Source organism: Streptomyces sp. NPDC107521 (assembly GCF_055598485.1).
Map to the genome: position 1 here is coordinate 1 of NZ_JBVKAT010000026.1, position 57,671 is coordinate 57,671.

44 protein-coding genes, 3 tRNA genes and 1 pseudogene (1 of these 48 running past the window's edge) are annotated in these 57,671 nt (G+C 71.5%); 10 read left to right on the forward strand and 38 right to left on the reverse strand.

Annotated features, from left to right (window positions below; translation table 11 throughout):
* From ACZ7LB_RS28475 to ACZ7LB_RS28530, 12 genes are all read right to left on the reverse strand, one after another.
* Positions 1-6,151 (reverse strand): DUF7507 domain-containing protein (locus ACZ7LB_RS28475; protein WP_471472082.1); only part of this gene is annotated, 6,151 nt, incomplete at its 3' end.
* Between the two features lie 952 nt (positions 6,152-7,103).
* The gene (locus ACZ7LB_RS28480; RefSeq protein WP_471472083.1) at positions 7,104-8,240 is read right to left on the reverse strand and encodes an FAD-dependent monooxygenase; all 1,137 of its coding nucleotides are present in this window, start codon (positions 8,238-8,240) and stop codon (positions 7,104-7,106) included.
* A 381-nt stretch (positions 8,241-8,621) separates the two neighbouring features.
* Positions 8,622-9,191 carry a GTP-binding protein gene (locus tag ACZ7LB_RS28485; RefSeq protein ID WP_161224824.1) on the reverse strand — a complete coding sequence of 190 codons (570 nt, stop codon included), beginning with the start codon at positions 9,189-9,191 and terminating at the stop codon, positions 8,622-8,624.
* A gap of 6 nt (positions 9,192-9,197) precedes the next feature.
* Positions 9,198-9,554, reverse strand: coding sequence for a DUF742 domain-containing protein (locus tag ACZ7LB_RS28490; protein WP_161224828.1), 357 nt, complete (start codon positions 9,552-9,554; stop codon positions 9,198-9,200).
* Between the two features lie 44 nt (positions 9,555-9,598).
* Positions 9,599-10,042 (reverse strand): roadblock/LC7 domain-containing protein, encoded by a 444-nt coding sequence (locus tag ACZ7LB_RS28495; protein WP_161224823.1) that lies wholly within the window; start codon positions 10,040-10,042, stop codon positions 9,599-9,601.
* Complete coding sequence (locus ACZ7LB_RS28500) at positions 10,039-13,449, reverse strand: sensor histidine kinase (RefSeq protein WP_471472084.1); 3,411 nt, start codon at positions 13,447-13,449, stop codon at positions 10,039-10,041. The genes ACZ7LB_RS28495 and ACZ7LB_RS28500 overlap by 4 nt, the downstream gene beginning before the upstream one ends.
* Before the next feature lie 305 nt (positions 13,450-13,754).
* Positions 13,755-15,113 (reverse strand): NADP-specific glutamate dehydrogenase, encoded by a 1,359-nt coding sequence (gdhA, locus tag ACZ7LB_RS28505; protein WP_471472085.1) that lies wholly within the window; start codon positions 15,111-15,113, stop codon positions 13,755-13,757.
* A 600-nt stretch (positions 15,114-15,713) separates the two neighbouring features.
* Positions 15,714-16,088 carry a DUF6087 family protein gene (locus ACZ7LB_RS28510; protein WP_471472086.1) on the reverse strand — a complete coding sequence of 125 codons (375 nt, stop codon included), beginning with the start codon at positions 16,086-16,088 and terminating at the stop codon, positions 15,714-15,716.
* Between the two features lie 131 nt (positions 16,089-16,219).
* Positions 16,220-16,411: a DUF397 domain-containing protein gene (locus ACZ7LB_RS28515; RefSeq protein ID WP_471472087.1), complete on the reverse strand. Its 192-nt coding sequence runs from the start codon at positions 16,409-16,411 to the stop codon at positions 16,220-16,222.
* Between the two features lie 20 nt (positions 16,412-16,431).
* Positions 16,432-16,629 carry a DUF397 domain-containing protein gene (locus ACZ7LB_RS28520; RefSeq protein ID WP_471472088.1) on the reverse strand — a complete coding sequence of 66 codons (198 nt, stop codon included), beginning with the start codon at positions 16,627-16,629 and terminating at the stop codon, positions 16,432-16,434.
* A gap of 30 nt (positions 16,630-16,659) precedes the next feature.
* Positions 16,660-16,872, reverse strand: a complete 213-nt coding sequence (locus ACZ7LB_RS28525; RefSeq protein ID WP_471472089.1) for a DUF397 domain-containing protein — start codon at positions 16,870-16,872, stop codon at positions 16,660-16,662.
* On the reverse strand, positions 16,869-17,741 hold the full coding sequence (locus ACZ7LB_RS28530) for a helix-turn-helix domain-containing protein (protein ID WP_471472090.1): 873 nt from the start codon (positions 17,739-17,741) through the stop codon (positions 16,869-16,871). The genes ACZ7LB_RS28525 and ACZ7LB_RS28530 overlap by 4 nt, the downstream gene beginning before the upstream one ends.
* Before the next feature lie 156 nt (positions 17,742-17,897).
* On the opposite strand from ACZ7LB_RS28530, the gene ACZ7LB_RS28535 reads away from it, so the two are divergent.
* The 3 genes from ACZ7LB_RS28535 (at position 17,898) to ACZ7LB_RS28545 (ending at position 21,635) form a co-directional block, all read left to right on the forward strand.
* The gene (locus ACZ7LB_RS28535) at positions 17,898-18,431 is read left to right on the forward strand and encodes an ATP-binding protein (protein ID WP_471472091.1); all 534 of its coding nucleotides are present in this window, start codon (positions 17,898-17,900) and stop codon (positions 18,429-18,431) included.
* Positions 18,432-19,215: 784 nt separating this feature from the next.
* Positions 19,216-20,163, forward strand: coding sequence for a LysR family transcriptional regulator (locus tag ACZ7LB_RS28540; RefSeq protein ID WP_471472092.1), 948 nt, complete (start codon positions 19,216-19,218; stop codon positions 20,161-20,163).
* Positions 20,164-20,276: 113 nt separating this feature from the next.
* On the forward strand, positions 20,277-21,635 hold the full coding sequence (locus ACZ7LB_RS28545; protein WP_471472093.1) for a carbohydrate-binding protein: 1,359 nt from the start codon (positions 20,277-20,279) through the stop codon (positions 21,633-21,635).
* A gap of 353 nt (positions 21,636-21,988) precedes the next feature.
* Here ACZ7LB_RS28545 and ACZ7LB_RS28550 read toward each other — a convergent pair.
* Positions 21,989-22,426: pseudogene (locus tag ACZ7LB_RS28550) on the reverse strand (Lrp/AsnC family transcriptional regulator); the annotation flags it as partial.
* Positions 22,427-22,714: 288 nt separating this feature from the next.
* Between ACZ7LB_RS28550 and ACZ7LB_RS28555 the strand changes: the two are divergent.
* Positions 22,715-23,248: a rhodanese-like domain-containing protein gene (locus ACZ7LB_RS28555; protein WP_471472155.1), complete on the forward strand. Its 534-nt coding sequence runs from the start codon at positions 22,715-22,717 to the stop codon at positions 23,246-23,248.
* Positions 23,249-23,476: 228 nt separating this feature from the next.
* Here the strand turns inward: ACZ7LB_RS28555 and ACZ7LB_RS28560 are convergent, their stop codons facing one another.
* The 16 genes from ACZ7LB_RS28560 to ACZ7LB_RS28635 all read right to left on the reverse strand — a co-directional run bounded on the left by ACZ7LB_RS28560 (position 23,477) and on the right by ACZ7LB_RS28635 (position 43,569).
* Entirely contained in the window at positions 23,477-23,941 is a 465-nt protein-coding gene (locus tag ACZ7LB_RS28560) for a MarR family transcriptional regulator (protein WP_471472094.1), read from the reverse strand.
* A 290-nt stretch (positions 23,942-24,231) separates the two neighbouring features.
* Complete coding sequence (gene tuf, locus ACZ7LB_RS28565; protein ID WP_471472095.1) at positions 24,232-25,425, reverse strand: elongation factor Tu; 1,194 nt, start codon at positions 25,423-25,425, stop codon at positions 24,232-24,234.
* 168 nt (positions 25,426-25,593) lie between these two features.
* Entirely contained in the window at positions 25,594-27,720 is a 2,127-nt protein-coding gene (fusA, locus tag ACZ7LB_RS28570) for an elongation factor G (protein WP_471472096.1), read from the reverse strand.
* Positions 27,721-27,759: 39 nt separating this feature from the next.
* Positions 27,760-28,230 (reverse strand): 30S ribosomal protein S7, encoded by a 471-nt coding sequence (rpsG, locus tag ACZ7LB_RS28575; RefSeq protein WP_471472097.1) that lies wholly within the window; start codon positions 28,228-28,230, stop codon positions 27,760-27,762.
* A 2-nt stretch (positions 28,231-28,232) separates the two neighbouring features.
* Positions 28,233-28,604, reverse strand: coding sequence for a 30S ribosomal protein S12 (gene rpsL / locus ACZ7LB_RS28580; RefSeq protein WP_003948652.1), 372 nt, complete (start codon positions 28,602-28,604; stop codon positions 28,233-28,235).
* A gap of 464 nt (positions 28,605-29,068) precedes the next feature.
* A complete protein-coding gene (locus ACZ7LB_RS28585; RefSeq protein ID WP_471472098.1) occupies positions 29,069-32,968 on the reverse strand; it encodes a DNA-directed RNA polymerase subunit beta' in 3,900 nt (1,299 codons plus the stop codon).
* Positions 32,969-33,065: 97 nt separating this feature from the next.
* Positions 33,066-36,551 (reverse strand): DNA-directed RNA polymerase subunit beta, encoded by a 3,486-nt coding sequence (gene rpoB / locus ACZ7LB_RS28590; RefSeq protein WP_471472099.1) that lies wholly within the window; start codon positions 36,549-36,551, stop codon positions 33,066-33,068.
* A gap of 580 nt (positions 36,552-37,131) precedes the next feature.
* Complete coding sequence (gene rplL / locus ACZ7LB_RS28595) at positions 37,132-37,518, reverse strand: 50S ribosomal protein L7/L12 (RefSeq protein ID WP_471472100.1); 387 nt, start codon at positions 37,516-37,518, stop codon at positions 37,132-37,134.
* A gap of 140 nt (positions 37,519-37,658) precedes the next feature.
* Positions 37,659-38,189 (reverse strand): 50S ribosomal protein L10, encoded by a 531-nt coding sequence (gene rplJ / locus ACZ7LB_RS28600; RefSeq protein WP_161224533.1) that lies wholly within the window; start codon positions 38,187-38,189, stop codon positions 37,659-37,661.
* Between the two features lie 407 nt (positions 38,190-38,596).
* Positions 38,597-39,436 carry an SCO4651 family lipoprotein gene (locus ACZ7LB_RS28605; protein ID WP_471472101.1) on the reverse strand — a complete coding sequence of 280 codons (840 nt, stop codon included), beginning with the start codon at positions 39,434-39,436 and terminating at the stop codon, positions 38,597-38,599.
* Between the two features lie 94 nt (positions 39,437-39,530).
* The gene (locus ACZ7LB_RS28610) at positions 39,531-40,424 is read right to left on the reverse strand and encodes an SCO4651 family lipoprotein (protein WP_471472102.1); all 894 of its coding nucleotides are present in this window, start codon (positions 40,422-40,424) and stop codon (positions 39,531-39,533) included.
* Between the two features lie 250 nt (positions 40,425-40,674).
* Complete coding sequence (gene rplA / locus ACZ7LB_RS28615) at positions 40,675-41,400, reverse strand: 50S ribosomal protein L1 (RefSeq protein ID WP_161224536.1); 726 nt, start codon at positions 41,398-41,400, stop codon at positions 40,675-40,677.
* Between the two features lie 77 nt (positions 41,401-41,477).
* Complete coding sequence (gene rplK, locus ACZ7LB_RS28620) at positions 41,478-41,912, reverse strand: 50S ribosomal protein L11 (RefSeq protein ID WP_004927359.1); 435 nt, start codon at positions 41,910-41,912, stop codon at positions 41,478-41,480.
* 224 nt (positions 41,913-42,136) lie between these two features.
* Complete coding sequence (gene nusG, locus ACZ7LB_RS28625; protein ID WP_471472103.1) at positions 42,137-43,024, reverse strand: transcription termination/antitermination protein NusG; 888 nt, start codon at positions 43,022-43,024, stop codon at positions 42,137-42,139.
* An 81-nt stretch (positions 43,025-43,105) separates the two neighbouring features.
* Positions 43,106-43,387, reverse strand: a complete 282-nt coding sequence (gene secE / locus ACZ7LB_RS28630) for a preprotein translocase subunit SecE (RefSeq protein ID WP_161224538.1) — start codon at positions 43,385-43,387, stop codon at positions 43,106-43,108.
* Positions 43,388-43,496: 109 nt separating this feature from the next.
* Positions 43,497-43,569 (reverse strand) — tRNA-Trp (locus ACZ7LB_RS28635).
* Between the two features lie 704 nt (positions 43,570-44,273).
* On the opposite strand from ACZ7LB_RS28635, the gene ACZ7LB_RS28640 reads away from it, so the two are divergent.
* The 3 genes from ACZ7LB_RS28640 (at position 44,274) to ACZ7LB_RS28650 (ending at position 47,473) form a co-directional block, all read left to right on the forward strand.
* Complete coding sequence (locus tag ACZ7LB_RS28640) at positions 44,274-45,500, forward strand: pyridoxal phosphate-dependent aminotransferase (RefSeq protein ID WP_471472104.1); 1,227 nt, start codon at positions 44,274-44,276, stop codon at positions 45,498-45,500.
* 171 nt (positions 45,501-45,671) lie between these two features.
* On the forward strand, positions 45,672-46,703 hold the full coding sequence (locus ACZ7LB_RS28645) for an adenosine deaminase (protein ID WP_471472105.1): 1,032 nt from the start codon (positions 45,672-45,674) through the stop codon (positions 46,701-46,703).
* A 566-nt stretch (positions 46,704-47,269) separates the two neighbouring features.
* Entirely contained in the window at positions 47,270-47,473 is a 204-nt protein-coding gene (locus ACZ7LB_RS28650) for a hypothetical protein (protein WP_471472106.1), read from the forward strand.
* A 21-nt stretch (positions 47,474-47,494) separates the two neighbouring features.
* Here ACZ7LB_RS28650 and ACZ7LB_RS28655 read toward each other — a convergent pair whose 3' ends face one another.
* The 8 genes from ACZ7LB_RS28655 to ACZ7LB_RS28690 all read right to left on the reverse strand — a co-directional run bounded on the left by ACZ7LB_RS28655 (position 47,495) and on the right by ACZ7LB_RS28690 (position 52,900).
* The gene (locus ACZ7LB_RS28655; RefSeq protein ID WP_471472107.1) at positions 47,495-48,550 is read right to left on the reverse strand and encodes a UDP-N-acetylmuramate dehydrogenase; all 1,056 of its coding nucleotides are present in this window, start codon (positions 48,548-48,550) and stop codon (positions 47,495-47,497) included.
* A gap of 107 nt (positions 48,551-48,657) precedes the next feature.
* The gene (locus ACZ7LB_RS28660) at positions 48,658-50,064 is read right to left on the reverse strand and encodes an MFS transporter (RefSeq protein ID WP_471472108.1); all 1,407 of its coding nucleotides are present in this window, start codon (positions 50,062-50,064) and stop codon (positions 48,658-48,660) included.
* Between the two features lie 276 nt (positions 50,065-50,340).
* The gene (locus ACZ7LB_RS28665; RefSeq protein WP_471472109.1) at positions 50,341-50,949 is read right to left on the reverse strand and encodes a TetR/AcrR family transcriptional regulator; all 609 of its coding nucleotides are present in this window, start codon (positions 50,947-50,949) and stop codon (positions 50,341-50,343) included.
* A gap of 488 nt (positions 50,950-51,437) precedes the next feature.
* On the reverse strand, positions 51,438-51,866 hold the full coding sequence (locus ACZ7LB_RS28670; RefSeq protein ID WP_161224544.1) for a MaoC family dehydratase: 429 nt from the start codon (positions 51,864-51,866) through the stop codon (positions 51,438-51,440).
* A 7-nt stretch (positions 51,867-51,873) separates the two neighbouring features.
* On the reverse strand, positions 51,874-52,326 hold the full coding sequence (locus ACZ7LB_RS28675) for an FAS1-like dehydratase domain-containing protein (RefSeq protein WP_471472110.1): 453 nt from the start codon (positions 52,324-52,326) through the stop codon (positions 51,874-51,876).
* A gap of 129 nt (positions 52,327-52,455) precedes the next feature.
* Positions 52,456-52,620, reverse strand: a complete 165-nt coding sequence (rpmG, locus tag ACZ7LB_RS28680) for a 50S ribosomal protein L33 (RefSeq protein WP_003948671.1) — start codon at positions 52,618-52,620, stop codon at positions 52,456-52,458.
* An 89-nt stretch (positions 52,621-52,709) separates the two neighbouring features.
* A tRNA-Met gene (locus ACZ7LB_RS28685) sits at positions 52,710-52,782 on the reverse strand.
* Between the two features lie 45 nt (positions 52,783-52,827).
* Positions 52,828-52,900, reverse strand: a tRNA-Thr gene (locus ACZ7LB_RS28690).
* Between the two features lie 788 nt (positions 52,901-53,688).
* Here ACZ7LB_RS28690 and ACZ7LB_RS28695 point away from each other — a divergent pair.
* Together ACZ7LB_RS28695 and ACZ7LB_RS28700 are read left to right on the forward strand one after the other, a co-directional pair.
* The gene (locus ACZ7LB_RS28695; protein WP_471472111.1) at positions 53,689-54,975 is read left to right on the forward strand and encodes an amidohydrolase family protein; all 1,287 of its coding nucleotides are present in this window, start codon (positions 53,689-53,691) and stop codon (positions 54,973-54,975) included.
* Positions 54,976-55,614: 639 nt separating this feature from the next.
* Positions 55,615-56,271, forward strand: coding sequence for an NAD(P)H-binding protein (locus tag ACZ7LB_RS28700; RefSeq protein ID WP_471472112.1), 657 nt, complete (start codon positions 55,615-55,617; stop codon positions 56,269-56,271).
* A 7-nt stretch (positions 56,272-56,278) separates the two neighbouring features.
* Here the strand turns inward: ACZ7LB_RS28700 and ACZ7LB_RS28705 are convergent, their stop codons facing one another.
* Positions 56,279-56,500 (reverse strand): hypothetical protein, encoded by a 222-nt coding sequence (locus ACZ7LB_RS28705; RefSeq protein ID WP_471472113.1) that lies wholly within the window; start codon positions 56,498-56,500, stop codon positions 56,279-56,281.
* Between the two features lie 104 nt (positions 56,501-56,604).
* Between ACZ7LB_RS28705 and ACZ7LB_RS28710 the strand changes: the two genes are divergently transcribed.
* Positions 56,605-57,671, forward strand: partial view of a DUF6185 family protein gene (locus ACZ7LB_RS28710; RefSeq protein WP_471472114.1) — the 5' end (the start) only. The gene runs 1,537 nt beyond the window's last position; 1,067 of the gene's 2,604 nt are visible here — the first part of the coding sequence; its start codon is at positions 56,605-56,607; its stop codon lies off the right edge, out of view.

The window sequence follows — 57,671 nt, forward strand, 5'->3', positions numbered from 1 at the left end:
GCGACACCGGCGGCTCACCGGAGGGCGGCGTACCCGTCGCCGTCGCACTGTTCTCCACCGAGCCCTGGTCCACGTCGGCCTGGGTGACCGTGTAGGCGGCGGTGCAGGTCACCGTGTCCCCGGGAGCCAGGGAAGCGGCGTCCTCCGGGCAGTCGACCTCGCCGAGCTTGCCGCTGCCGGTGAACTCTCCTTCCTTGACCTTGACGTCGGTGATCGTGACGTTGCCGGTGTTGGTGACGGTGAAGTCGTAGGTGACCTCCTCGCCCAGGACCAGCCTGTCGGGCTCGGCACTGCGGCCGGTCTTGACCACGCTCAGACCCGGCTCGGCCGGCGGCGTGACGGTCGTCTCCGACGGAGGCGACACCGGCGGCTCACCACGAGGCGGAACACCCGTCGCGGTCGCCGAGTTGGACAGCGTCCCCGCATCGATGTCGGCCTGGGTGACCGTGTAGGCGGCGGTGCAGGTCACCGACGCACCCGGCGCCAGCGAACCCGCCCCGGCCGGGCAGACCACCTCGCCGAGCTTCCCACTGCCCGTGAAGTCGCCCTCCTTGATCTCGATGTCCTTGATCGTGACGTTGCCCGTGTTCGTGACCTCGAACAGATAGGTGATCTCCTCACCCACCGCCGGATCAGCCGAAGAGGCCGACTTGACCACCGACAGACCCGGATCGTCATCCGTCTCCACCGTCGTCTCCGACGGCGGCGACACCGGCGGCTCACCGCTGGGCGGCGTACCCGTCGCCGTCGCCGAGTTCTCCACCGAACCGGCGTCCACATCGGCCTGGGTGACCGTGTAGGCGGCCGTGCAGGTCACCGACGCACCCGGCGCCAGCGACGCCGCGTCCTCCGGACAGTCCACCGCACCCAGCTTGCCGCTGCCGGTGAACTCACCCTCGACGACCTTCACGTCCTCGACCGTGACGTTCCCGGTGTTGGTGACGGCGAACCGGTAGGTGATCTCCTCACCCACGACCAGCTTGTCGGCGGAGGCGGTCTTGACGACCGCCAGCGCGGGCTCGGCCGGCGCCGGAACGGTCACCTCGGACGGAGGCGACACCGGCGGCTCGCCCCGCGGCGGAGTACCCGTCCCGGTCGCGGAGTTGGTGATCGACCCGGCGTCCACATCGGCCTGGGTGACCGTGTAGGCAGCCGTGCAGGTCATCTGCTCGCCGGGGGCCAGAGCCGCGGCCTCGTCGGCGGGACAGACCACCGCGCCCAGATCACCGTCACCGGTGAACTCGCCCTCGTCGATCTTCACGTCCTTGACCGTGACGTTGCCGGTGTTCTTGACGAGGAAGGTGTAGGTGATCTCCTCGCCGAGGACCAGCTTGTCCGGCTCCTGGGTGGTGGCGGACTTGACCACGGACAGACCCGGGTCGTCGTCGGTCTCCACGATGGTCTTCGACGGCGGCGACACCGGCGGCTCACCGGTGGGCGGGGTGCCGGTCGCGGTGGCGGAGTTCTCCACCGAGCCGGCGTCCACGTCGGCCTGCGTGACCGTGTAGACAGCCGTGCAGGTCACCGTCTTCCCGGGGGCCAGAGAGGCGGCCTCCTCCGGACAGTCCACGGCACCGAGCTTCCCGCTGCCGGTGAACTCGCCCTCGTCGACCTTCACGTCCTTGACCGTGACGTTGCCGGTGTTGGTGACGGCGAACCGGTACGTGATCTTCTCACCGGCCACCAGTTCGGCGGCGGACGCCGACTTGACCACGACGAGACCGGGCTCCGGCGGCGACGGGATGGTCACCTCGGACGGCGGGGACACCGGCGGCTCGCCCCGAGGGGGAGTACCGGTCGCCGTCGCGGAGTTGGTGATCGAACCCGCGTCCACATCGGCCTGCGTGACCGTGTAGGAAGCGGTGCACACGACCGTGCCGCCCGGCGCCAGCGCACCGGCCCCGGCAGGACAGTCCACCGCGCCGACCTGGCCGCTGCCGCTGAACTCACCCTCGTCGATCTCGACGTCGGTGATCGTGACGTTGCCGGTGTTCTCGACGAGGAAGGTGTAGGTGATCTCCTCGCCGAGGACCAGCTTGTCCGGCTCACTGGTGGAGCCGGTCTTCACCACGGACAGACCGGGGTTGTCGTCGGTCTTCACCGTCGTCTCCGACGGCGGGGACACCGGCGGCTCACCGCTGGGCGGCGTACCCGTCGCCGTCGCCGAGTTCTTCACCGAACCCGCGTCCACATCGGCCTGTGTGACCGTGTAGGCGGCGGTGCAGGTCACCGTCTCGCCGGGAGCCAGGGACGCGGTCCCCTCCTCCGGACAGTCCACGGCACCGAGCGGGCCGCTGCCGGTGAACTCACCCTCGTCGACCTTCACGTCCTTGACCGTGACGTTCCCGGTGTTGGTCACGACGAAGCTGTACGTGATCTCCTTCCCGGCGACCAGCTTGTCCGTGGAAGAGGACTTGACGATCTCCAGCGCGGGCTTCGGCGGCGACGGGACGGTCACCTCGGACGGAGGCGACACCGGCGGCTCGCCACGGGGCGGAGTACCGGTCGCGGTCGCGGAGTTGGTCATGGAACCGGCGTCCACATCGGCCTGGGTGACCGTGTAGGCGGCGGTGCAGGTCATCTGCTCGCCGGGGGCCAGGGCCGCGGCCTCGTCGGCGGGGCAGTCCATCGCGCCCAGGTCGCCGCTGCCGCTGAATTCGCCCTCGTCGATCTTCACGTCCTTGACCGTGACGTTGCCGGTGTTCTTGACGAGGAAGGTGTAGGTGATCTCCTCACCCAGGACCAGCTTGTCCGGCTCCTGGGTGGCGGCGGACTTGACCACCGACAGACCCGGATCGTCGTCCGTCTCCACGATGGTCTTCGACGGCGGCGACACCGGCGGCTCACCGGTCGGCGGGGTGCCCGTCGCCGTCGCGGAGTTCTCCACCGAACCGGCGTCCACATCGGCCTGCGTGACCGTGTAGACGGCCGTGCAGGTCACCGTGTCCCCGGGAGCCAGGGACGCGGTCCCCTCCTCCGGACAGTCCACCGCGCCGAGCTTGCCGCTGCCGGTGAACTCGCCCTCGTCGACCTTCACGTCGCTGATCGTGACATTGCCCGTGTTGGTCACCGTGAAGCTGTAGGTGATCTCGTCACCGGCGACCAGCTCGGCCGCGGAGGCCGACTTCACGACCGCCAGCGCGGGCGCGGGGGATTCGGTGATGGTGACCTTGGACGGCGGCGACACCGGCGGCTCACCCCGAGGGGGAGTACCGGTCGCGGTGGCCGAGTTCTCCACCGAGCCCTGGTCCACATCGGCCTGCGTCACCGTGTAGGAGACGGTGCAGGTCACCGTCTCGCCGGGAGCCAGGGACGCGGTCCCCCCCTCCGGGCAGTCCACGGCACCGATCTTGCCCTGGCCGGTGAACTCGCCCTCCTCCACCGTCACATCGGTGAGGGTCACGTTGCCCGTGTTGGTGACGGCGAAGCTGTACGTGATCTCCTCACCCGCCACCAGCCGGTCGTCCGAAGCGGTCTTGACGATCTCCAGCGCGGGCTCCACCGGCGCCGGGACGGTCACCTCCGACGGCGGCGACACCGGCGGCTCACCCCGCGGCGGCGTGCCGGTCACGGTCGCCGAGTTCGTGATCGAACCGGCGTCCACATCGGCCTGCGTCACCGTGTACGAGGCGGTGCAGGTCATCTGCTCGCCCGGGGCCAGGGCCGCGGTGCCTTCCGCGGGGCAGTCCATCGCACCCAGATCGCCGTCACCGGTGAACTCGCCCTCGTCGACCTTCACGTCCTTGACCGTGACGTTGCCGGTGTTCTTGACGAGGAACGAGTAGGCGATCTCCTCGCCCAGGACCAGCTTGTCCGGATCCTGGGTGGTGGCGGACTTGACCACGGACAGACCCGGGTCGTCATCCGTCTCCACCGTCGTCTCCGACGGCGGCGACACCGGCGGCTCACCGGTCGGCGGGGTGCCCGTCGCGGTGGCGGAGTTCTTCACCGAACCCGCGTCCACATCGGCCTGCGTCACCGTGTACGTCGCCGTACAGATCACCCGCGCACCCGGAGCCAGCGAGGCGGCCCCTGCCGGGCAGGTCACCTCGCCCAGCTCACCGTCACCGGTGAACTCGCCCTCGTCCACCGTCACATCGGTGAGGGTCACATTGCCCGTGTTGGTCACCGTGAACCGGTAGGTGATCTCCTCACCCGCCACCAGCTTGCCGGCGGAAGCGGTCTTGACGACCTTCAGCGCGGGCTCGGAAGGAGCCGGGACCGTCACCTCCGACGGAGGCGACACCGGCGGCTCACCCGACGGCGGCGTACCCGTCGCCGTCGCCGAGTTCGTGATCGACCCCGCGTCCACGTCCTCCTGCGTCACCGTGTACGTCGCCGTACAGGTCAGCTGCTCACCGGGGGCCAGGGCGGCCGCGGCCTCGGCGGGACAGTCCACGACCGGCGGCGTGCCGGAGCCGGTGAACTCCGCCTCCTCGATCCGCACGTCCTCGATGGTGACGTTGCCGTTGTTGGTGACCACGAAGGCGTACGTGATCTCCTCGCCGACGACCAGTTCGCCGGGGCTGCTGCTCCGGCCGGACTTGACGACCGTCAGCGACGGCTCGGGGGTGACCCGGACCGTCGCGGAGTCCGGCGGGGAGGTGATCGGGGCGGCCTCGTCCGGCGGGGTGCCGTGTCCGGTCGCGGTGTTCTTGATGGAGCCCGCGTCCAGGTCGGCCTGGGTGGCGGTGTAGGTGGCGGTGCAGGTCAGCGTGGCGCCGACGGCGAGCGGACCGGCCGGGCACTCGACCTTGGGCGCGGTGCCGGTGCCGGAGAACGAGGTCTCCGTGACGCCCGGGTCCGTCAGGTCGACGTTGCCGGTGTTGGTCAGCAGGAAGGAGTACGAGACCTTCTGCCCGGCCTCGGTCACGGTGTCCGGGTCGGCCGACTTCGCCACGGTCATGGCGGGCTCGACGGCGCAGCTCTTGACCGAGGACTGGTTGTTGGCCGGGGTCGGGTCCTCCTCGTTGGCGAGGACGCTGCCGGTGTTGGTGACGCAGCCGGTCATCGAGGCGGGGCTGTCCGCCAGGACCGCGACGGTGCTCTCCGTGCCGGCCGTGGTGCGTCCGCCGACACAGGTCAGCGTGTTCCCGGCGACGGTACAGCCGGGCGTCGTGGTCCGGACGTTGGTCAGCGGCGCCGGGAAGGTGTCGGTGACGGTGTAGCCGCTGGCGTTGCCGGGGCCGTTGTTCTTCACCGTCAGCGTGTACGACACGGTGGAGCCGGGCTTGAACTGGCCGGGCCCGGTCTTCCTGATCGAGAAGTCGGTCGGCAGACCGGGCGAGGCGGCGCCGTCGTTGTTGCCGCTCGCCGGGCCGGGGGCCCGCGACACGAGGGTGAACGAGGGGTTGGCCGCGGCCGGATTGGTGATCCGGACCTGGTAGACGATGCCGGCGTTGTCGGAGATGCCGATGTTGCCGTTGCCGAAGGTCCAGTTCGCCCCGAAGGCCGAGTTGGTCGGCGTCAGCACCACGGGGTTGAAGATGGTGACCGTCTTGACCGCGCCGGCGCCGAGCAGGTTCACCCGGACCATCTGCCCGGCGGGGGTGGCGCCCCAGAAGTAGCCGTCGGCGTAGGTGAGGTCGGACGCGACCGGGACCGCGGACAGCTTGATCGTCGCGGTGACCTGGCCGTTGGCCGGATTGATCCGGTAGGCCGTGTCGAGCCCGCTGCCGCCGACGTAGAAGCCCCCGTCGGGGCCGAAGCTGCCCCAGTTGGAGCCGGAGGCCAGCGTGCTCGTGCCCACCCGGGTGACGACGCCGCCCTGGCCGATCCGGATGACCGAGGCGGGCGGGATGGTGGTGCTGCCCGTGGCGCCGCCGATGCCGTACAGGTAGTTGTTGGCGGTGTTGTACCCGATGGAGTTGTAGTTGATGGCGGAGGCGGCGCCCTCCGGCTGGAAGGTCACGCTGCCGGAGGCACCGGTGACGGCCTTGTAGAGACGGGTCGGAAGCTCCTGCCCGACGAAGACCGTCGGGTCGGCCGGGTCGAAGGGGCCGCCCGGCGCGGCCTGCGTCTGCGGCGCGACGACGAAGGGCGCGACGAACGCGCCCGCGGTGAGGATCAGCGCCATCGCCAGCAGCCCGAGGAGCGAGCGTCTGTGGCGCCTTCTGTGCCGCCCGGGGCGGCTGCGCAGTGCGGCGGTCATGCGGCGTCCTCCGGATTCCGCCGCGGTATGCCCCGCGGCCTGTGGGCGTGCCGTGCGATCGGGTCGCCGTGGAGCGCGGGAGGGCCCGCTCCGTGTCCGGGCCGGCGTGGCCGCCCTCGCCCGACCCCCGTCGCCTTCGCGCCCGGCCCTCTCCTCGCGCAGTCCATACCGGAATCTCCCCTTCAGAACATGACGAAGGTGTGCGTCTGCCTCAATCCACCGCACACGCACCCGAGTCAAACAAAGGAGAACCCGCCCAGAAAGGACAACAGGCGGCTTATGAAGTCATGTTTCACATCTTTCAATACTTTCGATGAGGTACCGCCCCGAATCCCCTCAACCGATCGGTCGACACCCCGCTCCCCGCACCGCTCCCCCACCTCTTCCCCACCGGGGTCCCGGGCGGGCGCGCGTCTATGCCCCAACCTCCGTACCGCGACTTGGATATGACGGGGCTTCGATCGCGACGGACGGTGACGGTCCCCGGCGACACCGGACGGACGGAAGCGGGGCGCGCCCCGGCACGGAGGGCGCCGCGCCTACCGAGTGCCGTACTCGGGAGGGCGTCGCACCTCCCGAGCACGGCACCACCGCCGGGCCGTGCGGGGTCGGCCGGACGCCTTCGCCCCGTTCACGGTCGGCACCGGCGCGGTGACGAGACGGCGGACGCGGCCCGCGCCCTCCCCCGGCCGGAGAGGTCACGGTCCGGGGCGGGCCCGCGCGGCTCCCGGGGGCCGCCGGAGCCCGGGGTGTCCGGCACCGGCGCGGAGGGGCCGGAGCCCGGGGTGTCCTCGGCACCGGCGCGGAGGACACCCCGGGGCCGCCGCCCGCCGGGGCCGGGGGCCGGGCCGGGCAGCGCAAAGGGGGGACGGGGTCTCCCCCCGTCCCCCCTGTCACGTGTCACGTGTCACCGCGTCGTCCCGGGCGCCGGGTCACCGCGTCCGGCGTGGGATCAGTACGGCTTCACCAGGACGTGGGCCGCGCCCGGGATGCCGATCCTGAGGAGTTCGTCCTCCTCCGGCGTGGTCGGCGAGCCCGTCTCCTGGCGGAGGACCGCGCGGGACATCGCCTGCACCCACATGGCGCGGGGGCGCCGCCGGGCCTCCCACGCGACGAGGGCCGCGGGCACGTCCGCCTCGGCGTCGAGGGACTCCGCGAGGACGATCGCGTCCTCGACCGCCATGGCCGCGCCCTGCGCGATGTGGGGGGTGGACGCGTGCGCCGCGTCACCGGCGAGGACGACCCGGCCGACGTGCCAGGGCTCCTCCACCGTCACCTCGGAGACGCGGGAGTAGACCACGTCCTCCGGTCCGGTGACCATGGCGAGGGCCTCCGCGATGGGGCCGGAGAACATGGTCAGCCGCTCGGCGAGCTGCTCGTGCGCCCGCTCCGGATCGGGCCGGAAGTCGGCGTGCTCGGCGAACACGGTGCCCAGGTACATGAGTTCGTCGGTGATCGGCGTGAGCAGGGCCTTGGCCGCCTGGCCGGCGGTGCCCATCACCACGCCCCGCACCTCCGGCAGCCGCGGCATGGTGACCCGCCAGTTGGCGAAGCCGGTGTAGCGGGGCTCGTACCGGTCCCCGTACAGCCGCCCGCGCAGCGGCGAGCCGATGCCGTCGAAGCCGACGACGAGGTCGTACCGCCCGGTGGTGCCGTCGGAGAGGGTGACGTCGACGCCGTCCCCGTCGTCGGTGAGGTCGCTGATGGTGGTGGCGAACCGCACGGTCGCCCCGGCGGCCGTGGCCGCGCCGCCCAGGATCCGGGAGAGCGCGGGGCGCGGGATGCCGTTGTTGGAGGGGGCGTCGCCCATGCGGGGCTGGGGTATGCGGGCCAGCGCGTTGCCGGCCGGGTCGGCGATGGTCAGGATCTCCCATTCGAAGCCGGCCGCGAGGCACTCGTCCAGCACGCCGATCTCCCGCATGACGTGCAGCGCGTTGGACGGCTGGATGATGCCGACGCCGAGCGCCTCCAGCGCCGAGCGGAGTTCCGCGACCTCGACGGTGTGGCCCCGGCGGGCGAGCGCCGTGGCGAGGGTGAGGCCGCCGATGCCGCCGCCGTGGATCAGTACGCGCAGGGGTGTTGCTGCCATCTCGGTGTCTCCTGGAGGGGTGGGAGTTGGGGAGAGGTGCGAGGGGTGGAACGGAACGGGCGGCCACCGGGCGGGGAACCCGGCGACCGCCACCGCGGGAGCCGCCGCCGGGAGGACCGGCGACCGCGCCCGGAGGACGGCACCGGAGTCCCAGTGACCGCCACGGGAAGGGAGCGGCGGCCCGAGGGCCCGTCGGCCGCCGCCGGACGGTGACCGCGGCCGGTGACCGCCGCCCGGGAGGCACGGTGGCCGGGGCCCCGGCGCACCACGACCGGCACGGGACCCGGCGGCCACCGCGGGCCCGGCGGCGTCGCCGTGGGCCCGGCGGCGTCGCCGTGGGCCCGGCGGCCACCGGAGGCCCGGACCGATGGACGCCGGGGCTCAGCCGGCCGCCGCCGGAAGGCTCATCAGGTGGTCGACGAGGGCGAGCAGCACGTCCTTGCCGAAGTCCCGCCGCCGCACGTCGCCGATCAGCAGCGGCACGTGCGGGTCGAGGTCGAGCGCGGCCCGGATCTCGTCCGCGCTGCGCGTGTTGTGCCCGTGGAAGCAGTTGATGGCGACGACGAACGGGATGTCCCGGCTCTCGTAGAAGTCGATGGAGGCGAAGCTCGTCTCCAGGCGCCGGGTGTCCGCGATGACGACACCGCCGAGCGCGCCGTTGACGAGGTCGTTCCACATGAACCAGAAGCGTTCCTGGCCCGGGGTGCCGAACAGGTAGACCACGAGTTCGTCGCTGACGGTGATCCGGCCGAAGTCCAGCGCCACGGTGGTGGTGTCCTTGGAGGCGACGCCCGCGAGGTCGTCGACTCCGATGCTGGCCTTGGTGAGGTACTCCTCGGTGCGCAGCGGTTCGACCTCGCTGACCGCGCCGACCAGCGTGGTCTTGCCGACGCCGAAGCCGCCGGCGATGAGGATCTTGACGGCGGCGGGTGCCGCCTGACTGTCGTTCATGTCGGTTCAGAGTCTCCGGAGTCCGTCACGTACGGCGGCCAGCAGGTTCATGTCGGCCCCGCCCGCCGCCCGGGCCACCCTGAGCGGCGCGCGGGCGGTGAGCAGTCCCTGGCCGACGAGGTCGCCCAGGAGGATCTTGGTCACCGAGACCGGCAGGTCCAGCCCGGCGGCGACCTCCGCGACCGCGGCCGGGTGGCGGCACTGGTCGAGGATGGCGCGGTGCTCGGGCTGGAGCCTGCCGGGGCGCAGCGGGACGCCCCGTTCGTCGAGGGGTTCCTCACGCGTGGTCAGGACGGTGATCAGGGTGAAGTCGTCCCGCTCGGGCGCGGTCCGGCCGCGGGTGATGGTGTACGGCCGGACCATGGTCCCGCCGTCGTCCTCCGCGTCCTCGTCGTCCCAGTAGGGGTTCACGCGTGCGACCCGTTCCCGGTGCCGGTGCCGAAGGCGTCGAAGTCGCCGCGCACCGGGGTGCCGAGCTTCTGTCCGACCTGCTGGACGAGGTTGTGCATGGCCAGCGACATGACCTCCGCGTCGACCTCCTGGGAGGCCACCACCGCCAGGTGGGTGCCCTGGGCGGCGGCGATGATGAACAGCCACAGGTCCGCCAGTTCCACGATGACCTGGTGCACCACTCCGCCGTCGAAGAGCTGGCCGACGCCCCGGGCCAGGCTCTGCTGGCCGGTGCAGATGGCGGCCAGTCGCTCGGCGTCGGAGCGGCTGATGCTCTGCGAGTGGCTCACGACCAGGCCGTCGTCGGAGAGCAGGACGGCGTTCCTGGTCTCGGCCACCGAACCCACCAGGCCGTCGAGCAGCCAGTCCAGGTCCTGGTGGGTGGCGGGTGTGCGTGTCATGACCGATCTTCTCTCGTGGGATGGGGAGGTACGGACGGCCCGTCGCGGTCGTCGCGCTCCGGGGCCCGGGACGGTGGCTCGTCGGTGCCGCGGGCGGCGCGGGAGCGGCGCTGGAAGGCGCCGATGGTGGCTCCGGCGCGGCGGGGGACGGGCCGCAGCAGCGGGTCGTCCTGCCAGCGGGGCGGCTTGGGGGCCGCGGGCCGCGGGGCGGGGGCGACGCGCAGTTCGTCGGCGAGGCTGGCCTGGCGCACCCGGCGCGGCAGCGGCGGTTCGGAGCCGCCGCCGGGGCCGGAGGACGGACCGAGACCGGTGCCGCCACCGCCACCGCTGCCCGGGGTGGTCCCGGCGGGGGCCGGGGGCAGCTGGTCGGTGTAGGGGCGCAGGCCGGTGATGTACTGCACCGGCTGGGCCGGGGGCTCCGGGGTGCCGGGGTCCGCCGGGCCGGAGGCGCCGGTGTCGTAGCCGTGCCGGGGTGCCGGGGGCAGCTCGCCCGCGAAGGGGCGCCCCGTGCGGGGGTACGGCGAGGGGGTGGCGCCGGGGTCGCCGGGTGCGCGGTGGGTTCCGCCGCCGTATCCGCCGGAGGGCGGGGCGCCGGCGGTGCCGTAGGGCTGGACGGGATCGGGGCCCGTGCCGTAGGGCTGGACCGGCTCGGGGCCCGTGCCGTAGCCGGGGACGCCGTGGGCGGGGACCGGCGGGGCGGGGGGTTGCTCCGCGCTGCCGAAGGGGTGCCGCACCTCGGGCCAGGCGCCGGTGGCGGCCGGGAGACCGGAGCCGTCCTGCGCCGGGAGGCCGGGGGTGGTGGAGAGGTGTCCGGGGGTGCCGGACTGGGGGAAGCCGGAGCCGTGGGGGGCGGGGTGGCCGCTCCCCGTGCCGTCCGTCGCGGGGTGGCCGGAGGGCGGGAAGCCGCCCCCGGAGAGCCCGTCGCCGGGGAAGCCGCCGCCGGGGAGCCCGGCACCGGCCGTGCCGGGGGCCGCGAAGCCCTCCCCCGCCGCGCCGGCCGTGCGGTCGCCGGGGACGCCGGCGGTGCCGGTGGCGTCGAAGCCGTTGCCGGCGTATCCGCTCCGGGTGGCCCCGCTCCGCGCGAAGTCCGTGCCGGAGCCCGGGGTTTCCGGGAAGCCCGGGGCGTCCGGGAAGTCCGACGGGACGGCGGAGAAGTCCGGCGAAGGGGCGGAGAAGTCCGACGAGGTGGCGGGGAAGTCCGGGAAGTCCGCCCCGAAGCCGTCCTGACCGGAGGTCCCGGCCCCGCCCGCCGTGCCGTCGGCACCGGTGGCGCCGGACGTGCCGGGCAGGTCGTCGGCCGTCCGCGGGTACAGCGGATCGGCGGTGTCCTCGTCCGCCTCCGCCCCGCCCGGCTTGAGCACGGTGACCTGGGCCATGGCCCGGCCCTGCACCCGGCGCGGCAGTGCGCCGCCCGGGCCGGGCTCGGCGGCCGAGGGGGCGGGCCCGGTGGGGGCGCCGACCGCGGCGGGGACGGGGGTGGGGCCGGTGGGCCGCCCGTCCTGCGGGGCGACGGTCAGCTCGTGCGGGACGAGCATGACGACGCGGGTGCCGCCGAAGGCGGAGGTGCGGAACTCGACGCGCAGGCCGTACTGCGAGGCGAGCCGCGCGACCACGTGCAGGCCGAGCCGGATGTCCTCGGAGTGGGCGAGCAGGTCCAGCCGGGGCGGGCGCGCCATCAGCGCGTTGACCTCGGCGAGCTGGTCCTCCTCCATGCCCAGACCGCGGTCCTCCACCTCGATGGCGAGCCCGCGGCTGACCGCGGCGGCCCGGACCTCGACCTGGCTCGGCGGCCGGGAGAAGCTGAGCGCGTTCTCGATCAGCTCGGCCAGCACGTGCGAGACGGGTCCGACCGCGCGGGCGGCGAGCTCGGGGCCGCCGTCGAAGTCGAGGACGACGCGCTGGTACTCCTGCACCTCACCCTGGGCGGCGCGCATCACGTCGAGCAGGGGCACCGGCTTGCGCCAGCGCCGGTGCGGGGTACCGCCGGCGAGGATGACGAGGTTCTCCTCGTAGCGGCGCAGGCGGGCGGTGAGGTGGTCGAGGTCGAAGAGGCCGTCGAGCACCTCGGCGTCCTCGTGCCGGCGCTCCATCGTGTCCAGCTTCTTCATCTGCTGGCCGATGAGCTGCTGGGTGCGGCGGGCGATGCGCTGGAGCAGCCGCTCGAAGCCTCGGTGCTGGTCGGCCTGGCGGACGGCGGCCTGGAGCGCGCTGGTGCGGGCGAGGTTGAGGGCGTGGCCGAGCTGGGTCAGCTCGTCCTTGACGCGGTCGCCGCCCTCCTGCTCGATGGCGCGGGCCTCGGCCTCGACGTCGATCCGCTCACCGGCGGCGAGCCGCTCGACGACCTCGGGCAGGGCCTTCTCCAGGGCCTCGGCCTGTTCGTGCAGACGGCCGATGCGGGTGCGCAGGCTGCGGGTGAGGCGCCAGGTGGTCCAGATGACGGCGACGACGGCGAGGAGGCCGACGACACCGGTGAGGGCCAGCTTGAGCAGCAGGGACTTGATGGAGCTGATGCCGTTGGAGACGACGAGGTCGGTGCGGTGCTCGCCGAGCCGTTCGAGCCTGGGCATCAGCTCGTCCATGGCGCCGCGCCAGGTCTTCTCGTCGGCGCCCAGGGCGACCATTCCGGCGGAGTCGGCGCCGCGCGGGGTCAGCAGCGCCTGCTCGACGCGGGTCTTGTCCTTCCACGCCTGACTGCCCGTGATCTCCTGCCACATGGCCTTCTCGTCCTCGGGGAGGTACGGGAGGATCTTGGCGGAGTGCATGAACGTCTGGGCGGAGACGGCCTGCTGGACCTGCTGGAAGTCTGTGGTGCTCAGCTTGCCGCCGCTCCAGCCGCGCGCCAGCAGGGCGTCGCTGCGGGAGATCATCTCGCGGTTCCAGAAGAGGTCCACGAGGGGCTGCGAGAGCGTGGTGACCTTGCCGTTGTCCACGTGGCTGAGCGCCGCGAACAGCTTCAGGTCGACCGAGATCAGGTCGGTGTAGTAGCGGTAGACGACGTCCTGCTGGTCCTGGTCGCCGTCGTCGACGAGCGACCGCTGCGCGGAGAGCTGGCCGATGGCGCTGCGCGCCTGGGAGACCGCGTCGAGGACCTCTTCGGGGGCGTCGTCGGCGGAGACGTCCGAGGCGGAGAGGAAGGTGGTGACCGCCTTGTCCGTCAGCTTTCGCTGCGCGGCCAGTTCTTTGGCGGCCCCGGGGCGGTCGGCCAGCACCTCGGCGCTGAGCCGTCGTTCCCGCTGGAGGTTGTAGTAGACGATATTGGACGGCTGACCGGCCTTCTGTGCCAATTGTCCCTGGGCGGCCTGTCGTTGAAAGTCGAAGAACGTCTGGCCGCTGCTGACCGCCCATAGGGCGACAAGTGCGATACCAGGAACGAAGGCCAGGACCAACAGGGCTGTCCGCAGCGACATGGAAGTCGTGCCGGTCCGCCGTGACGCGCGCGTGCGCAGAGCGAACTCCTTAACGAGAGGCCGACTTCGGGGGATCGGCCAAAAACGGTGCGGAACTACGACGGCTGAATACTAATCACATTGCGGATACGACATGTAACTGGCCCCACATGAGCAACTTCGTTCACACACAACACCTTCATACGCCATCCAGACAGCGAGAAGCCGCCATCGGAACCCCTCCGGGGGGCTCCGATGGCGGCTTCTCGACGGTGCGGGCCGGCCGGGCGGACCGGCTCAGCGACCGGCTGACGTGCGGTGGATCATCAGATGACGCCCTGCGCAAGCATGGAGTCGGCCACGCGCTCGAAGCCCGCGATGTTGGCACCGGTCACGTAGTCGCCGGGGGCGCCGTAGCGCTCGGCGGTCTCGTGGCAGGTGGTGTGGATGTCGTTCATGATGTGGGCCAGCTCGTCCTCGACCCGGCTCGCCGTCCACGCGGTGCGGGCGTGGTTCTGCGCCATCTCCAGCGCGCTGACGGCGACGCCGCCCGCGTTGGCCGCCTTGCCGGGGCCGAAGGCGACGCCGGCCTTCTGGAGCAGGTGCACGGCCTCGGGGGTGGTGGGCATGTTGGCGCCCTCGGAGACCGCCTTCACCCCGTTGCGGATCAGGGTGGCGGCGTCGTTCTCGTCCAGCTCGTTCTGCGTGGCGGACGGGAGCGCGAGGTCGGACGGGACGTCCCAGACGCTGCCGCCGGGCACGAAGCGGGCCGAGACGCCGCGCCGCTCGGCGTAGTCCGCGACGCGTCCGCGCTCGACCTCCTTGATCTGCTTGAGCAGCTCGACGTCGATGCCCTTCTCGTCGACGACGTAGCCGGAGGAGTCCGAACAGGTGATGGCGTTGGCGCCGAGGGCCGCGAGCTTCTCGATCGTGTAGATCGCGACGTTGCCGGAGCCGGAGACGACGGCCGTCTGGCCCTCCAGCTCCTCGCCGCGCTCGCGCAGCATGGCGGCGGCGAACAGCACGTTGCCGTAGCCGGTGGCCTCCGGGCGGATCAGCGAGCCGCCCCAGCCCTGGCCCTTGCCGGTGAGCACACCGGCCTCCCAGCGGTTGGTGATCCGCCGGTACTGGCCGAAGAGGTAGCCGATCTCCCGGCCGCCGACGCCGATGTCGCCCGCGGGGACGTCGGTGTGCTCACCGATGTGCCGGTACAGCTCGGTCATGAAGGACTGGCAGAACCGCATGACCTCGGCGTCGCTGCGCCCGTGCGGGTCGAAGTCGCTGCCGCCCTTGCCGCCGCCGATGCCGAGCCCGGTGAGCGCGTTCTTGAAGATCTGCTCGAAGCCCAGGAACTTGATCACGCCGAGGTTGACCGACGGGTGGAAACGCAGACCGCCCTTGTAGGGGCCGAGGGCGCTGTTGAACTCGACGCGGAAACCGCGGTTGACCTGGGTGCGGCCCTGGTCGTCCTGCCACGGCACGCGGAAGATGATCTGCCGCTCGGGCTCGACCAGTCGCTCGATGAGGCCCGGCTCGGCGTACTCGGGACGGGCGGCCACCACGGGCGCCAGCGTCTCCAGCACCTCGTGCACGGCCTGGTGGAACTCGGGCTGGGCCGGATTGCGCTGCTCGATCTCCTTGAGCAGGTGGTCGAGCGTGGTCCTGGTCTCGCTACGAGTCGTCACGAGAGTCCTTTCTGGCACGGCTGACACCGGAAATCGGTGCGGGTGAGCGTCTACTCCGATTCCGGCCCGGTGAGGGGCGCTCGGCGCCGTTGCCGCGCGCGGGACACATAGGTGTTACGCGCATGAAAACACCCCGGTCCGTGTCCCGTGACCAGGGTGCCCACGATGTGAGACCGTACCGCCGGGATTCGGCGGCTCCGTCTGGCCTTCTATGGTATTACGCCGCGAAAGCCCTGCCGCAGGAATGCGACGTACGACACCCGCACCCGGGTCACGGTGCCGGGCGGAGGCCGAGGACGGCGGGGATGTGCCGTGCAGAGCGGTCGAGCAGGTGCCGAGGGCGACAGCGACCTCGGCACGAGTGTTCCCATTGTTCCCGCCCGCGTAACGGCTCATGCACCGGGTCGGCTCATACTGTGCGCTCACACGGATTCGCGGTCCGTGACACGGGGGTCGCGCGGGGCCGGAGAGGCTCCGCCCCGGTGCTCCCCCACCACCCCCCGCGCCGGCGGAACGACCCCGGGCACCACGGCCCGGCCGGGGGGCCACTGCCCGGCCCCGCACGGACCGGACCCCGCGCGGGGCACCGCGGGCGATGCCTCAGGGCCGATACCAGGGCCTGGTGGGGCGCCAGGGGGGAGGCAGGAACGGCAGCCGGCCGAACGTCGGCAGCGGTACCTGTCCGGCGCGGGACGCCGTGTCCGGGCCGGTCTCGTCCGCCGCCGCCCGCAGATCTCCGGCGACTCCGGCCGGTGTCCACTCATGGCCGTCCCATTCCCGGACACCACGGAGGGTGTCCGGGTCGGCATGGGCCCCGTGCCCGGATTCACCGAGTGAAACGGCGCGCCGCTGGTGCCGGACGGCTCCGCGCCCGGCGGGCCGCCCACCCGTCGAGAGGTTCGTCTTCCATGGGGTGCTCCATCCCGTCGGGTGTGGAGTGCCGGAGGCTCCGGCGGCTACACCGTCGCCGGCCATCCGCCGCGCGACAGCGTCGTCGTGCCATCGGGGGCGATGCTCACCCTCGCCCCGCGGACCGCCGGTTCACCGCGGTCCGGTCACCGTTGGCGGACGGCCTCCCGCCGGACGGCTCCACGACAGGACGACGGTCAGAGGCGTTCCACGAACGACGTCCACGCCGGCGCGGCCAGAGCCAGGCGGGGGCCTGCGGTGACGGGGGCATGCTTGGAGTCACGGACATGGACGGCGGCAGGCGCCAGAGCGACCTCGACGCAGGACTCGCCGTCGGGACCACTGCTGTAGCTGCTCTTGAACCACGCCAGCTCGCACCCGGCGTTCATGTTCCCTCCCACGGGTGACCTCAGTACCGGACGTGCTCCACGAACGACGCCCACGCCCGCGCGGCCAGGACCAGACGAGGACCTGCGCTGACGGGGGCATGCTTGGAGTCACGGACATGGACGACAGCAGGCACCAGAGCGACCTCGACACAGGACTCACCGTCGGGGCCGTCGCTGTAGCTGCTCTTGAACCACACCAGATCGCACCCGGCGTTCATGTTCCCCTCCTGCTCCTGCGGATGGCTTCGCTACCGGACGTGCTCCACGAACGACGCCCACGCCCGCGCGGCCAGGACCAGGCGAGGACCTGCGGTGACGGGGGCATGCTTGGAGTCACGGACATGGACGGCAGAAGGCGCCAGAGCGACCTCGACGCAGGACTCGCCGTCGTTGCCGCCGCTGTACGTGCTCTTGAACCACGCCAGCTGAGAGGGGCCCTCGGCAGTGGTCTTACGGATCATGTCTCTCCCAGCAGTTTCTTGATGAAGGCCAGCGACTCTCTCGGAGAGAGGGCCTGCGCCCGGATGGTGCCGTATTTGAGTTCAAGGACTCGCAGGTGCTTTGGCTCGGCGGTCGGTCGGCTGAACGCGCCGTCGGACCGCCCCACCGCCGTACCGTCCGGAAACTTCAGCAGTTCGATGCGACCGTCCAGACCTGAGTGGGTCTCGCAGTTCATCGGCATCACCTGGAGCACAACGTTGTGCAACTGCCCTACCTCTAACAGGCGTTCAAGCTGCCGACGCCACACCATTGTGCCCCCGATGGGCCGCCGCAGGGCCCCTTCTTCCAGGACGAAACTCAACGCGGGCGCCGGCGAGCGCTCGAAGATCGACTGCCGAGCCATCCGAGCCGCCACCATGCGCTCCACGTCGTCCGGCGCATACGGCGGTTGCGCCGCGCCGATGACCGATCGTGCGTGATCCGGCGTCTGCAACAAACCTGAGATGATGTTGCACTCGTACACCCCGATCTCGACCGCCTGCGCCTCCAGCCTCGCGAGGTCCCGGACCTTCTTCGGGTACCGGACCTTCTTCACGTCCGCCCAGGCCGCCGCGATCAGGCCCCCCGCTTCGAGGATCTCGTCGGCCATCACCAGGTAGTCCTGGCGGGGGATGCGCTTGCCGCTCTCGATCTTGTAGACCATGTCCTCGCCATAGCCCACCCCCGCGCCGAACTCGGCGGCGCGCAGGCCCCTGGCCTCGCGGCGCATCTTGATCTGCCGCCCGACCGTCGCGAGGACCGCGAGGCCCCACTCGTCGTCCGGGTCGGCCTCCCAGCCCGGCTCGTCGGTCTCTTCCCCGAGGCGGACCGCCTCCGCTTCCCGCGCCATGCCGTCTCTCTTCGTCGCACTCTCCTGGCCGCGCCAGCGCCTTCCCCGCACGCCCCTGTCGACAGCTCCGGACACACCGGACGAATCCCGGACAGTCACCGTACGTACCCGCTGAGTCACTTCCCACCCTACGCCGATCCGGCCACTCTGGGTAACGTGAATCAGAAAACGGCCGAACCCACGACGACCGCCCGGCACTTCGCCGTCCAGCTCTCCCCCACCCCGCGCGGGGCCCGCCTCGCCCGGCTGCTCGCGACGGAGCAACTCCGCTCCTGGGGGCTGCCGCTGGACCCGGCCCGTCAGGTCGTGGCCGAGCTGGCGGCCAACGCGGCGACCCACGGGCGGGTCCCGGGGCGCGACTTCCGGCTCCTGCTCCGCGTCACCGCGGACGTACTGCGCATCGAGGTCGTCGACACATGCGGTGACCGCCCGCCGCGCCCCGGCAGCCCCGGCCGGGACGCCGAGTCGGGGCGCGGGCTGCTGCTTGTGGAGGCGCTGGCGGACCGCTGGGGCGTCATCACCGGCCCCGCCCCGCGCAAGACCGTCTGGGCGGAACTGCGCCTCGGCGCACCGGGACCCGGTCCGTCGGGACGCGGGGCAGCGGGCGGCCTTTCCCGGGAATTCCGGGAAGTGAACGACGCGCCGAACCCGCTCTTCCCCCACGTCGGACCATCTCACCCGACCGAGTGAATATGCCCCCTTGTCGGGTTTCGCGGACGGATTCCCGACCTGCGCCCGGGGCCGACTTCACGGACGGGCCGGCCCCCGCCCGGACGACAACTCCGAGCGGGACCCGATCATCGCTCCGGAACCTCCCCGATGGGCGGAAAGCCCGGCGCGCGAAAGCACACCCGGTACGCCTTTGGCGGCGATTCCGCCCTGTTCGCGTCCCCGTGACGGCGTCCTCCACGAGAACACCCGGAACACCCGCCATTTCGCGGTGATCGGTCGACTTCCGCTCCGGCTGGGGGAAATGCCGACCGCGGTGACCGCGCCCACCCCTCCGGTCCCGGCTCCGGCTCCGGCTCCGGCTCCGGCCGACGCTCCCCGCCGACGGCACCGCCCGCCTCGTCCCGGCGTCGCCGCCCGGCCGGAGCGTGGGGTTTGCGCCACGCCGTGCGGCCCGCCCCGACCACCGGACGACCCGCCGGGGCACCGCGCCCTCCGCACCCGTCGGCCCACCGTCCGCCCGCCGCCCCCGGGGCCCCGCAGGGCCCCGCCCCGGCCCCGACGGCCCCCGCCGGGACCTGCGGAACCGCGACGGCCGCCACCGCCGCCTCCACGCCCCCGAGAGGCCGGACCACCGCCCCGACCGCCGCGCCGCGGAACCGGGCCGAGGCCCCCGAACTCCCCCCAAGAGCACCCGAATCGGACGGCTCACGGCACCAACGGCAGGCCGTGATCAGTTGTCCGAAGTTACAGAGGTCCGGACCAACCCCTTGCCCCCACCCCGTGGGCGTCGCAAGCTCCCCTCATGGAGCTGGAGTTGCGGCATCTCAAAACGGTCCGGGCCATCGCCGACGCCGGCAGCCTCACGAGGGCGGCCACGGCGCTCGGCCTTGCGCAGCCCGCGCTGAGCGCACAGCTCAAGCGGATCGAACGGACCCTGGGCGGCGCGCTGTTCGAGCGCGGGCGGCACGGGGTGCGGGCCACGGCGCTGGGCGAACTCGTCCTGGAGCGCAGCCGGATCGTGCTGCCCGCGGTCACCGAACTGCAACAGGAGGCGGCCCGGTTCGCGCGCATGCCCCGTGCCACCGGGCGGTTGCGCCTCGGCGGCACCCACGGCCCGTTACTGGGAGCGCTGGTGGACCGCCTGGCGGATGTGACACCGGACGCCCGGATGACGACCTGCACCTCGTGGTCGGAACGGGACCTGGCGGAACAGCTGATCTCCGGACGGCTCGACTTCGCCCTGGCCGGCACCTGCGGCTCGGCCTCCCCGCCCGGCGGCGAGGGGCTGATCTGGCGGGAGGTCGCCGTCGACCCGGTGTTCGTCATGCTCCCCGAGGGCCACCGGCTCGCGGACCGACCGGAGATGGACCTCACCGAGCTGACGGACGAGGAGTGGGCCTGCGTCCCCGGCGACGGCTGCTTCGGCGACTGCTTCACCGCCGCCTGCGCCCGTGCCGGGTTCACACCGCGCCGCATGTACGAGACGGACACCTCCTCGGTCGTCCACCTCGTACAGGTCGGACGTGCCATCGGCCTGTGCCGTGCGACGTTCCCCACCTCACCGGGTATCGTCACCCGTCCCCTTCGCGGCACCCCTCTGTCCTGGCGCCACCTCCTCGGCTGGCACACCGCGACGCAGTGCGCGGAGACCGCCTCGACGGTGCTCACCCAGGCCCGGATGGCCCATGCCGGAGTGGCCGCGCGCAGCGACAGCTACACGGAATGGCTGGCCGCGCACCGCGTTCCTTGACGCATCCATAACGCCGGGGGAGGGGCCGACCGAGGTCTTACCCGCGCCTCCCGGCCCTTCCTACGGTTTCGGCACCTCCCCACGAGTACCACCGAAACCGAGGAGACTCCCCCATGCTCCACCTGCACACCAGAGCCGTGGGTGCCGCCGCTGCGGCGTCCGCCGCGCTGCTCATCGCCGGTCTGACCAGCTCCGCGAGTGCCAAGACCGCCGATGTCCCGGCCGCACCCTCCGCCGCCCAGACCCTGCGCACGGACTCGACCTCCGCCTCCGTGCTCAACGCGATGCAGCGCGACCTGGGCCTGACGCGGAACCAGGCCGAGCGTCGCCTCGTCAACGAGGCCGAGGCCGGTGCCGCGGCCGGAAGCCTCCAGCTGAAGCTGGGCTCCGACTTCGCCGGCGCCTGGGTCAACGGCGCCGATTCCGCCACCCTGACCGTGGCCACCACGGACGCCCGCGACGTCTCCGCCATCGAGGCGCGCGGCGCCAAGGCGAAGGTCGTCGGCAACACCCTGGCGCAGCTCGACGCCGCCAAGGCCCGCCTGGACCGCGCCGCGAAGACCACCAGCGCCAAGGACGCGCCGGTCTGGTACGTCGACGTGCGCACCAACACCGTCGTGATCGAGGCCGTGCGCCCCGCCGCGGCCCGTTCGCTGCTCTCCGCGGCCGGTGTCGACGCCTCCCTGGCGCGCGTCGAGGCCCGCACCGAGCGTCCCCGCACCTTCTACGACCTGCGGGGCGGCGACGCCTACTACATCAACGGCGGCAGCCGCTGTTCGATCGGCTTCCCGGTCACCAAGGGCACCCAGCAGGGCTTCGCCACCGCCGGTCACTGCGGTCGCGTGGGCGCCCCCACCACCGGTTCGAACCAGGTGTCCCAGGGCACCTTCCAGGGGTCCACCTTCCCGGGCCTCGACCAGGCGTGGGTCGCCACCAACTCCAACTGGACCGCGACCCCGTACGTCAACAGCTCCAGCGCCCAGGTGGCCGGTTCCACCGTCGCGCCGGTCGGTTCCTCCATCTGCCGTTCCGGTTCCACCACCGGCTGGCACTGCGGCACCGTCCAGCAGCTCAACACCAGCGTGACCTACCAGGAGGGCACCGTCTCCGGTGTCACCCGGACCACGGTCTGCGCCGAGCCCGGTGACTCCGGCGGCTCCTTCATCTCCGGCAGCCAGGCCCAGGGCGTCACCTCCGGTGGCTCCGGCAACTGCCGCTCGGGCGGCGAGACCTTCTTCTACCCGATCAACCCGCTGCTCCAGAGCTACGGCCTGACCCTGAAGACGGCCGGCGGCGGCGGCGACAACGGCGGCGGCGGCGAGCAGCCGGGCGGCACCTGGAAGGCCGGCACCGTCTACAAGGCCGGCGACACGGTGACCTACGGCGGCTCCACCTACCGCTGCCTCCAGGGCCACCAGGCCATCTCGGGCTGGGAGCCCAGCAACGTCCCGGCTCTCTGGCAGCGCGTCTGACCCTCCGAAAGCCCCCACAGGGGACGACGGGGGAACGGGTCCGGGCGTGCGTGGGAGAGCGCCCGGACCCACCCCGGCACCGCCCCCGGCACCACTGAGCACCCGCACCATCCAGTTCCGAACCCTCCTCAGAGCCCCGGTGGCCCCCACAGGCCACCGGGGCTCTCCCCTGTGCCCGCCGGGGCCCTGTGCCCGTCAGGGCCCGGTCAGGTCCGGGTGCGCCGTCGCCGGGTCCCGTCAACCGACGGCCGACGGCTGCCGACGGCGCCTCACCGCGCGGCGGAGGACCGGCGCCCCCGCTCCGGGCGCTCCGGGCGCCGCCCGGGCCGCTCCGGCGGGACCGCCGCCGCCGTGACCGCGCGGTGCGCCAGCGGGCTGGAGTAGACGACGCTGGTCGTCACGGAGCCGAGTCCGGCGATCCGCCCGGTCGTCGTCTCCAGATGGCGCATGGAACGGGCCACGACCTTGAGCACGAAGCAGTCCTCGCCGGTGACGTGGTGCGCCTCCAGGATCTCGGGCGTGGCCGCGACGAGGTCGTGGAAGGGCCGGTAGTTGCCCGTGGGGTAGCGCAGGCGGACGAAGGCCAGGATGCCGAGCCCCAGCCGCTCCGGGTCCACCACGGCCGAGTAGCCGCGGATCACCCCGCTCTCCTCCAGCCGCCGCACCCGCTCGGTGACGGCGCTGGCCGACATGGACACGGCCCGCGCCAGCTCGGCGTAACTGGCCCGCCCGTCCCGTTGCAGGGCCTCCAGGATGCGCAGATCGGTCTCGTCAGGGGAAACAGCGGTCATGCGCCATGACTACCACGGGATCCCCGGCGTACGGCGCGCGGCACCGTGCGTCCCCACTTCCCGCCCACCACTACGCTGCGTAGCGTTCCTGCCATGGACACCCCACCCCCGAACCCCACGGAAGCCCTCGTCCCGGGCCCCCGTACCGCCTCCGCCCAGAGCCCCGCGGGCCCCTTCCCCACGGAGCCCGTGACCGCCTCCGCGGCCCCCGCCGCGAGCGGTGCCAACGATCCCGCCGCGGCCTCCGCAGGTTCCGCCGCAAGCCCCGCGGACCCCCTCGCGGGCCCCGTGGCCGTCTCCGGCTCCCCCGCCCCCGCCGCGCGCCCCGCGGACGTCCCCGCCGCCGGACCCGCGCGCATCGCCGGGAGCCCCGCGCTGAGGGTCCCGCCCGCCGCTCCCGCCGAGGCCGTCGCCTTCTTCGCCGCCCGCCTCGCCTTCCGGGCCGACGTCGCCGACGTGCGGGCCTCGTTCGCCTCCGGCGACCCCGGCTTCGTCCTGGTCGACTCGCGCGGGGGCGCCGGCTGGCACCAGGGCCACGTGCCCGGCGCCGTCCACCTGCCCACCGCCGACATCCCGGCCCGGGCCCCGGCCCTGCTCGACCCGGAGGTCCCCGTCATCACCTACTGCTGGGGCCCCGGCTGCGACGGCGCCACCCGCGCGGCCCTCGCCCTCGGCCGCCTCGGCTACCGGGTCAAGGAGATGATCGGCGGCATCGAGTACTGGACCCGCGAGGGCTTCCCGGTCACGACCCCCGCCGGCACCGCCCGCCACGCCCCGGACCCCCTGACCGCCCCCCGGGACTCCCCCACCTGCGCCTGCTGACCACCGGACACCGCGAGCCGCGAGCCGCCGGGCACGGTGCGGCCGGGGCCGGGGCGCCGCGGACCGCCAGGGTCTTTCGTTCGGATCGGGCCGGATCGGGGAGCGGGGTCCGGCACCGTGCGTCGCGAGGCGAAGAAGGGAGTCGGGGCGGAGCCCCGGCGACCGACGCCAACGCGGCGAGGCGCGGCGCCGGACCCCGCGAGCCCGGCATGATCCATACGAGAGGCCCTAGTCCACGGTGCCGCCGGTGTTCCGGATCATCTGCTGGAGCACCCTGAGCGCGACGACGTAGTCGGCGTCGTCGATGCCCCGGTGGATGCGGGCGCGGATCCCGGGCGCGTGCGCCTTGACGGCGAGGCGCGCCTCCTCCCCCGCCGCGGTGATCCGCAGCGCCTCGCCCTCCCTCCTGAGCCACCCGCGCTCCAGCAGCGCCTCCGCCTCGGCCTCCAGGTCGTCCTCGGCCCTGAGGTAGGACCGCATGGCCCGTCGCAGCTCCGGCAGGGTCATGGCGCGGCCGTCGGGCGAGAGGTCGTGCTCCGACAGGTTGCGCAGCAGCCAGAACCGGGGCTGGGTGAAGCCCAGCTCGGCCTGGCGGGCGCGGGTGAACGCGATGAGCGCCTCATGGGCCACTCCGGTCCAGTGGGCCGCCGGCTGCGCGGCCAGTGCGGCGCCGGAACTCTGCGACGTCGTCATGCGGGTGCCTCCCCCGGTGGATGGTCGCCGACCCGGTCACCGTAGGACCTGAAGCGGACTCAAGGTCAACGCCGGCCGACGGCCGGCCGGGGGGCCGTCGGGGCCGTCGGCCGACGGCCCCCCGCCGCTCCGCCCACGCCGCCCCGCCCCTCCGCGCCCGCCGGGGCACCCCGTACCCGGCAGCGCCCCCGGGCATGCGAGAGGGCCCGCACGACCGGAGTCGTGCGGGCCCTCTCAGAGCGCTCGGCGTTCGCCGAGGTCAGGTCTCATGACCCAACAAGCAAGAGGACTTACTTGTTGATCTTGGTGACCTGGCCGGCGCCGACCGTCCGGCCACCCTCGCGGATGGCGAACTTCAGGCCCTCTTCCATGGCGATGGGCTGGATGAGCTCCACCTTCATCTCGGTGTTGTCACCCGGCATGACCATCTCGGTGCCCTCGGGGAGGGTCACGACGCCGGTCACGTCCGTCGTACGGAAGTAGAACTGCGGACGGTAGTTGTTGAAGAACGGCGTGTGGCGGCCACCCTCGTCCTTGGACAGGATGTAGGCCTGCGCCTCGAACTCGGTGTGCGGGGTGACCGAGCCCGGCTTGATGATGACCTGGCCGCGCTCGACGTCCTCGCGCTTGATGCCGCGGAGCAGCAGACCGACGTTCTCACCGGCCTGACCCTCGTCGAGCAGCTTGCGGAACATCTCGATGCCGGTGACCGTGGTGGTGGTCTTCTCGGTCTTGATGCCGATGATGTCGACGGTCTCGTTGACCTTGAGGACACCACGCTCGATGCGGCCGGTGACGACCGTACCGCGACCGGTGATGGTGAAGACGTCCTCGATCGGCATCAGGAACGGCTTGTCGACGTCACGCTCGGGGGCCGGGATGGCCTCGTCGACGGCCTTCATGAGCTCCAGGACCGAGTTGCCCCACTCCTTGTCGCCCTCGAGCGCCTTCAGAGCGGAGACCTTGACGACGGGAACGTCGTCGCCCGGGAACTCGTACTCGGAGAGCAGCTCGCGCACCTCGAGCTCGACGAGCTCCAGGATCTCCTCGTCGTCCACCATGTCGGCCTTGTTCAGGGCGACCACGATGTACGGAACGCCGACCTGGCGGGCCAGGAGCACGTGCTCCTTGGTCTGCGGCATCGGGCCGTCGGTGGCGGCGACCACGAGGATGGCGCCGTCCATCTGCGCGGCACCGGTGATCATGTTCTTGATGTAGTCCGCGTGACCGGGGCAGTCGACGTGGGCGTAGTGACGCAGCTCGGTCTGGTACTCGACGTGCGAGATCGAGATCGTGATACCGCGCTGGCGCTCTTCGGGAGCCTTGTCGATCTGGTCGAAGGCCGAGGCCTCGTTCAGGTCCGGGTACGCGTCGTGCAGCACCTTGGTAATGGCGGCCGTGAGGGTCGTCTTACCGTGGTCGATGTGACCGATGGTGCCGATGTTGACGTGCGGCTTAGTCCGCTCGAACTTCGCCTTCGCCACTGGGGTCCTCCTGTGGAGTGGTTCTGTACGCCTTACTCATCGGCGCCAGGTGATCTTTGCTGGGAAACCCGGGCCCGGGGCATTCCGCCAGGGTGGCGGCCGAATGCCCCTTGCAGGCTCCGGGGTCAAGCCTAAAGCGTGTGAACGGAGTCCGTTGAACGGAGTCCGCTACTCGCCCTTGGCCTTCGCGATGATCTCCTCGGCGACGTTCCGGGGAACCTCGGCGTAGGAGTCGAACTGCATCGAGTAGCTTGCGCGACCCGACGTCTTGCTGCGGAGGTCTCCGACGTAGCCGAACATCTCCGACAGGGGCACGAGGCCCTTCACGACGCGGGCACCGGCCCGCTCCTCCATGGCCTGGATCTGGCCACGGCGGGAGTTGATGTCGCCGATGACCTCACCCATGTAGTCCTCGGGCGTGGTGACCTCGACGGCCATCATCGGCTCCAGGAGCACGGGCGAAGCCTTGCGCGCGGCCTCCTTGAAGGCCTGCGAACCGGCGATCTTGAACGCCAGCTCGGAGGAGTCCACCTCGTGGTAGGCACCGTCGAGCAGCGTCACGCGGACGCCGGTCATCTCGTAGCCGGCGAGGATGCCGAACTGCATGGCCTCCTGCGCACCGGCGTCGACCGAGGGGATGTACTCCCTCGGCACGCGGCCACCGGTCACCTTGTTGACGAACTCGTACGAGGCGTCGCCGCCCTCGATCGGCTCGATCGCGATGATGACGCGGGCGAACTGGCCAGTACCACCCGTCTGCTTCTTGTGGGTGAACTCGACCTTCTCGACCGCCTTGCGGATGGTCTCGCGGTAGGCGACCTGCGGCTTGCCGACGTTGGCCTCGACCTTGAACTCACGGCGCATGCGGTCGACGAGCACCTCAAGGTGCAGCTCGCCCATGCCGCCGATGATGGTCTGGCCGGTCTCCTCGTCCGAGTGAACCTGGAAGGAGGGGTCCTCCTCGGCCAGGCGCTGGATCGCGACGCCGAGCTTCTCCTGGTCGCCCTTCGACTTGGGCTCGATGGCGACCTGGATGACCGGGGCCGGGAAGTCCATGGACTCCAGGATGACCGGGGCCTTGTCGTCCGACAGCGTCTCACCGGTGGTGGTCTGCTTGAGACCCATCACGGCGATGATGTCGCCGGCGCCCACCGAGTCGATCTCCTCACGCTTGTTCGCGTGCATACGGTAGATCTTGCCGATGCGCTCCTTCTTGCCCTTGACGGAGTTCAGCACCTGGGTGCCGGACTCCAGGCGGCCGGAGTACACGCGGACGAAGGTGAGCTTGCCGAGGTGCGGGTCGCTCATGATCTTGAACGCCAGCGCCGACAGCGGCTCGTCGTCGGACGGCCTGCGCTCGATGACCTTCTCCGCGTCCTTCGGGTCGTGGCCCTCGATGGCCTCGACGTCGAGCGGGGAAGGCAGGTAGCGCACGACCGAGTCGAGCAGGGGCTGCACGCCCTTGTTCTTGAAGGCGGTGCCGCAGAACACGGGGGTGACGGTGGTGCTGTCGCTCTTGCCCGAGGCGATGGTGATCCGGCGGATCGCCGCGTAGAGCTGCTCCGCGGAGGGCTCGGTGCCCTCCAGGTACAGCTCCATCAGCTCCTCGTCGTTCTCGGCCACGGCCTCGAGGAGCTTGCCGCGCCACTCCTCGGCGGCCTCGGTGTGCGTCTCCGGGATGTCGACCGTGTCGTACATCTCGCCCTTGGTCGCCTCGACGGACCAGACCAGGGCCTTCATCGTCACGAGGTCGACGACGCCCTGGAAGTCCGCCTCCGCGCCGATCGGCAGCTGCATGACCAGCGGCTGCGCGCCCAGGCGGTCGGAGATCATCTGGACGCAGCGCAGGAAGTCCGCGCCCGTGCGGTCCAGCTTGTTCACGAAGCAGATGCGCGGAACGCCGTAGCGGTCCGCCTGACGCCACACCGTCTCGGACTGCGGCTCGACACCGGCGACACCGTCGAACACCGTGACGGCACCGTCGAGGACGCGCAGCGAGCGCTCCACCTCGACGGTGAAGTCGACGTGGCCCGGGGTGTCGATGATGTTGATGGTGTGGTCGACGTTCTCAAGCGGCCAGTGACAGGTGGTGGCAGCAGAGGTGATCGTGATGCCACGCTCCTGCTCCTGCTCCATCCAGTCCATGGTCGCGGAGCCCTCGTGCGTCTCGCCGATCTTGTACGAGACACCCGTGTAGAACAGAATCCGCTCGGTGGTGGTCGTCTTGCCCGCGTCGATGTGGGCCATGATCCCGATGTTGCGGACCCTGGCCAGGTCAAGCGAAGTGGTAGCCATAAGGCTTCAGTCTTCTCTCGGTTTCGAAGGGGTTTCCGACTACCAGCGGTAGTGCGCGAAGGCCTTGTTGGACTCGGCCATCTTGTGCGTGTCCTCGCGCTTCTTCACAGCGGCACCGAGGCCGTTGGAGGCGTCGAGGAGCTCGTTGAGCAGACGCTCGGTCATGGTCTTCTCGCGACGGGCGCGGGAGTAACCGACCAGCCAGCGCAGCGCCAGGGTGTTGGCGCGGCCGGGCTTGACCTCGACCGGCACCTGGTAGGTGGCGCCACCGACACGGCGGGACTTGACCTCGAGGGTCGGCTTGATGTTCTCGAGAGCGCGCTTCAGCGTGATGACCGGGTCGTTGCCGGTCTTGTCGCGCAGGCCCTCCATGGCGCCGTAGACGATGCGCTCGGCAGTGGAGCGCTTGCCGTTCATCAGCACCTTGTTGATCAGGGAGGTCACCAGAGGAGAACCGTAGACCGGGTCGATGATGACCGGGCGCTTCGGGGCGGGGCCCTTACGAGGCATTCTTACTTCTCCTTCTTGGCGCCGTAACGGCTGCGGGCCTGCTTGCGGTTCTTGACACCCTGGGTGTCGAGGGAGCCACGGATGATCTTGTAACGAACACCCGGCAGGTCCTTCACACGGCCGCCGCGCACGAGCACGATGGAGTGCTCCTGCAGGTTGTGTCCCTCACCCGGAATGTAAGCAGTGACCTCGATACCGCTGGTCAGACGCACACGCGCGACCTTGCGCAGGGCCGAGTTCGGCTTCTTCGGGGTGGTCGTGAACACACGCGTGCAGACGCCCCGGCGCTGGGGAGAACCCTCGAGTGCGGGCGTCTTGTTCTTCTCGACCTTGTCCTGCCGGCCCTTGCGGACCAGCTGCTGGATCGTAGGCACTACTTCTCCGGTTTCTGTGTGCCGATGGGTACAGCTAACCTGGAACGACGCCGACCCACGCGGTCGGGTGTGTCGAATCCGGCGCACTCCCGCCGCGAGACGGAGATGGCGCGAATTGCGGTGGCCGGTCACAGCACTCCGTGCGGTTGAAGGCACGCACGAAAGCCAGGGCACACCCCAGGCACAAGGTCTGAGCGTACCTATCGCATTCGCTGCGGTCAAAACAAATGGACGCGGCCACCCGTGTCACCCATTTCGCCCGGCTTGATCCGATAAGCCGCACGGACCGCCCGCATCCCCCTGAGCGCCCCTGACGGCGCCCCGCACCCCCGGACGCGTCCCCCCGCCCTCGCGGTCCCCGGCGGCCGCCGGAGAGCCGTACAGACCCCTTGCCGGGCCCGGAAACCCCGAAGGGCGGCCACCCCACGGGGTGACCGCCCTTCGGCGCGTGTCGGACGACCCGCCTACTGGTTGTACGGACCGTAGTCGTAGTCCTCCAGCGGAACGGCCTGGCCGGAGCCCGTGCCGAACGGCGAGTAGTCGATGTCGTCGTAGCCGACGGCCGAGTACATCGCGGCCTTGGCCTCCTCGGTCGGCTCCACCCGGATGTTGCGGTAACGGGACAGACCCGTACCGGCCGGGATGAGCTTGCCGATGATGACGTTCTCCTTGAGGCCGATCAGGCTGTCGGACTTGGCGTTGATCGCCGCGTCCGTCAGCACCCGGGTCGTCTCCTGGAAGGAGGCGGCCGACAGCCAGGACTCCGTGGCCAGCGAGGCCTTGGTGATGCCCATGAGCTGCGGACGGCCCGAGGCCGGGTGACCGCCCTCCTGGACCACGCGGCGGTTCTCGGTCTCGAACTTCGAGCGCTCCACCAGCTCGCCGGGCAGCAGCTCGGCGTCGCCGGACTCGATGATCGTCACACGGCGCAGCATCTGCCGGATGATGATCTCGATGTGCTTGTCGTGGATCGACACGCCCTGCGAGTTGTAGACCTTCTGGACCTCGCCGACCAGGTGGACCTGGACGGCGCGCTGACCCAGGATGCGCAGCACGTCGTGCGGGTTGGTGGCACCCACGGTGAGCCGCTGGCCCACCTCGACGTGGTCGCCCTCGCCCACCAGCAGACGGGCGCGCTTCGAGATCGGGTACGCCGTCTCGTCGCTGCCGTCGTCCGGGGTGACGACGATCTTCTTCGTCTTCTCGGTCTCCTCGATCCGCACGCGGCCGGAGGCCTCGGAGATCGGGGCGACACCCTTCGGGGTCCGGGCCTCGAAGAGCTCGACGACACGGGGAAGACCCTGGGTGATGTCGTCACCGGCCACACCACCGGTGTGGAAGGTGCGCATCGTGAGCTGGGTGCCGGGCTCACCGATGGACTGGGCGGCGATGATGCCGACCGCCTCACCGATGTCGACCAGCTTGCCGGTGGCCAGCGAGCGGCCGTAGCACATGGCGCAGGTGCCGACCTGGGACTCGCAGGTCAGGATCGAACGGGTCTTGACCTCCTCGACACCGTGCCGCACGAGCTGCTCGATCAGCACGTCGCCGAGGTCCACGTTGGCCGGCGCGATCACCTTGCCGTCGATGACGACGTCCTCGGCGAGCATCCGGGCGTAGACGCTGGTCTCGACGTCCTCGGCCTTGCGCAGCGTGCCGTCCGCGGCGCGCGACGCGATCCGCAGCTTCAGACCGCGCTCGGTGCCGCAGTCCTCCTCGCGGATGATGACGTCCTGGGAGACGTCGACCAGACGACGGGTGAGGTAACCGGAGTCGGCGGTCCGCAGGGCGGTGTCCGCCAGACCCTTACGGGCACCGTGGGTGGCGATGAAGTACTCGAGGACCGAGAGGCCCTCGCGGAACGACGCCTTGATCGGACGCGGGATCGTCTCGTTCTTCGCGTTCGACACCAGACCACGCATACCGGCGATCTGACGCATCTGCATCATGTTGCCGCGCGCGCCCGAGTTCACCATCATGAAGATCGGGTTGGTCTTCGGGAAGTTCTCGTTCATCGCCTCGGCGACCTCGTTGGTCGCCTTGGTCCAGATCGCGATGAGCTCCTGGGTGCGCTCGTCCTTGGTGATCAGACCGCGCTCGTACTGCTTCTGGACCTTCTCGTCCTGCGCCTCGTACCCCTTGACGATCTCCTTCTTCGCCTCGGGGACGATGACGTCGGAGATGGCCACGGTGACGCCGGAGCGGGTCGCCCAGTAGAAGCCGGACGCCTTCAGGTTGTCGAGCGTCGCCGCCACGATGACCTTGGGGTACCGCTCGGCCAGGTCGTTGACGATCTCGGAGAGCTGCTTCTTGCTCACCTCGTAGTCGACGAACGGGTAGTCCTCGGGCAGCAGCTCGTTGAAGAGCGCGCGGCCCAGCGTGGTCCTCAGGGTGAAGGTGTCACCCTGCTGCCACTCCGGCTCGCCCTCCTCGCGCGCCGGCGGCTCCCAGCCGCGCGGCGGGATGGTGCCCACCGGGAAGCGGATGTCGACCTTCGACTGGAGCGACAGGTCGCCCGCGTCGAACGCCATGATCGCCTCGGCGGCGGACCCGAAGGCCCGGCCCTCGCCCTTGAGCTCGCGGCCGTCGCCGTCCGTGGTGAGGAAGAACAGACCGAGGACCATGTCCTGGGTCGGCATCGTCACCGGGCGGCCGTCGGCCGGCTTGAGGATGTTGTTCGAGGACAGCATCAGGATGCGGGCCTCGGCCTGCGCCTCCGCGGACAGCGGCAGGTGCACGGCCATCTGGTCGCCGTCGAAGTCCGCGTTGAACGCGGTGCAGACGAGCGGGTGGATCTGGATGGCCTTGCCCTCGACGAGCTGCGGCTCGAAGGCCTGGATGCCGAGGCGGTGCAGCGTGGGCGCGCGGTTCAGCAGGACCGGGTGCTCCGCGATGACCTCTTCCAGCACGTCGTACACGACCGTGCGGCCGCGCTCGACCATCCGCTTGGCGCTCTTGATGTTCTGCGCGTGGTTCAGGTCCACCAGGCGCTTCATCACGAACGGCTTGAAGAGCTCCAGCGCCATGGCCTTGGGCAGACCGCACTGGTGCAGCTTGAGCTGCGGACCGACGACGATCACGGAACGGGCCGAGTAGTCGACGCGCTTGCCGAGCAGGTTCTGACGGAAGCGGCCCTGCTTGCCCTTGAGCATGTCGGACAGCGACTTCAGCGGACGGTTGCCGGGGCCCGTGACGGGGCGGCCGCGGCGGCCGTTGTCGAACAGCGCGTCGACGGCCTCCTGGAGCATGCGCTTCTCGTTGTTCACGATGATCTCGGGCGCGCCGAGGTCGAGAAGCCGCTTCAGGCGGTTGTTGCGGTTGATCACGCGGCGGTACAGGTCGTTCAGGTCGGAGGTCGCGAAGCGGCCACCGTCGAGCTGCACCATCGGACGCAGGTCCGGCGGGATGACCGGCACGCAGTCCAGCACCATGCCCTTGGGGCTGTTGGAGGTCTGCAGGAAGGCGGAGACGACCTTGAGGCGCTTGAGCGCGCGGGTCTTCTTCTGGCCCTTGCCGGTGCGGATGATCTCGCGGAGGCGCTCGGCCTCCTCGTCCAGGTCGAAGGACTCCAGGCGCTTCTGCAGCGCGGCGGCGCCCATCGAGCCGTCGAAGTAGGTGCCGAAGCGGTCGCGCAGCTCGCGGTAGAGCAGCTCGTCGCCCTCCAGGTCCTGGACCTTGAGGTTCTTGAACCGGTTCCACACCTCGTCGAGGCGGTCGATCTCGCGCTGGGAGCGGTCGCGGAGCTGCTTCATCTCGCGCTCGGCGCCCTCGCGCACCTTGCGGCGGACGTCCGCCTTGGCGCCCTCGGCCTCCAGCTCGGCGAGGTCCGTCTCGAGCTTCTTGGCGCGGGCCTCCAGGTCGGCGTCGCGGCGGTTCTCGATCTGCTGGCGCTCGACGGAGACGTGCGCCTCCAGGGAGGGCAGGTCGCGGGTGCGGCGCTCCTCGTCGACGAACGTGATCATGTACGCCGCGAAGTAGATGACCTTCTCCAGGTCCTTCGGGGCGAGGTCGAGGAGGTAGCCGAGGCGCGACGGGACGCCCTTGAAGTACCAGATGTGCGTGACGGGGGCGGCGAGCTCGATGTGGCCCATCCGCTCACGGCGCACCTTCGCACGCGTGACCTCGACGCCACAGCGCTCGCAGATGATGCCCTTGAAGCGGACGCGCTTGTACTTGCCGCAGTAGCACTCCCAGTCCCGGGTCGGACCGAAGATCTTCTCGCAGAAGAGTCCGTCCTTCTCGGGCTTCAGGGTGCGGTAGTTGATGGTCTCGGGCTTCTTGACCTCACCGTGGCTCCACTGACGGATGTCGTCAGCGGTGGCCAGGCCGATCCGGAGCTCGTCGAAGAAGTTGACGTCGAGCACTATGCGTCAATCCCTCTCAGGGTCGTGAGTCTTGGGGTCTGATACGGGGGTCCTGGGGCCGGCGGGACTCGTGGTACGAGCCCCGCCGGAACTCCCGTCAGACCTCTTCGACGCTGCTCGGCTCGCGCCGGGACAGGTCGATGCCGAGCTCCTCCGCCGCGCGGAAGACGTCCTCGTCGGTGTCACGCATCTCGATGGACATACCGTCGCTGGACAGCACCTCCACGTTCAGGCAGAGCGACTGCATCTCCTTGATGAGCACCTTGAAGGACTCGGGGATGCCGGGCTCGGGGATGTTCTCGCCCTTGACGATGGCCTCGTAGACCTTCACGCGGCCGGTGACGTCGTCGGACTTGATGGTCAGAAGCTCCTGGAGCGCGTAGGCGGCGCCGTACGCCTCCAGCGCCCACACCTCCATCTCACCGAACCGCTGGCCGCCGAACTGGGCCTTACCACCGAGCGGCTGCTGGGTGATCATCGAGTACGGGCCGGTGGAACGGGCGTGCAGCTTGTCGTCCACCAGGTGGTGCAGCTTCAGGATGTACATGTAGCCGACCGAGATCGGCTCCGGGAACGGCTCGCCGCTGCGGCCGTCGAACAGCCGCGCCTTGCCGCTGGGGAGCACCATCCGCACGCCGTCCCGGTTGGGGATGGTGTGCTGGAGCAGACCCGCCAGCTCGTCCTGGCGCGCACCGTCGAAGACCGGGGTCGCGACGTTGGTGCCGGGCTCGACGCTGTCGGCGCCGATCACCTGGAGGCGCTCGGCCCACTCGTCGGCGAGGCCGGAGACGTCCCAGCCGCGGCTGGCGAGCCAGCCGAGGTGGATCTCCAGGACCTGTCCCGGGTTCATCCGGGACGGGACGCCCAGCGGGTTCAGGATGATGTCGACCGGGGTGCCGTCCTCCATGAACGGCATGTCCTCGATCGGCAGGATCTTGGAGATGACGCCCTTGTTGCCGTGGCGGCCGGCGAGCTTGTCACCGTCGGTGATCTTGCGCTTCTGCGCGACGTAGACGCGGACGAGCTGGTTGACGCCGGGCGGCAGCTCGTCGCCCTCCTCGCGGTCGAAGACGCGGACGCCGATGATCTTGCCGATCTCGCCGTGCGGCACCTTCAGCGAGGTGTCGCGGACCTCGCGGGCCTTCTCGCCGAAGATCGCGCGCAGCAGCCGCTCCTCGGGGGTCAGCTCGGTCTCGCCCTTGGGCGTGACCTTGCCGACGAGGATGTCGCCGGCGATGACCTCGGCGCCGATGCGGATGATGCCGCGCTCGTCGAGGTCGGCGAGGACCTCCTCGGAGACGTTCGGGATGTCCCGGGTGATCTCCTCGGGGCCCAGCTTGGTGTCGCGGGCGTCGACCTCGTGCTCCTCGATGTGGATCGAGGAGAGGACGTCGTCCTGCACGAGGCGCTGCGACAGGATGATCGCGTCCTCGTAGTTGTGGCCCTCCCACGGCATGAACGCGACCAGCAGGTTCTTGCCGAGCGCCATCTCGCCGTTCTCGGTGGCCGGACCGTCGGCGAGGACCTGGCCCTCGATGACCCGGTCGCCCTCGTTGACGATGACCTTCTGGTTGACCGAGGTGCCCTGGTTGGAGCGGGCGAACTTGTGCAGGCGGTACGTGATGTACGTGCCGTCGTCGTTGGTGGTGGTGATGTAGTCCGCGGAGACCTCCTGGACCACACCCGCCTTCTCCGCCTTGACGACGTCGCCGGCGTCGACGGCCGAGCGGTACTCCATGCCGGTGCCGACCAGCGGCGCCTCGGACTTGATCAGGGGTACGGCCTGGCGCATCATGTTCGCGCCCATGAGGGCGCGGTTGGCGTCGTCGTGCTCCAGGAACGGGATCATGGCGGTCGCGACCGACACCATCTGGCGCGGCGAGACGTCCATGTAGTCCACGTCCTCGGGGCCGACGTAGTCGACCTCGCCGCCGCGGCGGCGGACGAGCACACGGGCCTCGGCGAACCGCAGGTCGTCGTTGAGCGTGGCGTTGGCCTGCGCGATGACGAAGCGGTCCTCCTCGTCGGCGGTCAGGTAGTCGACGTCGTCGGTGACCTGGCCGTCGTTGACCTTGCGGTACGGGGTCTCGACGAAGCCGAACGCGTTGACCCGGCCGTAGGAGGCGAGGGAGCCGATCAGACCGATGTTCGGGCCTTCGGGCGTCTCGATCGGGCACATGCGGCCGTAGTGCGAGGGGTGCACGTCACGGACCTCGAAGCCGGCCCGCTCACGGGAGAGACCACCCGGGCCGAGCGCGGACAGACGGCGCTTGTGCGTCAGCCCGGACAGCGGGTTGTTCTGGTCCATGAACTGCGAGAGCTGGCTGGTGCCGAAGAACTCCTTGATGGAGGCGACGACCGGCCGGATGTTGATCAGGGTCTGCGGCGTGATCGCCTCGACGTCCTGGGTCGTCATGCGCTCGCGCACGACGCGCTCCATACGGGCCAGACCCGTGCGCACCTGGTTCTGGATCAGCTCGCCGACGCTGCGCAGACGGCGGTTGCCGAAGTGGTCGATGTCGTCGGTCTCGACGACGATCGTCTGACCGTCGCCCACCGTCGTCTCGGTCTCACCGGCGTGCAGCATCACCAGGTACTTGATCGTCGAGATGACGTCCTCGACGGTCAGGACACCCGCGTCCAGCGGGGCGTCCGCGCCCAGCTTCTTGTTGACCTTGTAGCGGCCGACCTTGGCCAGGTCGTAGCGCTTGGGGTTGAAGTACAGGTTCTCCAGCAGCGTCTGCGCGGCCTCGCGGGTGGGCGGCTCGCCCGGACGCAGCTTGCGGTAGATGTCGAGCAGCGCGTCGTCCTGGCCCTGGGTGTGGTCCTTCTCCAGGGTGGCGCGCATGGACTCGTACTCGCCGAACTCCTCGAGGATCTGCTCGGTGGTCCAGCCGAGCGCCTTGAGCAGGACGGTGACGGACTGCTTGCGCTTGCGGTCGATGCGCACACCGACCATGTCGCGCTTGTCGATCTCCATCTCCAGCCAGGCACCCCGGGAGGGGATGATCTTGGCAGAGAAGATGTCCTTGTCGGACGTCTTGTCGATGGAGGAGTCGAAGTAGACACCCGGCGAACGGACGAGTTGCGACACGACGACGCGCTCGGTGCCGTTGATGACGAAGGTGCCCTTGTTGGTCATGAGCGGGAAGTCGCCCATGAAGACCGTCTGGGACTTGATCTCGCCGGTCTCGTTGTTCGTGAACTCGGCCGTGACGAAGAGCGGGGCGGCGAACGTGAAGTCGCGCTCCTTGCACTCGTCGATGCTGTTCTTCGGCGGCTCGAAGCGGTGGTCGCGGAACGTCAGCGACATCGACCCGGAGAAGTCCTCGATCGGGGAGATCTCCTCGAAGATCTCCTCCAGACCGGACTTCGTGGGGACGTCGTGGCCGGACTCCAGAGCCGACTCGACGCGCGCCTTCCACGCGTCGTTGCCGAGCAGCCAGTCGAAGCTCTCGGTTTGCAGCGCGAGGAGGTTCGGAACCTCGAGGGGCTCCCGGATCTTTGCAAAGGAGATGCGCAGCGGGGCGGTGCTGGCGGCGTTGTTCGTATTCGCGGTCGAGGCGTTGCGCGAGGCGGCCAAGAGGGGGTCCTTCCGAGGGCTCGGACTCACTACGCGCGTACCGGCCCCTCATCCACACACGGAGACACGGGGCGCCCGATGTGGCCGAAATGCCAGGTCAGGCGTGCTCTGGTCGTCAGTGCTCGGGCGAGGGCAGACCCCTGGTGACGGGCAGGGGGCAGCTAACAGGCAGCGCAAAGGGTCAGTGTAGCCACTTGGCCCACTGATGTCCAGTGCGGGTGTAGCGAACCGTCTTGACTCCTCGTTGCTCTCACCACCTGCGGCAAGGCCTCGCCCTCAACGCACCGTGATACTGCCCTGTTCGCCGTCGATCCATGCCTCGGATTCGGATCCTCGTGACGACGCGTCCTGAGAATTGCGCGCTGCGTGCGGTTCGTCAAGGCCCCCCTTGTCCGAACCGGCCGCCGCGGCGGGCCTCCGGGCCCCGGCGGCGGCGCGACCGATGATCACCCTACTCTTCACCGCCGCCCGTGCAAGGGAGCCGCCGCCGGTCCCCCCGTACGCCGAAGAGCGACCACCCGGATGGATGATCGCTCTTCGGCGCTTGCGCGTTACAGATCCCGCGGGATCCGTGAGGTCCTTACTTGACCTCGACCGAGGCGCCGGCGCCCTTGAGGGACTCGGCGGCCTTCTCGGCCTGCTCCTTGTTGACCTTCTCCAGGACCGGCTTCGGGGCGCCGTCGACCAGGTCCTTGGCCTCCTTCAGGCCGAGGGAGGTCAGCTCGCGGACGACCTTGATGACCTGGATCTTCTTCTCGCCGGCGCCGGTGAGGATGACGTCGAACTCGTCCTTCTCCTCGACGGCCTCGGCGACGGCACCCGCGCCACCACCGGCGACGACGACCGGGGCGGCCGCGGCGGCGGTGACGTCGAACTTCTCCTCGAACGCCTTCACGAACTCGGAGAGCTCGATGAGGGTCATGTCCTCGAACTGCGCGAGCAGGTCTTCCTGGCTGAGCTTCGCCATGATGGCGGTCCTTCCACTAATTCGGCGGGTGCCGGATGTACGGGGTGAGGCGGGCGGCTGCCTTACGGCATTACTGCGCAGACGTCTGGCCCGCTGCGATCCGCGCCGCGGGGCGGCGGCGGATCAGAAAGCGAGCCGAGTTACTCGGCACCGCCCTGCTCGTCCTGCTTGGCGCGCAGCGCGTCCACGGTGCGGACGAGCTTCGACGGCAGCGCCTGGAAGACGGAGGCAGCCTGGGACTGCTTCCCCTTGAAGGCACCGGCCAGCTTGGAGAGCAGAACCTCACGGGACTCGAGGTCCGCGAGCTTCTTGATCTCGTCGGCCGAGAGCGGCTTGCCGTCAAGCACGCCGCCCTTGATGATGAGATTCGGGTTGTCCTTGGCGAAGTCGCGCAGACCCTTCGCCGACACCACCGGGTCACCGGTGATGAAGGCCACAGCCGTCGGACCGTTGAAGTGGTCGTCCAGCGTGGAGATCCCGGCCTCGTTGGCCGCAATCTTGGTCAGCGTGTTCTTCACCACGGCGTACTGGGCGTTCTCACCGAGCGACCGGCGCAGCGTCTTGAGCTGCGCCACGGTGAGACCGCGGTACTCGGTCAGCACGGCGGCGTTGGAGCTGCGGAACTTGTCCGTCAGCTCGGCAACCGCGGCAGCCTTGTCGGGCCTCGCCATAGAGCCTCGGCCTCCTTCCGGGTGATTCGGACCGCGCGGACCCGAAGGAGGACTGGGGAAAACGAAACGCCCCGGCGCAGGCGCACGGGGCGTAGCTCGACCGGTTCCCTTCCGCGCGTCGGCGCGGTCGGCTCCCGGGAGCTTCTCCACTGTCACCTGCGCGGGTCGTCCGCAGTTCAGCGGATCCTTCGGCCACCGCGTCCTCTCACGAGCACACGGCAACGACCAGCGGTCTTTGGCTTCAGAAGGAGCGTACGCGAACGGGTCGCCGGCAGGCAAATCCGCCCGCACGGAGGCCGGCGGGCGGAGCGGAGCGTGGGCCGTGGGGGGCTGCGGAAGGCGCGGGGGCCGTGGGGGGCCGGTCGTGGGCCGCCCCACCGGCCCCGCGGAGAGGGGGCCTCGGAGGATCAGCCCTCGGCGCCTTCCTTCATCATCTCGCCGAGGTCCATGACCTGGGAGGCGGGCGGAGCGGTGACGTTCACGGGCTTGTTGAGGTCACCGAAGAGGATGGTGACGTCCAACGGGCCGTCCTTGGTCTCGCTCTGGGTGCGGAACTGCTTGGTGTGGTCCTCGCCGTCGATCCACATGTCCATCGTCAGCTCGTCGGCGCCCATCTTCTCGTACTGCTCCAGGGCCTTCTCGCGCTGTTCCCGGGTCTTCTCGTCCTTCTTCGCCAGGTCCTTCAGGTCCGCGAGGGAGACCTTGCCCCGGTAGTGGGTGGTCTCGACACCGTCGATCTTCTCGGTACCGACCTTCTCCACGTCCTTGGCGCCGGTCAGGAAGTTCGCCTCCTCGGCCGGATTGCGCTCGGCCGTGGACGCTCCGCCGAGCTGGTTCAGCTCGTCGTCCGCGCCCATGGCGGACAGGTCGAACTTGATCCAGCTCTTGCCGTCCATCTCCTTGGCCATCTCGGGGTTCCCGCCCATGAACATGGCGCCGTCGACGAGACGGATCTCGGCGGTCCCGTCGGCCCCCTGGTCAAGTGCCTTGATCTTCATGCTCATCGCGAGGGTGGGCTTGATGCGCATCTCGGCGTCGGCCTCGACGCGCCCCTCCTGCGGGGTGCGGCCCGTCATCCGGTAGGTCAGGGAGGTGATGTCCTCCGACTTCTTCGCGGCCTTGGCGACGGCAGCCGCCGGAGACATCTCCGGGGACTTCTCCTTCTCGGCGCCGCAGCCGACGGCACCGGCCGCGAGGAGCAGCGCGGCCACACCGGCGACCACGGGCTTGCGTATGGACTGGTTCATGGAATTTCCCCCCAAGGGATTCGGCCGCCCCACAGCGGACACACAGGCGGAGGGTAACCCAGCCCCAGGGGAAACGATCAACCAGATATCGCGGTCAGGAGGCGGGGGCTCCGCTCCGGGTCAGTTCCCCGAAGTCCACCGTGTCCTCGGCGGGGGGCGGCCGGACGAACACCGGGACCCCGTAGTCGCTGTAGTACGAGGTCTGGGACACCTCCCCGTCGGGCGTCCTGCCCCGCTCCGCGCGCTTCACCAGCAGATCACGGTCGTCGACCCAGATGTCGACGGTGCCGTGCGCCGTGGTGGAGCCGACCGTGCCGACCCAGTGCGTGGTGTTCCGGCCGCGCACCCGCTCCTCCCCCACCCTGCGCAGGTCCTCGCTGGTGAGGATCACCGCGATCACCTTGTCGGGGGTGTTGTCGCGCATCTGCCCGGTGATACCGGCCCCGGCACCACCGGGGAGCCTCTCCAGGTCCTCGTAGCCGTAGCGGAACCAGGACCGTCCCTGGAAGACAGCGGCCATGGCACCTCCCATCCGCGAGTAGAAGGCGTCGGGCAGATAGCGCGCCTCGACGGAGTCGGTGCCGATACTTCGCAGCAGCATGTCCTTGTAGTCACCGGTGCCCGTCATCGTCATGGCGCCGGTGACGCCGCTCCGCCAGGCGACGACGCCCTTGGCCTTGAGGGACATCCCGCCCTTGATCACGGTGCTGCTCTCGATCCTGGCCGAGCCCGCCTCGCGGAGGGCCCGCTCCACGGCGCGCAGTGCCTGCTCCGCCGGGACGTCACCGCCGGGGACGCCGGTGGCGGAGGAACCGGTGGGGTCGGCGGGGGCACTCGCCGCCACCGTGCCGTCGGGCCGTCCGGAGGCGGAGTGACCGCCCGCGGCGTGGTCCCCGTCGGAGCCCGAGCAGGCCGTCCCGGCCCCCAGCAGGACCGCCACCAGCAGAGCCGGCCACCGGACAGCGCGGCGCGCCGTCGTGCTCGTCATGTGCCAAACCCCCGTACCGCCCCGCCACCGCGGGACCGCCCCCGGGACCGCCCGCGCGGCCCGTACCGTCCTCCGCGCGCGCCGGTGCGCGTGGTCATCCCCGCACGGTAGCCCAGGCGGGGCACGCCCGTCCCGGGAATCCGCTGCCGGTCTTCCGTCACGGGAGACGGACCGGGCGTCCGGAGACGGGAACGGGCCCCGCACCTTCCGAAGGTGCGGGGCCCGTGGACCGGTTCGGTGAGCCGTGGGCTCAGACCGCCGCCGGGTCCTCCTCGGTGAGGAGGTTGCGGGTGCGGTTGGAGTCGACCGGGATGCCGGGGCCCATCGTGGTGCTGATGGCGGCCTTCTTGATGTACCGGCCCTTGGCGGCGGACGGCTTCAGACGGAGGATCTCCTCCAGGGCCGCGCCGTAGTTCTCCACCAGCTTGGCGTCGTCGAAGGACACCTTGCCGATGATGAAGTGCAGGTTCGAGTGCTTGTCGACGCGGAACTCGATCTTGCCGCCCTTGATGTCGTTGACAGCCTTGGCGACGTCCGGGGTCACGGTGCCGGTCTTCGGGTTCGGCATCAGACCACGGGGACCGAGCACGCGGCCGAGGCGGCCGACCTTGCCCATGAGGTCCGGGGTGGCGACGACGGCGTCGAAGTCCAGACGGCCCTTCGACACCTCGTCGATCAGTTCGTCGGCGCCGACGATGTCGGCGCCCGCGGCACGCGCGGCCTCGGCACGGTCACCGGTCGCGAAGACCAGGACCCGGGCGGTCTTGCCGGTGCCGTGCGGGAGGTTCACGGTGCCGCGGACCATCTGGTCCGCCTTGCGCGGGTCGACACCCAGGCGGAAGGCGACCTCGACGGTGCTGTCGAACTTGGTCGTGGAGGTCTCCTTGGCGAGACGGACGGCCTCGAGCGGGGCGTAGAGCTTGTCCCGGTCGACCTTGGCGTCCGCAGCGCGGAGAGACTTGCTGCGCTTGCTCACTACTGCTCCTGTGGCTTCTTAGGAGTTGTGGTCCGGGCCGAGCGGGCCCTGCCACTTCTGCTGCTGGAAGGTGGGGTTCAGCCCTCGACCGTGACGCCCATGGAACGCGCGGTGCCGGCGATGATCTTCTCGGCGGCGTCCAGGTCGTTGGCGTTGAGGTCGGGCATCTTGGTGGTGGCGATCTCGCGGACCTGGTCGCGCGTGATCTTCGCGACCTTGGTCTTGTGCGGCTCGCCGGAGCCCTTCTCCACGCCCGCGGCCTTGAGGATCATCTTGGCGGCCGGCGGCGTCTTGGTGACGAAGGTGAAGGAACGGTCCTCGTAGACCGTGATCTCCACCGGGATGACCCAACCGCGCTGCGACTCGGTCGCGGCGTTGTAGGCCTTGCAGAACTCCATGATGTTGACGCCGTGCTGACCCAGCGCGGGGCCGACCGGCGGAGCCGGGTTGGCGGCACCGGCCTGGATCTGGAGCTTGATGAGCCCCGTGACCTTCTTCTTCTTGGGAGGCATGGCTCTCCGGGTCCTTTCGATTCGGGTCCTGCCCGTGTCCGGTGAGTCTTTCTCAGGGAGTCCCCGGATGCGGGCATACCGCACAACGATAGCGGGTATGGATGCGCGGCCAAAAACCGAGCAGGTCAGACCGGCCAGCGAGGGCCGGTCCGACCTGGTCGGAAGCAGTACGTCCAGAAGGGGGCCGGCGCTGCCGCGGCGGTGTCGCCCGCCGCGGCGGGCGGCTAGTTCTTCTGGATCTGGTCGAAGCTCAGCTCGACCGGGGTCTCGCGGCCGAAGATCTCGACGAGGCCCTTGACCTTCTTCGAGTCGGCGTTGATCTCGTTGATCGTGGCCTGCAGCGTGGCGAAGGGACCGTCGGTGACGGTGACCGAGTCGCCCACCTCGAAGTCCAGCACCTGGACCTCGACCTTGCGCTGCGGCACCGGCTTGCCCTCGGCCTCGGCCGCCTCGCGGGCCGCCTTCTCCTCGGCCTCGGGAGCGAGCATCTTGACGATCTCGTCCAGCGTCAGCGGGTACGGGTCGTAGGCGTTGCCCACGAAGCCGGTGACACCGGGGGTGTTGCGGACGACGCCCCAGGACTCGTTGGTCAGCTCCATGCGGACCAGCACGTAACCGGGGAGCTTGTTCTGGCGGATCGTCTTGCGGTCGCCGTTCTTGATCTGGACGACCTCTTCCTGCGGCACCTCGGCCTGGAAGATGTACTCCTCGACGTTCAGCGAGACGGCGCGCTGCTCCAGGTTCGTCTTCACCCGGTTCTCGTACCCGGCGTAGGTGTGGATGACGTACCACTCGCCGGGGAGGATGCGCAGCTCCTGGCGGAGCTTCTCGATCGGGTCGACCTCGGGCTCCGGCTCGGTCTCCGCCTCGGCGGCCTCCGGCTCCTCGCCCTCGGTGTCCTCGTCGGTCCCGTCCCCGGTCTCCGCGGCGGCCGTGTCCTCGTTCTCGGTGTCCTCGGTGGCGGCGGTGACGGCGCCCTCGGCAGCCTCGGCCCCGGTGGGGGTCTGTGTGTCCTCGTTGTCCGCGCCGTCGACGAGGCCGGTCCCGTCCTCGACGGTCTCGGCAGCCTCCCCGCGAGGCTCAACGGCGTCGTTCACGTTCGGGTCAGACACTGTGGCTGCTTCTTCCTGGATACATAGGGGTGGAACACGCGAAAGGGGCGCCGGGTACCTCGGCGCCCTATCGCTCTCGGCTCAGCCGAAGATGTACTTGACAGCGTGGCTGAAGCCATAGTCAATCACGGTCACCAGGCCGATCATGATCACCACGAAGATGATGACCACGGTGGTGTAGGTCGTGAGCTGGTTGCGGGTGGGCCAGACGACCTTCCGCAGCTCCGCGATGATCTGCCGGTAGAAGAGCGCGAGGCGCTTCAGCGGGCCCTTCTTGGCGCGCTTGCCGCCCTTGCGCGGCTTCTCGTCCGGTGCCTCGTCCTGGGCATCAGGCATGTCGATGGAGCCCACGGCGTCCGTCACTCGTCCTCACCTGATTCCGGGTCGTGGCCGTGCCGCGCCCGGTATGAGCCGCACGGCGATGCATTGCTGTACGTAACCTGCGCACACATCCTGGCGATGGTGTGTGTAGCAGGGCCGGAGGGACTTGAACCCCCAACCGCTGGTTTTGGAGACCAGTGCTCTACCAATTGAGCTACGACCCTTTGTGTGCCCCCCAACGTACCGCATCCCCCCGGGTGCTCACTGTGCACCTGACGTGTGCGGGCCGCTGAAGGCCAACGAGGTGAGAGTGTACGTGTTCATGGGCCGGGCGTCGAACAGAAATGATCGACAGTCCTGATCACGGGCCGCCGGAACGCCCCTCCGGACGGTCCCGTGAAGGGGCATCCGGGGCATATCCGGGGGGCTTCCGGGTGTATCCCGGGTTTATTCGGACTGTTGTCCCGGAGTGCGGTGCGTGTCCCGTGGAGTGGGGGGTCCGGGCCCGTTCGGGGGCGTCCGGAGGTCTGCCGGAGGTCTGCCGGAGGTCTGCCGGGGTGCGGTCTGACGTGTCGGGGGGCCGCGGAGTTCCTCCCGGAGCCGGTCGGGAGAGGTCCGGCAGGGGCCCGCCGCTCCGGATGGGGGCGCTCCGAGAGCCCGGGAGTCCGGGAGTCCGGCGGGGCCCGCCAGGGGGGTCCGCCCGCCGGACTCGTCCTCCTCCCCGGGCCGCTCCGGGGGCCGTCGGGGGAGCCCCCGGGTCCGCTTCCGCCGCCGGCTCGCCCGGTCGTACCGCCGCCCTACCGTCCGCCCGCGTGCACACCAGGAGTCCGCCGGACGACCGCACGGTGTCCGGCCCGCCGTCGCCCGGTGGCGTTCAGTCCGTGAAACCCGTGTGCCGCTGAGGTTTCGGGTCTGGAACGATGGGGACATGAGCGCTGCAACCCCTCCGACCGAGCGCCGGGTCTCCGCCCGAGTCGGCGCGATCTCCGAGTCCGCCACCCTCGCCGTCGACGCCAAGGCGAAGGCCCTCAAGGCCGCCGGGCGCCCGGTGATCGGCTTCGGTGCCGGTGAGCCCGACTTCCCGACACCGGACTACATCGTCGAGGCCGCCATCGAGGCGTGCAAGAACCCGAAGTACCACCGCTACACGCCGGCCGGCGGGCTGCCGGAGCTGCGGTCCGCCATCGCCGAGAAGACACTGCGCGACTCCGGCTACGAGGTCGACGCCTCCCAGGTGCTCGTCACCAACGGCGGCAAGCAGGCCATCTACGAGGCGTTCGCCGCCATCCTCGACCCGGGCGACGAGGTCATCGTCCCCGCGCCGTACTGGACGACCTACCCCGAGTCCATCCGGCTGGCCGGGGGCGTGCCCGTCGAGGTCGTCGCCGACGAGACCACCGGCTACCGCGTCTCCGTCGAGCAGCTCGAAGCGGCCCGCACCGAGCGGACCAAGGTCGTCCTGTTCGTCTCCCCCTCCAACCCGACCGGCGCCGTCTACTCCGAGGCCGAGGTCGAGGCGGTCGGCCGCTGGGCCGTCGAGCACGGGCTCTGGGTGCTGACCGACGAGATCTACGAGCACCTCGTCTACGGCGACGCGAAGTTCACCTCGCTGCCCGCGCTCCTGCCCGAGCTGCGCGACAAGTGCATCGTCGTCAACGGCGTCGCCAAGACCTACGCCATGACCGGCTGGCGGGTCGGCTGGCTCATCGGCCCCAAGGACGTCGTCAAGGCCGCGACCAACCTCCAGTCGCACGCCACGTCCAACGTCTCCAACGTCGCCCAGGCCGCCGCGCTCGCCGCGGTCTCCGGCGGCCTGGAGGCCGTGTCCGCCATGCGCGAGGCCTTCGACCGGCGCCGGCGCACCATCGTGCGGATGCTCAACGAGATCGACGGCGTCCTCTGCCCCGAGCCCGAGGGCGCCTTCTACGCGTACCCCTCGGTCAAGGCCCTCCTCGGCAAGGAGATCCGCGGCACGCGCCCCGCGACCTCCGTGGAGCTGGCCGCGCTGATCCTGGAGGAGGCCGAGGTCGCCGTCGTGCCCGGCGAGGCCTTCGGCACGCCCGGGTACCTGCGGCTGTCCTACGCGCTCGGCGACGAGGACCTCGTCGAGGGGATCTCCCGCATCCAGAAGCTCCTGGCGGAGGCCAAGGACTGACGTCCGCCCCGCGGGTCCTCCCCGCGGCCACCGAAGAGGGCACCTCCCGGCGACGGGCGGTGCCCTCTCCGCTTCCGGCCGCCCGCCGTTCACGGGCGGTTCCCCGTACGGCCGCCTCCCGGATGGGCAAACCGCTACCCGCGCGGGCGCGGCGTGCGGCAGGATCACGGAATGGAGCGTGTACGTGATCTCTCTGAGCTGCCGAAGGCCCATCTGCATCTGCACTTCACCGGCTCGATGCGGCCCTCGACCCTGCTGGAACTGGCCGACAAGCACGGGGTGCGGCTGCCCGACGTCCTGACCGAGGCGCTGGGCCGGGGCGAGTCCCCGAAACTCCGGGCGACGGACGAACGGGGCTGGTTCCGCTTCCAGCGGCTGTACGACGCGGCGCGGTCCTGCCTGCGGGACGCGGACGACATCCGCCGGCTGGTGCGGGAGGCCGCGGAGGAGGATCTGCGGGACGGGTCGAAGTGGCTGGAGATCCAGGTCGACCCGACGTCCTACGCCCCGCGGCTGGGCGGGCTGATCCCCGCGCTGGAGATCATCCTGGACGCGGTGGACACGACCGTGCGGGACACCGGGATCGGGATGCGGGTACTGGTCGCCGCGAACCGCATGCGGCATCCACTGGACGCGCGGACGCTGGCGCGGCTGGCCGTGCGGTACGCCGACCGGGGGATCGTGGGGTTCGGGCTCTCCAACGACGAGCGGCGGGGCATGGCGCGGGACTTCGACCGGGCGTTCGCCATCGCGCGGGAGGGCGGGCTGCTGTCGGCGCCGCACGGGGGCGAGCTGACGGGGCCGGCGTCCGTGCGGGACTGCCTCGACGACCTGGAGGCGCACCGCATCGGGCACGGGGTGCGGGCGGCGGAGGATCCCCGGCTGCTGAAGCGGCTGGCCGACCGGGGGGTGACGTGCGAGGTGTGCCCGGCGTCCAACGTGGCGCTGGGGGTGTACGAGAAGCCCGAGGACGTGCCGCTGCGGACGCTGTTCGACGCGGGGGTGCCGATGGCGCTGGGCGCGGACGACCCCCTGCTCTTCGGGTCGCGGCTGGCGGCGCAGTACGAGATCGCGCGGCACCACCACGGGTTCACCGACGCCGAGCTGGCGGAGCTGGCCCGCCAGTCCATCCGCGCCTCGGCGGCCTCCGCCGACACCAAGGCCGGGCTCCTGTCCGGCGTCGACACCTGGCTGACCGCCTGAACCGGGCGGTTCCGGCGGGCGGCCCGTGCGGGGGCGGGTGGGGCTGTGCCCGCGGCGGTCCGTGCGGGGGCGTTCGGTCGTGAAGGGGTGTGCCTGCGGCGGCCTCTTTCGCTGTGTGGGGGTGCGCGTCGCGCCTCCCGGTGCGGTGTGGGTCGGGGCCGGGGCGGGGGTGGTCGTCCTCGGAACGGCGCGGAATCGGGTGGCGATAGGGCGCACTCTGTTGACGCGCCAACCTCTGCGGGCGACCACCCCCGCCCCGTCCCCTTCCCGCCGTACGCGACTGCGGGGCCACGCCCACTCTCCTCCGCCGGATTCCGCCGTGCGCGACTGCGGGAACCTGCCCGTCCTCTTCTTCCGGCTCTCGCCGTACGCGGGTGCGGGGCCGCGCCCATCCCTCCCCGCCAGTTCTCACCGCGCGCGGGTGCGGGGCCGCGCCCACCTCTCCCCACCGGTCCTCGCCGTACGCGGGTCGGGGCCGCGCCTGCTCGGCATCTTCGGCTTTCGCCGCGCGCGGGTGCGGGTGCGGGGCCTGCGGCTTCGCCGTGGCGGCCGCGTAGTCTGGCGGGGTGGAGGAGATGAGTGACGCGCAGCGGGTCGGGGCGGAGTTCGGGGCCATCGTTCTCGGCGCCCGGCTGAGCGAGGAGCCGCCGGATCCCGACAGCCCCCTCGGCCGGATCACGGCCTGGGGCGAGCTGTACGGCACGGACCGGCTGACCCCCGAGCACGTGGCCGCGGCCGTCGAGGGCCGTCCGCTCCCGCCGCCCGCCTGAGCGCACGGGCGGCGCGTGGGGTCAGAGCGTGACGCCCACCGTCACCGGCTCGTTGACCAGGGTCACGCCGAACGCGTCCGCCACCCCGGCCACCACCTCCCGCGCCAGCGCCAGCAGGTCCTCCGTCGTCGCCGTCCCCCGGTTGGTCAGCGCCAGCGTGTGCTTCGTGGAGATGCGCGCCGGGCCCTCGCCGTACCCCTTGGGGAAGCCCGCCCGGTCGATCAGCCACGCCGCGGAGGTCTTCGTACGACCCTCCCCGGCCGGGTACGCGGGCGGCTCCGCGTCGTCCCCGAGGCGCCCGGCGACCCTCGTCCGGAAGGCCGCGAACTCCTCGTCGGTGAGGATCGGGTTGGTGAAGAAGGAGCCCGCCGACCACGTGTCGTGGTCCTCCGGGTCCAGCACCATGCCCTTGCCCGCCCGCAGCTTCAGCACCGTCTCCCGCGCCCGGCCCACCGCGACCCGGTCGCCCGCCTCGACGCCCAGCGCCCGCGCCGTCTCGGCGTAGCGCAGCGGTGCGGAGAGGCCCCCGGCGTCCTCCAGCGCGAACCGCACGCGCAGCACCACGTAGCGCTCCGGGTCGGCCTTGAAGCGGCTGTGCCGGTACGAGAAGGCGCACTCGGCGTTGGTCAGGACGACCGTCTCGCGGGCCCGCCGGTCGTACGCGGTCACCTCGGTGATCGTGGACGCGACCTCCTGCCCGTACGCCCCCACGTTCTGGATGGGTGTCGCGCCCGCCGAGCCGGGGATGCCGGCGAGGCACTCGATGCCCGCGAGCCCGGCCTCGACCGTGCGGGCGACCGCGTCGCTCCACACCTCCCCGGCCGCCAGCTCCAGCGTCGTGCCGTCCAGCCGGTACCCGCGGGTGGCGAGGTGCAGGGCGGTGCCGTCGAAGCCCTTGTCGCCGATGACCAGGTTGGAGCCGCCGCCGATCAGCAGCAGCGGCGTACCGGTGTCGTCGGCCGCGCGGACGGCGGCGACGACCTCGGCGTCCGTGGTGGCCGTGACCAGGCGGGCGGCGGGGCCGCCGAGGCGGAAGGTGGTCAGCGGGGCGAGGGGCGCGTCATGGAGTTCCTGCACGGGGCCAAGACTACGAGAACGCCCCGGCCGTCGGCGGCGGGGCGTTCCCGTACGGGTGTCCCGGGACGGCGCCCCGGCCGTGGTGCGGCCCGGGGCGCCGTCCGGTCTCAGCCGGCCACGGCGGCCGGTGACCGCTCCTCCTCCGGCGCGGGCTCCGCCGTCGGCGGACCGGCCGGGCGGACCGGTCCCCGGGCCGGGATCAGCAGCACCGCGACACCGGCCAGGGCCACCGCCCCGGCGCCGACCAGCAGCGCCGGCCTCAGTCCGTCGACGAAGGTCCGCGCGGTCTCGTAGCCGCCCCGGGCCGCGAAGATCGAGCCCATGACGGCGATGCCGAGCGCCCCGCCCACCTCGCGGAGCGCGTTGTTGGCGCCGGAGGCGATGCCCTGCTCCGCCGGCACCACGCTGGACATCACCAGGGCGGAGGCCGGGGCGAAGTACAGGGCCATGCCGACGCCGCTGACGACCAGTCCGGGCAGCTGGACCCCGTAGGAGGCGTCGGCCGTGATCACGGTGGCCAGGTAGCCCAGCCCCACCGCCTGGAGGAAGAGGCCGGCCGCGACGACCGGGCGCCCCCCGATCCGGTCGGAGAGGATGCCCGCCACCGGGGCGACGATCATCGGCGCGCCCGTCCACGGCAGCATCCGCAGCCCGGCCTCGGTGGGCGAGTAGCCGAGCACGCCCTGGAGGTACTGGCTCAGCAGGAAGACCGAGCCGAACATGCCCAGGAACATCAGCAGTCCCGCCGCGTTGATCCCGGCGAAGGCGCGGGAGCGGAACAGCCGCATCGGGAGCATCGGGTTCCTGGCGCGGGTGCCGTGGAGGACGAAGCCCGCGAGCAGCGCGCCGCCGCCGGACAGCGCGGTCAGCACCACCGGTCCGCTCCAGCCGTCGACGGGGCCGCGCACCAGGCCGTAGACGATGCCGAAGAGTCCGCCGCTGGCCAGGAGCGTGCCGGGGACGTCGAGCGGGGCACCGGTGCCGTAGGACTCCGCGAGGCGGAAGCGGGCCAGCGGGAGCAGGGCGAGGCCCAGCGGGACGTTCAGCCAGAAGATCCACTGCCAGGAGAAGTGCTCGGTGAGGCTGCCGCCGATCAGCGGGCCGGAGGCCACCGCGAGCCCGTTGGCGGCGCCCCAGATCCCGTACGCCATCCCGCGCCTGGCGACCGGCACGGCGGCCGTCAGCAGGGTCAGGGTGAGCGGCATCATGATCGCCGCGCCGACGCCCTGGACCGCGCGGGCGGCGATCAGCGTGTCGATGCCCGGGGCCAGCGCCGCTGCGGCGGAGGCGACGGTGAAGACCACCAGGCCGGTGCCGAAGAGGCGGCGGCGGCCGAAGCGGTCCCCGAGCGCCGCGCCGAACATGAGCAGGACGGCGAAGGTGAGCGTGTACGCGCTCACGGTCCATTCCAGGTCGTGCAGCTCACCGCCGAGGTCCTCGCGGATCGAGGGCAGCGCGGTGGTGACGACGAGGTTGTCCAGCGAGGCCATGAAACCGGCGACGCTGGTGATCACGAGGGCCCAGACGGCTCCCCGGCGCGACGCCGGTCCGGCCGGTGATCCCGGTCCGTTCGCCGGCGACGGTGCGTCCGGCCGCTGCTCCGGGCCCGCCGGTTCGGGTGACTTCGGTGACTCCGGTGATTCCGGTGATTCCGGTGATTCCGGTCGCTTCGGTGGCATTGCTCCCCCACGGGTGATGGCCGTGCTTCACTCGGCCGTTGACATAGTTATCAATCACTAACTTTTATGGGCACGGAGAGACCGGGCGCTCCCCCGCACCCCGCCCCCGCGCTACTCCCCCGGCCCGGCCGCCCCGTCGGCGGCCTCCCCCGCGCCCGCCCCGCAGGACCCCGGCCCGGCCGCGATGTACAGCCCCTCCCACACCCGGTGACCGGACGGGAAGCCCATCGCCGACAGGCAGTTGACCAGCATGCCGCACGCCAGGAAGTTCGTCGTCTCCTCGACGTCGGCCCCCAGCGGCAGATGGACGGTGTCCCACAGCCGCATCCAGCCGGTGCGCACCGACTCGCCGAACTCGTAGTCGCCCTCCTGCTCGGCGGCGGCCACCGCGAGGTACATCTGCATCTGCATCATCAACTGCTCGGGATGCTCCGTGATGACGGTCAGATACGCGCCGCTCATGGCGTGCAGGGCGGCCTCGCCGGTCAGCCCCTCGGAGGCCTCCCGGAACATCCGCACCGTGTCGTCGACACAGCGCTCGGCCGCCGCCAGGAAGATCGCCTTCTTGCCCGGGAAGAGGCGGAAGAGATACGGCTGCGACACTCCGACCCGCTTGGCGATCGCCTCGGTGGAGGTGCCGTAGTAGCCGCCGCGGGCGAACTCGGCCATCGCCGCGCGGACGACGCTCTCGCGCCGCTCCTCAGCACTCATCCGGACCATGCGAGAAAGTTAGTGCTCGATTACTAACTCCGTCAAGCGGGGATTCGCGGGCCGGTCGCCGCCGCGGGGGCTTCCCTCCCGCGGCGGCGGCGCCCCAGGGGCCGTGGGACGCGCGAGTCGTCGGGTTCCGTCGCGCGCCTCCGGGGCGCGCGGGGCGCCGTCCGTCGGAGGGCGGCCGGGGGCGCGGGCGGCTGAGTGCCGTCGGCCGCGCGGGGCGCCGTCCGTCGGCGGAGGCCGGGGGGGCGGTCGGGCACCGTGGGCCCGTCGGGCGCCGGGCGGCCGGCGCCTTGGCGCCCGTCCTCCGTCGGACTCCGTACGCGATCTGCGTCACATCTGGCCACCGTCACTCACGGTCACCGAAATGGGGACCGATCGGGGGCCCGGGACGGCCGGAACGGGAGAAGGAGCGGAGCGGGGCGGGAAGAAAGAAGGAGCGGGGCGGGGCCGGGCCCGGGGGCCGCCGCTCCGTCCCGCTCCCGGGGGCCGGATCAGGCCAGGCGCACCACGGCCCGGGACATCCCCAGCACCTTCTGGCCGCCGCTGGTCGCCGTGACGTCCACGCGGACGGTGTTGTCGTCCAGCTTGGCCCCGACCTTGGCGCTGACCTCGATCAGGGCGCCCTTGTCGTCGTCCGGGACGACCACGGGCTTGGTGAACCGCACCCCGTACTCGACGACCGAGCCGGGGTCCCCGGTCCAGTCGGTGACCACGCGGACCGCCTCGGCCATGGTGAACATGCCGTGCGCGATGACGTCCGGCAGTCCGACCTCCCTGGCGAACCGCTCGTTCCAGTGGATGGGGTTGAAGTCGCCGGAGGCACCCGCGTACCGCACCAGCGCGGCGCGGCTCACGGGGAAGGTCTGCGCGGGCAGTTCCGTGCCGACCTCGACGTCGGCGTACGCGATCTTCGCGGTCATGGGGTGCTCACGCCTCCTCGGCCGCGCGGGCGACCAGCTTGGTCCAGGCGGTCACGACGTGCTCACCGGTCTCGTCGTGCACCTCGCCGCGGATGTCCAGGATGTCGTTGCCGGCCAGGGACTTGATCGCCTCGATGGTGGAGGTGACCGCCAGCCGGTCGCCGGCCCGCACCGGGCGGGTGTACGCGAACCGCTGGTCGCCGTGGACGACCCGGCTGTAGTCCAGCCCGAGCTGCGGGTCCTCGACGACCAGCCCGGCCGCCTTGAAGGTGATGGCGAAGACGAAGGTCGGCGGGGCGATCACGTCCGGGTGACCGAGCGCCTTGGCGGCATCCGTGTCCGTGTACGCGGGGTTGCCGTCCCCCACCGCCTCCGCGAACTCGCGGATCTTCTCCCGGCCCACTTCGTAGGGCTCGGTGGGCGGATAGGTCCGTCCCACGAAGGACTGGTCGAGCGCCATGGCTCGGCACCTCCTGCTCCTGCTGCTGGACTGCTGATGGATCCCCGCCGCGGTGCGCGGAGGGCAACTGGCCACAACGACGCGAGGCCGCCCCCAAACTACGGGGACGGCCTCGCGTACGAGCCTGTTTTATCGCGTCTCGCGGTGCGCGGTGTGCGCGTTGCAACGCGGGCAGTGCTTCTTCATCTCAAGACGGTCCGGGTTGTTACGCCGGTTCTTCTTGGTGATGTAGTTCCGCTCCTTGCACTCCACGCAGGCCAGCGTGATCTTCGGGCGGACGTCGGTGGCAGCCACGTGAGTGCTCCTTGACGAACGGATTGACTGTATTTACGCAGGAAAGAGTAGCCGATCGAAGGACCGACCCCGCAATCGGCTACTGACAGTAGCGGTGACCGGACTTGAACCGGTGACACAGCGATTATGAGCCGCTTGCTCTACCGACTGAGCTACACCGCTGAGATGCGATCGGACCCCGCCTCGCGGCGGGACCTCTCACACCAGAGCCCCAAAACGGAATCGAACCGTTGACCTTCTCCTTACCATGGAGACGCTCTGCCGACTGAGCTATTGGGGCGAGCGATGAAGACATTACACGGTCGCCCGCCGATCGCCCAAATCCGATTCACCGCCTCCGGGCACCGGTTCCGGAAGGCCCGGGGCGCGGGTTCCGCCGGGCCCCGGGCATCGCCTCCGGCGGGCCCCGGGCGCCGCCTCCGCCGGGCCCTGAGACCGGTTCCGGCGGGCGCAGGGCTGGGTGGTCCCGGTGGGCCCATGGGGGTCCGCGGAGGCCCATGAGGGCCCGTAGAGGCCCGTAGGGACCCGTGGAGACCCATCGGGGAACCGTGGGACGGAGGTACCGGCGGGTGCGGGCGGGCCGGGGAGCCGGGGCGGGTGGTTCGAGCGGCCGGGGGCGGGTACGGCGTCGGGCCACCGCCGTCCCCGGGCGGATCCGGCGCCACCCCGGGGCGGGTACAGCGGCGCCACCCAGGTCGGGTAGGGCGGCGGCCCGGGTCGGGTAGGGCGGCGGCCCGGCGGTCGCCGCGCTCCGGCCCGCCCCTTCGCCGTCCCGGCGTTCCCCGCCTCCGCCGTCCCGGCCGTCCGCCCGCTGGTGCCCGGCTCCGTCGCCGCGGGCCGAGCCCGGGGCCTCCGGGCCGGAGCGCGAGCCGGCCTCGGGGACCGGGCCCGGTCCGCCCGCGGGAGGGCACCCCGGGGGCCGTCCCGCAGCCGTCCGGGCCCGTGCCGGTACGACTAATGCGCTTCCCCCGCGTCCCCTCCGCCTCCCGGGCTGATCACCGTCCTACGCTCTTCCCACTCTGCGTGATCTCGCGTCCCCCAGCGCAGTCCCGAGCCCGGAGGAGCGCGATGCACGACAGCCACCCGCAGCCGCCGCACCACTCCCCCTCCGGCTCGGACCCGGCCGGCCCGGGGCCGCTGCTGCTGGCCGGGGCCCGGCTCACCGACGGCCGGACCGTGGACGTACGGCTGCACGGGGACCGCATCGAGGCCGTCGGCACCGCCGGCAGCCTCACGGCGGCGCGGCCCTCCGCACCCGGCACCCGCGTCGACCTCACCGGGTACCTGCTGCTGCCCGCCCCGGCCGAGCCGCACGCCCACCCCGACACCGCGCTGACCGCCGACCTCCCCGGCCCCGTCTCCCACGAGCCCGAGGAGGTGCGGCGCAGGGCCACGGAGGCCGCCCTGCTCCAGCTCGGGCACGGCGCGACCGCGACCCGGGCGCACGTGCGCGTGGGCGACGTGCCGGCGCTCGGCACCCTGGCCGCCGTGCTGCGGGCCCGGCGCGCGCTGCACGGGCTGGTCGAGCTGCGCACCGTGGCGATGCCGAGGCTGCTGACGGGGGTGGCCGGGGCCGACGGGCTGGCCATGCTGCGGGACGCGGTGGCGATGGGCGCCGACGTGGTGGGCGGCTGCCCCGACCTGGACCCGGACCCGGCGGGATACGTGGAGGCGGTGCTGGACATCGCCGCCGAGCACGCGCGCCCCGTCGACCTGCACACCGACGCCGCCGACCCGGCCCGGCTGTCCCGGCTGGCCTCGGCCGCGGGCGGGCTGCGCCCGGGGGTGACCCTGGGGCCGTGCGGCGGGCTGGAGCGGCTGCCGGCCGAGGTCGCCTCCCGGACCGCCGACCGGCTCGCCTCGGCCGGGGTGACGGTGGCGTGCCTGCCGCAGGGCGGCTGCGGCGCGGTCGAGCCCCGCTGCGGCTCGGCGCCGGTACGGCTGCTGCGGGCGGCCGGGGTGCGGGTGACGGCGGGGAGCGGGGCCCTGCGGGACGTGTCCAACCCGGTGGGGCGGGGCGATCCGCTGGAGGCGGCGTTCCTGCTGGCCTCGCGGCACGGGCTGCGCCCCGAGGAGGCGTACGACGCGGTGAGCGGCGCGGCCCGGGGCGCGCTGGGGCTGCCGGAGGTGCGGGTCGAGGCGGGGTTCCCGGCGGAGCTGCTGGCGGTGCGCGCGGACCACCTCTCGGCCGCGCTCTCCCTGGCGTACAGCCGGGTCGTGATCCACCGGGGGCGGGTGGTCTCCCGCACCAGCGCCGTCCGCGAGTACGGCGACCCGGCGCCGCCCCCCGGCCCCGTCCCCTCCCCCGGGCCGGACCGGGGGCTGCCCCGGCAGGGGCGCGGAGGGTCGGGATGAGGGGCGGGCGGGGGGCGTGGGGGCGCGGCCGGGGCGGGCGGCGGCCCCTCGCGGCGGGTGGGGGCGTGCCTGGCTGCGGGGCGTGCACGGCCCGGCGGGGCGTCGGGGCGTCGACCGTTTGAGGACGTCGGGCGCGCCGGGCGTCTCGGGCGCTTGGGTACGTCGGGCGTGCCGAGCCTCTCGGGCGCACCGGTTCTCGTCGCGTGCGTCGGCGGCGCTGAGGGCGGCTGTGAGCGCCCGGCGCCCCGCCGGTGCCGCCGGGCGGCGACAGTCGCCTCCCGGGGCGGCCAGGAGGCCGTCAGGGGCCGGGAAGGGGCGGGTATCGCCCGTGGGAGGTACGGCCACCGGGAGTGCGGGGAGGCGGGGACAGCCGCCCGGAGGCGGAAGCGGGAGGCGGGAAGGGGCGGGAGCGAGGGGACGGCCCGGCGGCGAGGGCCGTGGGCACGGCGGCGAGGAGCCGGATGCGCGGCCGCGAGGAGCCCGAGGCGCCGCGAGCGGCCGGGGCGCGCGGCGGTGGAGGGCTCGGGGGCGGACCCCGGGGAACCCCCGATCCCGTCCCTGGGCGGCGCGTTCACCCGTGGGGGGCGGCCCGGCGGGATCGTGCGGCGGCGGTCGGCGGCGGGGCGTACGGTCGAAGGCATGCGCATTGTCATCGCTGGTGGTCATGGTCGGATCGCGCTGCGGCTGGAGCGGCTGCTCGCCGGGCGCGGGGACGAGGTGGCGGGCATCATCCGCAGCGCCGGACAGGCCGCGGACCTGAGGGACGCCGGGGCCGAACCGCTGCTGCTGGACCTGGAGTCGGCCTCCGTCGAGGAGGTGGCCGAGGGGCTGCGGGGTGCCGACGCCGCCGTGTTCGCGGCGGGCGCGGGCCCCGGCAGCGGGGCGGCCCGCAAGGAGACCGTGGACCGGGCGGCGGCGGTGCTGTTCGCCGACGCGGCGGTCCGGGCGGGGGTGCGGCGCCATGTCGTCGTCTCCGCCATGGGCGCCGACCCGGCGCACCCGGGCGACGAGGTCTTCGACGCCTATCTGCGCGCCAAGGGCGCGGCCGACGCGTACGTCCGCTCGCTGGACGCGCTGGACTGGACGGTCCTGCGCCCGGGGCGGCTGGCCGACGGTCCCGGCACCGGCCTGGTCCGGCTGGAGGCGCGCACCGGCCGGGGCGAGATCCCCCGGGACGATGTGGCAGCCGTCCTCGCGGAGTTGGTGGACACCTCGGCGACCGCGGGTCTGACCCTGGAGCTGATCGGCGGCTCGACGCCGGTGCCGGTGGCGGTCAAGTCCGTCGCGGGGAACTGACTTCCGCTCAGAACAACGGCAACTGCCCCGGGAAATCCGGCAGTACATGGCCGTCCAGCGACGGCTGGGCGGCCCCGAGCGGGGCGGTCCGCCGGGAGCCGGGGCAGGAGACCAGGGCGCCGCTCTCCCGGGTGCCGGGCGCGTCGTGGCGCGCGTACCGCCCGGCGACGACGGCGATGTCGCGCCGGCACTCGGGGCAGCTTCTGCGACGGGCGGACGAGAAGGTCATGCGCCCAGTGTGCCCGCCCCTCCCGGGCCCTTGGCGAGCGCCCGGCGATTGCCCTACTTTCGGTGAAACGGGAGTACGCCGACGGGGGGCGATAGATGCGGCGCGTGCTGTTGCTGCTGGTGTTCACGGGACTGCTGCTGACCGCGGGGGGATGGGGCGCACCGGCGTCGTACGCCGCCGAAGACGACTGCCACGTCAAGCAGTTGTGGACCGCGCGGGTGACCACCTCCGTACGGCTCAAGCACGACGGCGAGAACTACAGCCGGGCCGAGACCCAGTTGTCCGTCCAGGTGCCCAAGTCCTGGAAGCCCGCCCGGAACCTGCTGCTGAACGGGGACACCGAGCGGTACCGGGCCGCCATGCGCTGCGTCCTGCGCTACCCGGGCGACCTCTACCCGTACCGGGACACGGAGGGGCGCCCCTGGGCACCCCGGGTCACGGTCCAGGAGAAGTGGATCACGGTCGACCAGGTCGCCGTCACCTACGTCGACGACCTGCGCGACCGCGACTTCGGGCCGTGGCGCATCACCGTGGGCAAGCGGTACTGGACGCTGGCGCTGACCCGCCCGCCCGCGCTGGACCACTCCTGGTGGCAGCGGATCACGGTGGACCTCGGCGGGCGGGCCGCCCGCTCGGTGTCCCCGACCCCGACCGAGGGCTCGGCCACGCACCTCGCCTGGACCCGGCCCAAGGCCGGGGGCAGGACGCTGGACGTGGTGGTCCAGGTCCAGCCGCCGGCGACCAAGGCGCTGGCCACGCGCTGGAACGAGAAGCCCTGGTACCTGGCCCGCTCGGTGGCCTGGATGGCGTGGGACCTCACCCTCTTCGGCGTACTCCTGTACCTGGTGCGCGTGTTGCGCCGCTCCCCGGTGTCCTCGGTGCCGACCCCGGCCGAGGCGGCCACCCGGCGCAACCTCCTCCTGTGGAGCTGTCTGACGGCCGCGGTGGTGCTGGTCTTCGAACTGGACGACCAGATGCCGAGCCTCGCCGGGGACTACGGCGTGCTCTCCTGGTGGCCGGAGCACCGCGCGGCCATCCACCTGCTGCTGGCCGCGTGCGGCGGCGCGGCGCTCTGCTTCTTCGGCAGACCGCGGGCGGGCGCGGTGGCGGCGGTGGTGGCCGCGACGGCGTACCCGGTCGCCGTGGCCGTCGTCCCGGAGCGGTTCGGGCT

Excerpts from the sequence above, each read along its gene's own strand:
- ACZ7LB_RS28480 (WP_471472083.1), bottom strand. The coding sequence starts at position 8,240 with ATGGCAGCAACACCCCTGCGCGTACTGATCCACGGCGGCGGCATCGGC.
- ACZ7LB_RS28485 (WP_161224824.1), bottom strand. The coding sequence starts at position 9,191 with ATGAACGACAGTCAGGCGGCACCCGCCGCCGTCAAGATCCTCATCGCC.
- ACZ7LB_RS28490 (WP_161224828.1), bottom strand. The coding sequence starts at position 9,554 with ATGGTCCGGCCGTACACCATCACCCGCGGCCGGACCGCGCCCGAGCGG.
- ACZ7LB_RS28495 (WP_161224823.1), bottom strand. The coding sequence starts at position 10,042 with ATGACACGCACACCCGCCACCCACCAGGACCTGGACTGGCTGCTCGAC.
- ACZ7LB_RS28500 (WP_471472084.1), bottom strand. The coding sequence starts at position 13,449 with ATGTCGCTGCGGACAGCCCTGTTGGTCCTGGCCTTCGTTCCTGGTATC.
- ACZ7LB_RS28510 (WP_471472086.1), bottom strand. The coding sequence starts at position 16,088 with ATGGCCGGCGACGGTGTAGCCGCCGGAGCCTCCGGCACTCCACACCCG.
- ACZ7LB_RS28515 (WP_471472087.1), bottom strand. The coding sequence starts at position 16,411 with ATGAACGCCGGGTGCGAGCTGGCGTGGTTCAAGAGCAGCTACAGCAGT.
- ACZ7LB_RS28520 (WP_471472088.1), bottom strand. The coding sequence starts at position 16,629 with ATGAACGCCGGGTGCGATCTGGTGTGGTTCAAGAGCAGCTACAGCGAC.
- ACZ7LB_RS28525 (WP_471472089.1), bottom strand. The coding sequence starts at position 16,872 with ATGATCCGTAAGACCACTGCCGAGGGCCCCTCTCAGCTGGCGTGGTTC.
- ACZ7LB_RS28530 (WP_471472090.1), bottom strand. The coding sequence starts at position 17,741 with ATGGCGCGGGAAGCGGAGGCGGTCCGCCTCGGGGAAGAGACCGACGAG.
- ACZ7LB_RS28540 (WP_471472092.1), top strand. The coding sequence starts at position 19,216 with ATGGAGCTGGAGTTGCGGCATCTCAAAACGGTCCGGGCCATCGCCGAC.
- ACZ7LB_RS28545 (WP_471472093.1), top strand. The coding sequence starts at position 20,277 with ATGCTCCACCTGCACACCAGAGCCGTGGGTGCCGCCGCTGCGGCGTCC.
- ACZ7LB_RS28560 (WP_471472094.1), bottom strand. The coding sequence starts at position 23,941 with ATGACGACGTCGCAGAGTTCCGGCGCCGCACTGGCCGCGCAGCCGGCG.
- fusA (WP_471472096.1), bottom strand. The coding sequence starts at position 27,720 with ATGGCTACCACTTCGCTTGACCTGGCCAGGGTCCGCAACATCGGGATC.
- rpsG (WP_471472097.1), bottom strand. The coding sequence starts at position 28,230 with ATGCCTCGTAAGGGCCCCGCCCCGAAGCGCCCGGTCATCATCGACCCG.
- rplL (WP_471472100.1), bottom strand. The coding sequence starts at position 37,518 with ATGGCGAAGCTCAGCCAGGAAGACCTGCTCGCGCAGTTCGAGGACATG.
- rplJ (WP_161224533.1), bottom strand. The coding sequence starts at position 38,189 with ATGGCGAGGCCCGACAAGGCTGCCGCGGTTGCCGAGCTGACGGACAAG.
- ACZ7LB_RS28605 (WP_471472101.1), bottom strand. The coding sequence starts at position 39,436 with ATGAACCAGTCCATACGCAAGCCCGTGGTCGCCGGTGTGGCCGCGCTG.
- ACZ7LB_RS28610 (WP_471472102.1), bottom strand. The coding sequence starts at position 40,424 with ATGACGAGCACGACGGCGCGCCGCGCTGTCCGGTGGCCGGCTCTGCTG.
- rplK (WP_004927359.1), bottom strand. The coding sequence starts at position 41,912 with ATGCCTCCCAAGAAGAAGAAGGTCACGGGGCTCATCAAGCTCCAGATC.
- ACZ7LB_RS28640 (WP_471472104.1), top strand. The coding sequence starts at position 44,274 with ATGAGCGCTGCAACCCCTCCGACCGAGCGCCGGGTCTCCGCCCGAGTC.
- ACZ7LB_RS28645 (WP_471472105.1), top strand. The coding sequence starts at position 45,672 with ATGGAGCGTGTACGTGATCTCTCTGAGCTGCCGAAGGCCCATCTGCAT.
- ACZ7LB_RS28665 (WP_471472109.1), bottom strand. The coding sequence starts at position 50,949 with ATGGTCCGGATGAGTGCTGAGGAGCGGCGCGAGAGCGTCGTCCGCGCG.
- ACZ7LB_RS28670 (WP_161224544.1), bottom strand. The coding sequence starts at position 51,866 with ATGACCGCGAAGATCGCGTACGCCGACGTCGAGGTCGGCACGGAACTG.
- ACZ7LB_RS28675 (WP_471472110.1), bottom strand. The coding sequence starts at position 52,326 with ATGGCGCTCGACCAGTCCTTCGTGGGACGGACCTATCCGCCCACCGAG.
- ACZ7LB_RS28695 (WP_471472111.1), top strand. The coding sequence starts at position 53,689 with ATGCACGACAGCCACCCGCAGCCGCCGCACCACTCCCCCTCCGGCTCG.
- ACZ7LB_RS28700 (WP_471472112.1), top strand. The coding sequence starts at position 55,615 with ATGCGCATTGTCATCGCTGGTGGTCATGGTCGGATCGCGCTGCGGCTG.
- ACZ7LB_RS28705 (WP_471472113.1), bottom strand. The coding sequence starts at position 56,500 with ATGACCTTCTCGTCCGCCCGTCGCAGAAGCTGCCCCGAGTGCCGGCGC.